Genomic DNA, 55532 nt, shown 5'->3' with positions numbered 1-55532 from the left:
CCGGCGACGGACGCGCCACCGTGCGCGTCGCGCAGGCGGGCCAGGCCGCCGGCGGCGGCATCCAGCGCCTCTTCCCAGGTCGCCTCGCGGAAATGGGTCAGCGGGTTCTCGGGATCGACGTTGAGGCCCTTTTCGGCGCCTTCGCGGCGGATCAGCGGCTTTTTCAGCCGGTGCGGGTGGTGGATGTAGTCGAAGCCGAATCGGCCCTTGACGCAGAGCCGGCCTTCGTTCGCCGGGCCGTCGATGCCGTCGACGTATTTCACGCGCCCGTCCTTGACCTTCAGGCTGACCTGGCAGCCGACGCCGCAGAAGGGGCAGATCGAGCGGGTCTCATTGTCATGGTCCGCGCTGTCGCCCTGCTGCGCGTCGTCCAGCACCGCGGCCTCCATCAGCGCGCCGGTGGGGCAGGCCTGGACGCATTCGCCGCAGGCGACGCAGGTGCTTTCGCCCATCGGGTCGGCGAAGTCGAAGACCGGCCAGGTGTCGTGGCCGCGCCCGGCCATGCCGATGACGTCGTTGACCTGCACCTCGCGGCAGGCGCGGACGCAGAGGCCGCACTGGATGCAGGCGTCGAGGTTGACGCGCATGGCGACGTGGCTGTCGTCCAGAAGCGGGACGCGCCGGGGTTCGAGCGCCGGAAAGCGGCTGGCGGTGACGCCTTCGGCCGCCGCCATGTCCCACAGATGCGCGGAGCGGTCATGCGCCTGATCGAGCGCTGGCTGGTCGGCGAGCAGCAGTTCCATCACCATCTCGCGCGCTTTCCGGGCGCGGTCGGTGGCGGTGCGCACCACCATCCCCTCGGCCGGTTCGCGGATGCAGGAGGCGGCGAGGACGCGCTCGCCCTCGATCTCGACCATGCAGGCGCGGCAGTTGCCGTCGGGGCGGTAACCGGGCGCGGGCTTGTGGCAGAGATGCGGGATGACCAGGCCGCGGCCATGGGCGACTTCCCAGATGGTCTGGCCGGGGGCGGCGGTGACTTCGCGGTCGTCGAGGGTGAAGGTGATCGGTTCAGACATCTTTCGGCTCCCGGGCCTCCAGGCTCTGATCGGTGTCGTAGCTGCCGGGGTCTGGGGCGCGAGTCGCGGCGCCGACCTCCTGTGGGAAATGCTTCATGGTCAGTCGGATCGGGTTCGGCGCGGCCTGGCCGAGGCCGCAGATCGAGGCGTCGGCCAGGGTCTGACAGAGGTCTTCCAGCAACTTGCGGTCCCAGCGGTCCGCCTGCATCAGCTTCACCGCCTTCTCGCAGCCCGACCGGCAGGGGGTACACTGGCCGCAGCTTTCATCCTCGAAGAAGCGCAGCATGTTGAGCGCGGCGTCGCGGGCGGAGTCTTTGTCGGACAGGATCACGACGGCGGCCGAGCCGATGAAGCTGCCATGCGGCTGAAGCGTGTCGAAGTCGAGCGGCACGTCGTCGAGCGCGGCGGGCAGGAGGCCCGAGGACGGCCCGCCGGGCTGGTAGGCTTTCAGCGCGTGCCCCGCGGCCATGCCGCCGGCGGCGGCGATCACGTCGCGGATGGTGGAGCCGGCGGGCAGCAGGTAGACGCCGGGCTTGGCCACCCGGCCGCTGACGGAGTAGCTGCGCAGGCCCTTGCGGCCGTTCCTTTCGGTCGCATTCAGCACCTCCGGCCCTTCGCGCACCACGCGGGCGACCCAGTGCAGGGTTTCCACGTTGTGCACCAGCGTCGGCCGACCCCAAAGGCCCACCTGCGCGACATAGGGCGGCCGGTGGCGGGGCAGGCCGCGCTTGCCCTCGATCGATTCCAGCATCGCCGATTCCTCGCCGCAGATATAGGCGCCGGCGCCGCGGCGCAGGTCGATGTAGCCGGCGTCGATCAGCCCCGCGGCTTCCAGTGCGGCGATCTCCTGGCGCAGGATTTCCAGCACGGCGGGGTATTCGTCGCGCATGTAGATGTAGCAGCGCGCGGCCTCCACCGACCAGGCGGCGATCAGCATGCCTTCGAGCATCAGGTGCGGCTCGCGCTCCAGGTACCAGCGGTCCTTGAAGGTGCCGGGTTCGCCCTCGTCACCATTGACGGCGAGGTAGCGGGGGCCGGCGCCGGCGCGGACGAAGCCCCACTTTTTCCCCGCTGGGAAACCGGCGCCGCCGAGGCCGCGCAGTCCCGACGCCAGAACCTGTTCCTGCACCGCCTCCCAGTTGCCGTTTTCGCGCAGCGCCAGCAGGTGATCATAACCGCCGCCGGCGCGGTAGGCGGCCAGCCCCTGATAGTCGGGGATCACGGGGTGGAAGTCGCCGGCGTCAATCACGCTCGCCACGGCCTCGGGCGTGGCGTGGTCGACATGGCGGTGGCCGACCTCGGCCACCGGGGCGGTGTCGCAGCGGCCCATGCAGGGCGCGCGCAGGACGCGGACGCGGGCGGGGTCGTGGCTGGCCTGAAGCGCCGCCATCAGCGCCTGCGCCCCGGCGAGTTCGCACGAGAGCGAGTCGCAGACGCGGATGGTCAGGTCGGGCGGGGGCGCGTCGTCTTCGCGGATCGGGTCGAAATGGGCGTAGAAGGTGGCGACTTCCCAGACCTCGGCCATGCTCAACTGCATGTCGTAGGCCAGAGCGCGCAGGTGCCGGGCCGAGAGGTGCCCGTGACGGTCCTGGACCAGATGCAGGTATTCGATCAGCAGGTCGCGCCGGCGCGGGGCATCGCCCAGCAGTGCCTGAACCTCGGCCAGGGCGTCATCGTCGACCTGGCGCCCCTTGGGGATCGGCCGCCCCTTGCCCCGGCCCGATTTCCAGACGCCCCCTTGTCCGCTGCGGTTGTCGAGTGCCATTCGATATCCCCTGGCTGTCGCCGTGCCTGCGGCGTTGCTGGGGCAGCCATGCGGTCGGAACTGCCGCAGGTCAATATCAATATCGCGTCGTTTGATAGGTGAAAGCTATCAAACGGCTTGTATCGCCTGCGCCACGCACCAGTCCAGAACCGCATCGCGTTCAGGCGGCAGCGCTGTGCCAAGCCCGCCGGTGAAGTCGTGGAAACCGGGCAGGTTGCCTCGGTTGACCGCGGTCAGCACCGGGACGCCCTCGGCCAGGGCGCGCCCGATCGTCGGGCGAAAGCCGCGGCCCTCCAGTTCGGCCTTGCCGAACTTGTTGATCAGCAGAAGGCGCGGCCGCGCGGACAGCGCCTGCTCGACCAGTCCGACAGCGCGTTCGAGACCCTGCGGGTCCAGCCGGCAGCCGCGGGCCAGCCGTCCCAGCCGCTGGCTGATGCGTACCGCTTCGGCGCCGGCCAGAACCTGCAGGTCCATGTCGCATTTCGTGTCGGGGCCGGTTTCGGTGTTGACCTGGACCACGCCGGCCAGCGGCCAGCCCTGCGCGCGCAGGGCGCCTGCCACCTCGGACATCAGGGGGTCGACCGTGCCGCGCCCTTCGCTTATGACATATCCGAGCATCGCCTGTTCCGACCTTGTCCACCCGAGCCGACAAGGTACATTAGATTTGAAGAAGGTCAAAGGCGCGCCGCAGTCCAGTCATGTCCGCACTCATCCCCCCCGACCTGCCGATCCTGCCCGATCCGGCGCATCCGCGCCTGACGCGGCCCGTCACCGGCCGCGACCACACCGGCACCGAGGTCGAGATCCGCGTGGTCGAGGAACGGCCGCTGACGATCTACCTGAATTCGCAGGAGATCGTCACCGCCATGACCATCGGCGATTATCCCGAATTCCTGGCGCTGGGATTTCTGCGCAATCAGGGGATGCTGCGCCCCGACGACCGGGTGACGGGCGTCGATTACGATGACGAGCTCGAGGTCGTCGTCGTGCGCACCGAGCGCGCGACGAGTTACGAGGAGAAGGTGAAGAAGAAGACCCGAACCTCGGGCTGCGCGGTGGGCACGGTCTTTGGCGACATGATGGAGGGGCTGGAGGGCGTGACCCTGCCGAAGGCAGAGGTGCGCGCGAGCTGGCTCTATGCGCTGGCCCGCCAGATCAACACGCTGCCGTCGCTTTACCTTGAGGCCGGCGCGATCCACGGCACGGTGCTGTGCCGGCGCGACGAGGTCATGGTCTACATGGAGGATGTCGGCCGCCACAATGCGGTGGACAAGATCGCCGGCTGGATGTTCCACCACGCGCAGGGCGGGGCGGACAAGATCCTCTACACGACCGGGCGGCTGACCTCGGAGATGGTGATCAAATGCGCGCTGATGGGGATCCCGGTGCTGGCGTCGCGGTCGGGCTTCACCGCCTGGGGGGTGGAGATCGCGCGGCAGGTGGGGCTGACGCTGATCGGGCGGATGCGCGGGCAGCGCTTCATCTGCCTTTCGGGCGAGGAGCGGCTGCTGCGCGATGCGGACCCATCCAGTGTCGGTGACGAGGACCGCAAGCACCGGCGCAAATCCGCCGAGGTGGACTGAGCCGATGCGGGGACCGCAGGCAGCGACGCCCGCCAGGGTCAGGGCATGACGCCGCTGGGGGTCATTCTGGCCGGCGGACGCGCGACGCGCATGGGCGGGGGTGACAAGGGGCTGCGCGTGGTCGCCGGGCAGCGGCTGATCGATCATGTCATCGCGCGGCTGAAGCCGCAGGTTGCGGGGCTTGCGATCAACGCGAACGGCGATCCGTCGCGGCTGGCCGAATTCGGCGTGCCGATCCTGCCGGACAGCGTCGAGGGCTACGCCGGGCCGCTGGCCGGGGTGCTGGCCGGGCTCGACTGGGCGGCGGGGCAGGGGGCCGAGGCGATTGTTACGGCGGCCGCCGACACGCCCTTTTTCCCGCGCGATCTGGTCACCCGCCTGCAAGCGGCGGCAGGTCCGTCGGGTCTGGCGCTGGCGGCGAGCCCGGATGGCGCGGGGCGGATCTGGCAGCACCCGACCTTTGGCCTCTGGCCCGTCGCCTTGCGCGAGGATCTGCGCACGGCGCTGCGTGGCGGCTTGCGCAAGATCGTCGTCTGGACCGACCGGCACGGCGCGGGCCGCGCCGAATTCGGAGATGCGGGGTTCGATCCCTTCTTCAATGTCAACTCGCCCGAGGATATCGCCCGCGCCGAGGAGCTGGCGGGGTTGGCATGAAGCTTTACGGCGTGACCGGATGGAAGAACTCGGGCAAGACCGGCCTGATGGAGCGTCTGGTGGCCGAGATCACCTGCCGGGGGTACACGGTCTCGACCGTGAAGCACGCGCATCATGCGACCGAGATCGACCACCCCGGGCGCGACAGCTATCGCCACCGGGAGGCGGGTGCGGCGCAGGTGATCGTCGCCTCGCCCGTCCGCTGGGCGCTGATGCAGGAGTTGCGCGGCGCGCCGGAGCCGCCGCTGGCCGACCTGATCGCCCATCTGGCGCCGGTCGACCTGGTGCTGGTGGAGGGCTACAAACGCGCCCCGCATCCCAAGATCGAGGCCCATCGCCCGGAAACCGGCCAGCCGCTTCTGGCGCCTGAGAACCCGACGATACGCGCCGTGGCCTCCAGCGTCGGGGGGGCGCATCCGACGCTGTCGGGCCTGACGGTGCAGGTGCTGCCGCTGGACGATACCGCCGCGATCGCCGATTTCCTGCTGAACGAGGTTGGACTCGTCGGGGCGCGGGCATGAGGTTCGACCGCATCGCCATCGTCGACTGGTCGGCCGCCAATCGCCCGGCGAGCGGCCGCGATTCGATCTGGATCGCCACTGCCGAGGGGGAGGTCGTTGAAAGCATGAACCCGCGCACCCGGCGGCAGGCGGAGGACAGGCTGAGGGCGCTGATCGACCGGACGCTCGCGCGCGGTGAGCGGATGCTGATCGGTGCCGATTTCGCCTTCGGCTTTCCGGCGGGGCTGGCCGCCGCGCTGACCGGGCAGGCGCAGGCGCTGGCGGTCTGGGCGTGGCTTGCGCGGCAGTTGCGAGACGACGCCGAGAACCGCTCGAACCGGTTCGAGGTCGCGGCGGCGATGAATCGGGTGTTGCCGGGGTTGGGGCCGTTCTGGTTTCGGCCCGCCGGGCTGGATTTGCCCGACCTGCCGGCGCAGGGGCGCGCGCGGGAGGGGCACGGAATGGCCGATCTGCGCCGGGTCGACCGCCGCGCGCCCGGCGCGCAATCGGTCTTCAAGCTGGGCGGCGCGGGCGCGGTGGGCAGCCAGACACTGACCGGTCTGCCGGTCCTCTGGCGGTTGCGCGCGGCCCATTCCGGGCGCGTCGCCGTCTGGCCGTTCGACGACTGCCGGGATGCCCCGGTCGTTCTGGCCGAGGTTTTCCCCTCGCTCTTGCGGACGGAAGTTGCGGCCCTGCGCGGAAGCGGCACGGAACCGATCAATGACGAGATGCAGGTGCGGTTGCTGGCGCTGGCGTTGGCGCATCTGTCCGCGCGCGACGCGCTGGCGCCGCTGTTCGAGGTGCCGCCGGAAGCCTGGAACCTGGCCGAGGAAGGCTGGATCCTGGGTGTGGGCCAAGAGGGCGCGCTGCGGCGCGCGGCGGAAGCGGTGTTGGGGCGGGTGAGGCCGCCGGAGGGGGATGCGGAGCCCGCGCCGCTGACGCCCCCACGATTGCGCAACGACTGCTTCGCCATGCCGCAGGGCGTGTCCTGGGTGCCGGTCGAGACTGCGCTGGAGAAGTTGCGCGCGGCGCTGGTGCCGGTCACGGGGACCGAGGTGTTGCCGGTCGCCAAGGCCGGAGGGCGGGTTCTGGCCGCCGATCAGGTCGCGCGCCGGTCGAACCCGCCGCGCGCCAATTCGGCGGTCGACGGCTACGGGTTTGCCCATGCGGGGCTGGCGGGCGGGGGGCCCTATACGCTGCCACTGGCAGCCGGCCGGGCGGCGGCGGGACAGCCCTTTGCCGGATCGTTGCCGGCGGGGCAGGCGGTGCGCATCCTGACCGGCGCGATCCTGCCCGAGGGCGTCGATACCGTGGTGCTGGACGAGGATTGCGCGCGCGATGGCGCGCGCGTGGCCTTCGACGGGCCGGTGATGCGCGGCGCAAATACCCGCCGCGCCGGCGAGGATGTGGGCGAAGGCGCGCCGGTCCTGCCCGCCGGGCGGCGGTTGACGCCGGCGGATCTGGCGCTGCTGTCGGCCTTGGGCATCGGCCGGGTCGCGGTGCGCCGGGCGCTGCGCGTGGCGGTCCTGTCCACGGGCGACGAGATCGTCGCGGACACGGATGCAGCCGCCGAGCCGCACCAGATCTATGACGCCAACCGCCCGATGTTACTGGACATTCTGCGGCGCTGGGGGCATCTGCCGGTGGATCTGGGCCACGCGCCGGACCGGCCGGCGCGCCTGCGCGCGGCGCTGGACCGGGGGGCGCGGCGGGCGGATGTGATCCTGACCTCGGGCGGGGCGTCGGCGGGGGACGAGGATCATGTGGCGCGCCTGCTGCGCGAGGAGGGGCAGCTGTCGAGCTGGCGCATCGCGCTGAAGCCGGGGCGGCCGCTGGCGTTGGCGCTTTGGGGAGGTGGGGTGCCGGTGATCGGGTTGCCGGGCAATCCGGTGGCGGCGCTGGTCTGTACCTTGATCTTCGCGCGCCCGGCGTTGTCGTTGATGTCCGGTGCGGGGTGGGTGGCGGCGCAGGGGTTCACGGTGCCGGCGGCATTCGCCAAGCGCAAGAAGCCGGGGCGGCGGGAATACCTGCGGGCGCGGCTGAACGCGGAGGGGGCGGCGGAGGTCTTTGCCTCGGAAGGATCGGGGCGAATCAGTGGGTTGAGCTGGGCGGAAGGGCTGGTCGAGCTGCCCGATGGCGCGGCCGAGATCGTGCCCGGCACGCCCGTGCGCTACCTGCCCTATGCGAGTTTCGGGCTGGGCTGAGCGCCGGCGGGGCGCATCTTAACCTTTCGTTCAGGAAAAGCAGGCTGCGCGGGGCGCGCGGCGGCGCGGCCTGTGCAGGCGGGGCAAGGCGCTGTTTTCACTGGGACAGAGGCTGCCGGAATCTGGCTGGCAGGCGTATGGCAAGCGTATGGCAAACGTATGGCAGTTTCGCGCGCCGCGCTTACTCCGTGGTAACGGTCTGGCCGGGTCGATGGGGTGGAAGGGGGGCTGTCTGCCCCCCGTCCCCGCTGGCGCGGGGACCCCCCCGAGGATATTTTCGGACAGAAGATGCCGGGTCGGGCGCCGGGTTCTGCTGTAACGTGTGACGCCGGTGCGCGGCGCGGCTAGCGGCGGCGGATCAGGTAGGCGGTGGCGTCCTGCGCGGGTTCGGCGCCGAGGTAGCCGTGGCCGGATTCGGCGCAGAAATGCGGCACGTCGATCGCCGCGGCCGGGTCGGTGGCCAGCATGCGCAGCACCTGGCCCGGCGCCATCGCCTGCAGGCGCTTGCGCGCCTTGAGCACCGGCAGCGGGCAGAGAAGGCCGCGCGCGTCGAGTTCGAGGTCCCAGGGGGACGGGGTGGGGCCGGTCATGGCGCCGGTCTAGCGGCAGGGGCGCGGGGCGTCCAGCGGGTCAATGCGCGCGGCGCTCCAGGAACTCGACCAGGGCGGCGCGGTCGGCGGGGTCGGGCAGGCGCTGTTCGGGCATGCGCGAGCCGGGGGTGTAGGCCTCGGGGCCGTGTTCGAAAAGCTCGGCCACGGTGCGGGGCGTCCAGGTGATATCGAGGCGGCGGAGCGCGCCGGAATAGTCGTAGCCTGGCGCGGTGCCGATGCGGCGGCCGAAGACGCCGTGCAGGGTCGGGCCGGCGCGGCCGCGGTCGTCGGGGTCGAGCGAATGGCAGACCGCGCAGGCGCGCCAGACCTGCGCGCCGCGGCTGCCGTCGTCGAAATCCTCGGCCAGCGGCGTTGCGGCGGTGCCCTGCCGCGCGCCATCGGATAGTGCGAAGCGCCGGATCGTGCCGTCGCCGCCGCCGGTGAAGAGCGCGTCAGCGCCCATCGCCAGTGCCCAGACCGGGCCCTGGCCCGAGGCGATCTCGAACCGGATGTCGAGGTCGCGGGCGGCGAGCAGCCAGACCGTGCCGTCGACCGCGGCGGCGGCGACCAGCCCGTCGGCGGCGGCGACGGCGACCAGCGGGCGGTCGGTCAGGAAGCGCTCGGGCAGAAGAGCGCCGGTATCGGAGAAGAGCCGCAGCGCACCTTCGGCGAAGGGCACGGCGATGCGGCCGCGGGTGATGGCGAGGCCGTTGGGCAGGTCGGGCAGGTCGCTGCGCGCGGCGAGCCGCCCGTCCGGCGCCCAGATCGCGAGGCGCAGGTCGGAGCCCGCGCTGGCCAGCCGCCCGTCGGGCAGATGCGCAAGGCCCATCACCCGGTCGCCATGCGCCGGCCAGCGGTCCATCGCGAAGCCGTCGAGGGCGAGCGACAGGATCGTGCCATCCCAGAAGCCCGCGGCCAGGCGGCTGCCGTCGGGCGCGACCGAGAGGGCGGCGACCTGCGCGGTGCCGCGCGGCGTGGCGAAGACGGGTTCGCGGCCGTCACGGTCCCAGACGGCGACGCGGCCGTCCTGCCCGCCGGTCGCCAGCCGGCCGTCGGGCAGATGCGCGACGGCGGTGACGTTGCCGTCGTGGAAGCGCAGCACCTGTTCGGCGCCCCCGGTGTCGGCATTCCAGAGGATCGCGCGGGTGTCGAAGGCGCCCGAGAGGACCTGCGCGCCGGACACATCCAGCGCGCCGACCGGCCCGCCGTGGCCGATCAGGTCCTGCGCCGCGGCGGGCAGGGCCAGCACGAGCGTCAGCGCGGCGAGCGCAAGGCGTCGGCAGGTCACGGCGTTCAGTTGCCGATCAGGTTCTGGCCCGGGTCGGAGACGCGCGCGCCTTCGGTCGTGAAGGCGGAATGCGAGGGCGTCTGCCAGGTGTCGTGGAGCAGCAGCGCCGCGCCATAGGCGAACACGACGGCGATGACGACGGCGGCGAGAAAGGCTTTCATGGTGTGGAACCTCCGTGGCGGGGGACAGGGGAAACAGGGGAGGGCGCCGGCTGGCGCGCGAGTTCCGCGCGCAGCGCGCGCGCGAGGTCGAGGTAGATGCGGCCGAGCGGGCCGTCGGGGTTGCGGGCGGTGACCGGCTGGCCGGCGTCCGAGGCGGCGCGCAGGTCCATCGTCAGCGGCACGGCGCCTAGGAAGGGCACGCCGAGGCGTGCGGCCTCGTCCCGTGCGCCGCCCTGGCCGAAGATGGCGTGTTCGGCGCCGCAGGTCGGGCAGAGGAAGTGCGACATGTTCTCGACCAGGCCCAGGATCGGCACGTCGACCTTGCGGAACATGGTGATGCCGCGGCGCGCGTCGATCAGCGACAGGTCCTGCGGGGTCGAGACGATGACCGCGCCGGCAAGGTCGGTGCCCTGGGCGATGGCCAGTTGCGCGTCGCCGGTGCCAGGCGGCATGTCGACGAGCAGGATGTCGAGCGTGCCCCAGTCGACCTCGGCCAGCATCTGGGTGATGGCGGACATGACCATCGGGCCGCGCCAGACCATCGCGGTTTCCTCGTCCACCAGAAGGCCCATCGACATCGCCTTGAGGCCGTAGGCGTCCATCGGCAGGAGCCGGCGGTCGGCGCCCATGCGGGGCTTTCCGCGCAGGCCCAGAAGCGTGGGCAGCGAGGGGCCGTAGATGTCGGCGTCCAGAAGGCCGACTGTCAGCCCCAGCGCGCGCAGGCCGAGGGCGAGGTTGACGGCGGTGGTGGACTTGCCGACGCCGCCCTTGCCCGAGGCGACGGCGATGACCCGGGCGACGCCGGGCAGGACCTTGGGCCGGGGGCGGGTGGCTTGCGACAGTTTCGGTGGTTGTTGCTGGGGCGCGGGGGTGTCCGCGGTCAGCACGACCATCGCCTGGGCGACGCCGGGCACGGCGCGCAGGTCGGCATCGGCGCGGTCGCGCAGCGGGGCGAAGCCCGCGGCCTCCTCGGGGCGGATGCGGATGGCGGCGCTGACGCGGCCGGCCTGGACCGAAATGCCGGAAAGCCGCCCGGAGGCGCCCAGCGTGCCGCCATCCGGCAGCGGCAGGGCGGCCAGCACCTGCCGCGCCCGTTGGGCGAGGGCGGTGTCATCGGGGCTGTTGTCTGGCGTGCTCATGGCTCGGATCAGGGCAGCGGGGCGGAAGGCCCCGGGGGTGAAGAAAGGCCGCCCGGCACCGGGGTGACGGGCGGCCTGATGCGGGGGCCGCGGCGGCGGGGAACGGCCCGAAGGGGACCGGCCGCGCGGCCCGGCCAGGCTCACTCGGCCGGGGTGGCGCGGGCGCGGGGCGGCGGGGACTTGGCGGCGTCGCGGCCCAGCTTCTCCTCGACCCAGAGGGAGTGATGCTCGCGTGCCCAGTTCTCGTCGACCTCGCCGTTGCCCATCGCGTCGAACGCCCCCTCCATGCCGAGCGAGCCGATGTAGATATGCGCGAGGATGATGGCGACCATCACTGCGGAGACGACGGCGTGGATGACCTGGTAGAACTGCCAGCCGGTGCCCGGGCCAGCCTCGCCGGGGAAGAGCAGCATGATGCCGGTCCAGGAGAGCAGCGCGCCGCCGATGATGACCGACCAGAAGATGATCTTCTGCCCGGCGTTGAACTTCCTGGCGGGCGGGTGGACGTTCTTCTGCAGCAGGCCGCCGGCCTGCTTGATCCACTCAAGGTCAAGCCGGTTGGGGATGTTGTGCGCGACCCACAGCACGAAGACCATGATCAGCGCGGCCATGAACGGCCAGGCAAGGTAGTTGTGCGCGATCTTGCCCCAGGCCGAGAGCGTGCCGAAGGCCCCCTCGCCGATCAGGGGCAAGAGGAGGGCGCGGCCGAGGATCAGGTTGAGGCCGGTCAGCGCGAGGATGATGAAGGTCGTCGCCAGAAGCCAGTGAGCGAAGCGATCGATGATGTTGAAGCGCAGGATCTTGCGGCCCGAGAAGCCGGCCTCGACCCGGACGCGGCCGCGGTAGAGGTAGAAGGCGACCAGAAGGGCCAGCATGCCGAGGACGGCAATGATGGTGATCCATTGCAGCGTCCCGGTGTGCAGCGAAGCCCATGTGCGCCCCGACGGGTCGATCAGCACCGAGGCGCCGGAATCGGGGATGCTGATCCGGCCGGTGACCGACTGGCCGGATTGCAGCGCCTCCATCAGCGCGCCCTCCTGCACCGAGTTGGCGGTGGGGTTGACTTGCGCCAGCGCCGCGAACGCCGTGGCGAAAAGGCCTGCCGCGCCGAGCGCGAGGCGGGTTATCGGTTGTCTCATCTGCCTGTCCTCCCTCTGTCGCGCTCAGACGTTGACCGTGTCGCCATAGGCCGTGCGCCAGCCCCAGGCGCCCGAGCCATAGCCACGCGTCACGACGCGCTCGCGGTAGATCTCGGCGATGATGTCGCCGTCGCCAGCGAGCAGCGCCTTGGTCGAGCACATCTCGGCGCAGAGCGGGAGTTTCCCCTCGGCCAGACGATTGGCGCCGTACTTCTGGTACTCGGCGGTGCTGAGGTCGGCTTCGGGCCCGCCCGAGCAATAGGTGCATTTGTCCATCTTGCCGCGGGTGCCGAAGTTGGCCATCTGCGGATACTGCGGCGCGCCGAAGGGGCAGGCGTAGGAGCAGTAGCCGCAGCCGATGCAGGTGTCCTTGTTGTGCAGCACCACCGCATCGTCGGTGGTGTAGAAGCACGCCACCGGGCAGACCGCCGCGCAGGGCGCGTCGGTGCAGTGCATGCAGGCCATCGAGACCGAGCGTTCGCCGGGCAGGCCGTCGTTGATGGTGACGACCCGGCGGCGGTTGATGCCCCAGGGCACCTCGTGCTCGTTCTTGCAGGCGGTGACGCAGGCGTTGCATTCGATGCAGCGGTCCGCGTCGCAGAGAAACTTCATTCGTGCCATGTCTTGCTCCTGCCCTTTACGCGGCTTCGATCTGGCAAAGGGTTGTCTTGCCTTCGTGCATGCCGGTCACCGGGTCATAGCCGTAGGTGGTGATCACATTGACGGATTCGCCCAGAACGATCGGGTCGGCGCCTTCGGGGTAGTTGCCCCGCTGATCCTCGCCCTGGAACCAGCCGGCGAAGTGGAAGGGCATGAAGGCGAGGCCCGGGCTGACGCGTTCGGTCACCAGCGCCTTGACGCGGGCGCGCGAGCCGCCTTCGGCCCCGGTCACCCAGACCCAGCCGCCATCGACGATCCCGCGGGCATCGGCGTCCCGCGTGTTGATCTCGACGAACATGTCCTGCTGCAACTCGGCCAGCCAGGGATTCGAGCGCGTTTCCTCGCCGCCGCCCTCGAACTCGACCAGGCGTCCGGATGTGAGGATGATCGGGAAGTTCTCGTGCACGCGGTTCTCGACCCCGGCCATCTGGACCGAACGGCCGATGTTCGGCATGCGCTGCTGTCGCCGATCCTCCAGCGTCGGGTAGTCGTTGACCAGATCGGGGCGCGGCGAGTAGATCGGCTCGCGGTGGACCGGGATCGGGTCGGGCAGGTTCCAGGCGACTGCCCGGGCCTTGCCGTTGCCGTAGGGCACGCAGCCGTGTTCCAGCGCGACGCGCTGGATGCCGCCCGAGAGGTCGGTCGACCAGCTGACTGCGTTGATCCGGTCCTCGTCGCCGTCGCCGATCCGCTCGATCCAGGCGAGTTCATCGGCGGTGAGATCGGCATCCCAGCCCAGTTGCCGGAGCAGCGCCATGGTGAATTCGGGATAGCCGTCCTCGATCTCGGACCCGACCGGCCAGCTGCCTTCGGCCAGCAGGGTCTGCCCGTCGCGTTCCAGCCCGAAGCGGGGGCGGAAGGCGCCGCCGCCGCGGATCGGCTCCAGCCCGGTGTTGTAGAGGATATGCGAGCCGGGGTGGCGGAACTCGGGCGTGCCCCAGCAGGGCCAGGGCAGGCCGTAATAGTCGTCGCGCACCTCCTCGGGGGCGTCGGGGCCGGCGCGCAGCGTGACCAGATCGAAGTGCTGCTGGTTGGCCATGTGGGCCTTCAGCCGCTCGGGCGACTGGCCGGTATAGCCGGTGGACCAGCCGCCGCGATTGATCTCGCGCAGGATCGACTCGGCCGAGGGATAGACGCCGAACTTGCCCTCGATCATCTCGAAGTTCTTGAACATTTCCTCGCCGAAGCCGAGCTTCACCGACAGGCGGTACATCACCGCGAAGTCGTTGTCGGATTCGAAGATCGGCTCGACGATCTTCTGGCCCCATTGCAGCGACCGGTTCGATGCGGTGCGCGAGCCGTCCACCTCGAACTGCGTGCAGATCGGTAGAAGGTAGGTGTTGTCGGTGCGCGAGTGCAGCGCGGCGAAGGTGGTCGGGTGCGGGTCGGCGACGACCAGCAGGTCCAGCGCATTCATGCCGCGCTGCGCGTCCTGCATCCGCGGCACGGTGTTGCCGCCGTGGCCCATCACGAACATCGCCTTGATGTTGTCGCGCTGGTCGACCTCCTCGGCGTCGATCATCACGGCGTCGAACCAGCGGGTCGAGGTGATGCCCGGCACTTCCATGTTCTGTTCCGCCGTGCGCGGGTCGCGGCCGCCCTTGCCCGGAACCTCGTCGAAGCGGCTGACGAAGTAGTCGTAGGGCACATCCCACACGCGGGACCAGTGGCGCCAGGCGCCTTCGCTGAGCCCGTAGTAGAGCGGCAGGTTGCCGACATCGAGGCCCAGGTCCGTCGCCCCCTGCACGTTGCAGTGGCCGCGGAAGATGTTGGCGCCGGTGCCTTCCTTGCCGACATTGCCGGTGGCCAGCAGCAGGTTGTTGTAGGCGCGCACGTTCGCGGTGCCGACGGTGTGCTGCGTGCCGCCCATGCACCAGATGAAGGTCGAGGGCTTCTGGGTGGCGAAGATCTCGGCCACGCGGCGGAGCGTGTCGCCGGGGATCCAGCTGATGTTTTCCACCACCTCGGGCGGGTAAGCCTTCACCGCCTCGCGGATCTGGTCCATGCCCCAGACGCGCTGGGACAGGTATTCGGTGTCCTCCCAGCCGTTTTCGAAGATATGCCAGAGCAAGCCGTTGATCACCGCGATATCGGTGCCGGGGCGGAAGCGGACGTATTCGGTCGCATGCGCCGCCGTACGCGTGAAGCGCGGGTCGAAGACGATGACGTTGGCGCGGTTGACCTCCTTGCCCTCGAGGATGTGCTGGAGCGAGACGGGATGCGCCTCGGCCGCGTTCGAGCCCATGAAGATCATGGTCTTGGAGTTGCGGATGTCGTTGTAGCTGTTGGTCTGCGCGCCGTAGCCCCAGGTGTTGGCCACGCCCGCGACCGTGGTCGAGTGGCAGATGCGGGCCTGGTGGTCGACGTTGTTGGTCCCCCAGAAGGCGGCCATCTTGCGCATCAGATACGCGCCCTCGTTCGAGAACTTGGCCGAGCCGAGCCAGTAGACGCTGTCGGCGCCCGAGCGCTCGCGGATCTCCAGCAGCTTGTCGCCGACCTCCTCGATCGCCTGTTCCCAGCTGATCCGCTGCCATTCCCCGCCGACCTTCTTCATCGGGTATTTCAGGCGGCGGTCGCCGTGCACGATCTCGCGCACCGAGGCGCCCTTGGCGCAATGCGTGCCGCGGTTGATCGGGCTGTACCAGCTGGGCTCCTGGCCCACCCAGACGCCGTTCTGCACCTCGGCGGTGACGGTGCAGCCGACCGAGCAGTGGGTGCAGATGTTCTTGCGGATCTCGATATCCTGGCTGTGGTCCGTCGGCCCGGCCTCGGCCCGGCGGGTCAGCCCGCCGCCGATGCTGCCGAGCGCGGCGAGGCCGCCGACGGTCAGGCCCGAGGCGCGCAGGAAGCTGCGACGGTCGAGCGGTTTCGCGGACAGTCCGGCCGCGACCTGGGCCAGGCGGCCGCCCTGTGCGGCTTCACGGGTTCTGCGCTTGACGAGCATTACTCATTCCTCCCGGCGGTAGTAGCGGTTCGTGCGGTAGAAGTTTTCGACATGTTCGGTGACCTGGTAGCGGGCGCGGGTGCGCTCGCTGCCGGTCTGCTGGGCCTCGACCGGGCGGGCGCCGCCGGCGGTCAGGGCGACGGCGCTGGCTGCACCCAGCGTCGCGCCGAAGAATGTGCGACGGTTGATCGGGTTTCCCTGATCCCTTGGTTTGCGGTCACTCGCCATGTCGATCCTCCCGTTTCGTCGGGCCGCGGCCCGAACGCGTCTTGCTCAAGTCTCAGGCGGCCAGCGCGAAGGCGCGGGCCTCGATATCCACCAGAAGCCGTCCGATTTCAGCCACCGGGCGGTAGAAGTCTGCACTGGGCGCGATGGCCAGGTCATCGAAGAACTGCGCCGCCCAGGGCGCCAGATGACGGCGGAAGAAGGCGGCTTCGTCCTCGGGCGAGATTTCGATCTCGCCCACGGCCATGCCCGCCATGACTTCGAGGATCAGCGCGATGTGATCCTCCGGCTCGTGCCGGTCCCTGGCGCGCGCGATGCCCAGGCGCAGCAGATCGCCGCGCAGGTCCGCCAGCGGACGTTCGTTCAGGAAGCCGGTCAGGTAGAAACTGGCGTAGGGCAGCAACTCGCCACGCCCGACACCGATGAAAAGCTCGAAATACTCGCGCTCGACCGCCTTGAGGTCGGCAGCGGCGGCGGTGCGGGCCAGCGCGGCATAGGCCTGGCCCAGGGGCGAGTCGTCGCCTTGCAGGCCGGCGATCCGGTCAAGCATTGCCGCCTCCGGCGGCGCCGCAAGGATGCGCGAGAGGAAGCGATACTGCTCGCCCCGCAGTTGATCCATGTGGTCGCGCGCTCGCCCGGTTCCGGGCTGGCTGGCTGACATGCTTTGGCTCCCATATCCGGATGCCCGTTTCGAGCATCTCTTATCGTTCTGATTGAAAACCTAGCGCATAACCGATGACGGCGTCAAACGCCTTTGCATACCGAGCCATACCATAGCGCTTCACGGAACCGTCAGGCCGGGCGCGCGCCGCCGTGGCGGGGCGGTGCGACCGCGTGCGGTTCTGCGCTGCCCTCGGAACGGGCGTCTGCCGCTCCCGCGGATTCGGTGCCGGTCCGGGACGAACGGGCCGTGGGGGCGGCTTCGCCGGGCAAGTCGTCCTGAAGTTGCGTCGGGGACGCGTCCTGCCCGGGGTCGCCTTGCGCTTCGGTCTCGGCGTCCTCGGCCGGGGGCGGGTCGTCGGGTTCCCTGCGGTTGACGATGTCGCGCACCCATTGCGCCACCCGCTCGGGGTCGAGCGTGCCGCCATCGCCCGGCACGCCGCCCGGCGTGTTCCAGTCCCAAGCGTAATCGACCGCGATGTCGCTGTGGTCGCGAATCGCCGGGGTCAGCATCCACATCCGGCGCAGGGCCGCGTTTTTCAGCGGTGCGGGCACGCCGGGGCGCAGGAAGGCCTTGATGTCGCTTCCGACGGTCAGCGTGTCGACAGGGGGCAGGGCGGCGAGTTCGTCCTCGCTGATCGGCTGCGCCGGTGCGGGCGCAGTCGGCGCGGCGGGGTCCTGCGCCGGTTCCCGCGACTGGGGGCCGGGCGATCCCGCGGCTTCGGCGTCGTCGGCGGCGGCTGCTGCGTCGCGCGCGTCTGACTTGCGCGCGGCCCAGCGTTCCAGAAACGGCTTCTCGCTCATGGCTTCCTCCCCGCGCCCCACTTTTCCTCGGGCGGCAGGATGCGCGGCGCGCGGGGGTCCATCGCCGCCGGGTCCGCCTTGCTGCGCTTGCGTTTCTTGAACGGTATCTCGACATGGTGCGCGGCGATGAAGGCGGCGACGGTGGCGCGCACGCCCGCCGGCATCGGCACCGCCTCGACGATCAGGTCGGGATCGCTGGCATAGCCCTCGCCCTCGTAGGGGTCGGCGGTGACGCAGACGATTTCGGCCTGCTCGGGCGTCCGGCCACGGATCGCCACCCAGATCGAGGGGTGCGCCGAGGTCAGATTGTCGTGATGATGCCCGGTGTCGCCGGACCAGAGCGTCACATCGGCCGCGCCCAGATACCAGGTCTCGCCCGCCGGTTCCCGGGCGATCAGCTTGTGCGGGGCTGTGGCGGGCTCCTGCGGCAGAACGGCCGAAGGGCGCAATTCGCCCGAACCCCAGCGCGTGACCGGGGGGCGGCGGATTGCCAGTACGCCCATGCGCATGCGTTCCTGCGGCATCGTGTCCTTCCTTAATTCACCGGCGTCAGTGCACCGGATCGCCCGTCTTCAGCGGCAGGCCGACGACCAGGTTCTGCGGCTTCATCCGCACGCCGCCGTCCGGCGCCAGACCCAGGATCAACCAGACCGGATGGCCGGCGATGTCGGCCCGCACCGGCGCGGGATCGGCGAAATCCAGCCGGTAGAGGCCGACCAGCGTATCGCGCGGCGTCTCGCCACGCCAGAGCGCGTTGCCGATCGCGGTTCCCGCCGGGTCGAGCCCGACAAACCAGTGCAGGTCGATGTCGTCAGCGCGCAACTGCGGCGTGACGGTGACCTGAAGCCCCAGCAAATGGGCCAGAAACGCCTCGATCGCGCGCGCAAGCCCGGCGCGCGCCGCCGGGTCGCCGCCGAAGTTCAGCAGGGTCGTGTGCGCATCGGACCGCGACCAGTAGGTCCATTCGTTGCCGCCGCCCAGAACGTCCAGCCCGTCGACCCCACCCGAGAACATCGCGGTCAGGGGCGAGGCGTGCATCTCGGCCTCGAAGAGCTGCACCAGTTCCTCGTCGGCCAGAAGCAGGCGGTCGTCCTTCACATGGCCGTGCTGCGGGCGGAACATCAACTCGGCGGCGCGCAGCACCTGCGCATCCTCGCACCCCTCCAGCGCGTTGCGCAGGATCAGTTGCACCAGCTGGTTGAGCAGCACCACGGGAAACCGGCGCCCCTCGCGCACGATCGAAAGATAGCCGCCCTCGATCGTGCCGGCGCGCAGCAGCCGGTCGCGCATGTCCAGAAGGAAGGTCCAGTTCTCGCGCGCATCGGGGTCGGCCAGCGCGGCGAGTTCCAAATGGCTGACCGGCGCACGCGGGGTGGCGATCAGCCGGGCATGGAGCGCGCGTTCGGCGGGGCAGGCCTCGGGCGGCGGCAGGACTTCGGGGCGGGCGAACCAGGCGAGGAGCAACGCGTCGGTGACCTGCATCCAGCCGCGCGCGTCGAGCCGGGTCAGGTGATGGCCGCTGGCGACCCAGAATTCAGGCATCGCGCCCCCCGCCGGTCCTGGCCGCGTGCAGGGCGACAAGGTCGATACCCTCGTCCTCGTCGGCTTCCTCGAAGAACTCGAACGCCCGGTCGTGGCCCTGAAGGTATCCCGCGCCGAAGGCGGTCTCGTCGCGCGGGCGCAGGGTTCGGAACTGTTCACGGATTTCGCCGCCCTCCTGACGGCGGTGCAGCGCGATCAGCGTGTTGGCGGCATGATCGCGGCAGAGGCTTTCGGCCAGCGCCACCTCCTCCTCGGCGGCCGGGGTGGCGGTGGCGATGTCGGGCGCGCCCAGATGCGCGACCAGCCCGCGGGCGAGCGTGGCGACCATCTCTGCGCGCTCGGCCAAGGTCGCCTCCTGCACCACGACCAGCGTCGAATGGCCGAAACTGCCGACCCCCAGAAAGCCCGAGCGGAAGGCGATCTGCTGCTTGCGGGTCAGGCTTTCTCGGTGCTGGCCCCAGAACAGGAACGTGCCGGGCACAGCCCATTCGCCGGGTTCCGCCGCACGGGCGAAGACCACGGCATCGGATGCGTCCAGCCGGATCGTGCGCGGCAGGCGGATCACAGCTTCGGCCCCGCCGTGTCGCGCCAGCCGGTCGCGCCAAGCGCCTCCGACAGCGGCGGGAAGCGCCGGTTGCCCGAAGGCGTGACCTCGATCATCCGATCCCCCTCGATCCGGCGGACGCCGCGCAGGAGCGGCGGGTCGACGCGCATCAGGTAGCGGTTGGTGACCGCCTCGATCCCGTCATGCTGCCAGCGGTCGAAATAGAGCATCATGTAGGACGCGAAGGCGGCAACGATTTCCTCGGGTGGGTCGAACTGTTCCTCCGCCAGCGAGGTCGAGCCGACCAGGTGGCCGGGCTCCTGCAGGTGGTTGCGGTCGGCGATCAGTTCGGCGGCGAACACCATCCAGTCCGGCACATCCTTGCTGCCGGTGCCGGGTGCGATGGCCAGGCGACCGCCCCCGAGACGTGCCTTGTCGTAGCGGATCTCGTCCGGCCAGACGATGCGGAGGGCGCGTTCGGGCGGGCAATGCGCGGCCAGCGCGTCGGTCAGCGCCGCCATGCCCAGAAGAAAGGCGAGCTGCGCGGTTTCCAGCGGCTCTTCCGGCTCCAGCACGACCGCGAAGGACAGAAGGCCAAGTCCCGCGGTGTCGGCGCGGCTCTGGTAAAGGACCAGCGTTCCGGCCCCGTCCCGGGGCGCGCGCCGGATTCCTTCGGCCAGGACATCGGCGTTCTCGGTCCGCACCAGCGTGTAGGGCGGTGGCAGCGCAATCGCCGTCTGCAACATAGCGGTTCTCTCTATCGCGGTGGCGGCATTTCGCGTCGCCGCCTACCACTCGGCGTGAAGCGGGGTTATATCGCCCAAGATAATGTTTCGATCCGGCAGGGGAAAGTCCATGCAAGAATCCGCGCGCACCATCCTGACCTGCAGTTGCGAAGGGACGATGCCGCTGGACGCCGACGCGCTCGGCCATGCGGGCGCGGCCGGCCGGCCGGCGCATCAGCTTTGCCGCGCGCAGCTTTCCAGTTTCCGCGCAGCCCTGGGCGCGTTCGATGCCGTAACCGTGACCTGCACGCAGGAAGCGCCGCTTTTCGCCGAGGTGGCCGAGGCCGAGGGGTTCGACGGCGCGCTCGATTTCGTGAACATCCGCGAGGCGGCGGGCTGGTCCGAAGCCGCCGCCAAGGCCGGGCCGAAGATGGCGGCGCTGATCGCCATGGCCGGTGTCGCGCCCGCCCCGTTCGAGACGGTGAGCCTGGAAAGCGAGGGCGTGACCCTGGTTCTGGGCCGCGACGCGGTGGCCGTGGAGGCCGCGCAATTGCTGGCCGAGGTGCTGGACCTCACGGTGCTGCTACTGCCGGGGGCCGAGGTCACGCCGCCGCGTCGGGCGATCTTTCCGGTGCTGCAGGGGCGCGTGCGCGCTGCGCAGGGCCATCTGGGCGCGTTCGAGCTGACGGTGGACGACTACGCCGCGCCGGCGCCGTCGTCGCGCAGCCGGCTGGAGTTCGAGGCGACGCGCGACGGCGCCGTGTCGCGCTGCGATCTGGTGATCGACCTGACCGGCGCGCCGCCGCTTTTCTCTGCCGATGCGTTGCGCCCGGGCTACCTGCGCGCCGATCCGCGCGACCCGGTCGCCGTGGCGCGGCTGATCGCGCGGGCGCAGGGTATGGTCGGAACCTTCGACAAGCCGAAATACATCGATTTCCGCGCCGACCTCTGCGCCCATTCGCGCAACCGGATCACCGGCTGCACGCGCTGCCTGGGCCTGTGTCCGACCGGCGCGATCGAGCCGGCGGGCGACAGCGTGGCGATCGATCCGCTGATCTGCGCGGGTTGCGGGCAATGCGCGGCGGCCTGTCCCACGGGCGCGGCCTCCTACGCGCTGCCGCGGGTCGAGGCGCTGGCGCTGAAGCTGCGCGCCGGGCTGCGGGCCTGGTACGCGGCCGGCGGGCAGGGGGCCCCCGTCTTGCTGCTGCACGATGATGACCACGGCGCGGCGCTGATCGATGCTGCGGCCCGGTTCGGGCGCGGGCTGCCGGCGCATGCGATCCCGGTGCAGATCAACGACGCGGGCCAGGTCGGCCCCGAAGTCTTCGCCGCCGCGCTGGCCTGGGGGGCGGGGGCGGTGCGGGTGCTGACGAAAGCCCGGCCCGCGCATCCGCTCGACGGGCTGGAAGAAACGCTGGCACTGATGGAGGTGATCAGCGCCGAGACCGGCTATCCGGCCGAGGTTTGCGGACTGATCCAGACCGACGATCCCGACGTGCTGGAGGCTGCGCTGTGGCGCGACCCCGTGCCGGCGCGGGTGGGCCGGTCGTCCTTCCTGCCGCCGGCGGACAAGCGCGGCCTGCTGACGCTGGCGATGGCCGAGATGAACCGCGCCGCGCCGGACCCGACCCGGCAGATCGACCTGCCCGCCGGCGCGCCCTTCGGTGCGGTGGTTCTGGACCGGGACGCCTGCACGCTGTGCCTGGCCTGCGTCGGGGTCTGCCCGACGGGCGCGCTGGGCGACAATCCCGACCGGCCGATGCTGCGCTTCACCGAGGCGGCGTGCGTGCAGTGCGGGCTGTGCGCGGCGACCTGCCCCGAGGACGCGATCACGCTGGCCCCGCAGATCGACTTTGCCGCGTGGGAGGCGCCGAAGCGGGTGCTGAAGGAGGAGGAGCCCTTTGCCTGCACCGGCTGCGGCAAGCCCTTCGGCACGCGGTCCTCGATCGAGCGGGTGATGGCCAGGCTCGACGGGCACTGGATGTATTCGGGGCTCGACGGCGAGAAGCGGCGGGAGTTGATGACACTTTGCGACGATTGCCGCACCGAGCGCGTGGTGATCGCGGGCTTCGATCCGCACGAGAAGACCCATTGAGCGTGGCGGGGTGCGCAAATTTGCGCACTCCTTCAAGGCGTTGAAATAAAGTGAAAATCCGGCGACGTTAACCGCAATGAAACTTTAGGCCGACGCCGTCAGGAGCGCAATTGGCGCGGCAGGGCGGGGCCGAGTGCTCGACCCGGCGCGCGAGACGGGGATGCCCGGTTGCGGGGGATGACGGTCCGCGCGCCGGATGGGCGGTCGCCGCCCTCGGGACCCGCAGGCGCTACCGCTTGAAATCGCCCACCGCGTAGCCCTGCAGGTAAAGAAGCGCGGTCAGGTCGCCGTGGTTGATGCGCAGATCGCAGCGTTCGGCGACGACCGGCTTGGCGTGCAGCGCCACCCCGGCACCGGCGCGCGCCAGCATGCCCAGGTCGTTCGCGCCGTCGCCCACCGCCATGACCTCGGCGGGCGTGATCCCCAGCCGCGCGGTGATCGCGTCGAGCGCGTCGATCTTGGCCTGCCGGCCGAGGATCGGTTCCACCACGGTTCCGGTCAAACGGCCGGCGTCGATTTCCAGCCGGTTGGCGCGATGCTCGTCGAAGCCCAGTTCGGCGGCGACGCGTTCGGTGAAGGCGGTGAAGCCGCCGGAGACGAGCGCGGTATGCGCGCCGTGCGCCTTCATCGTCGCTACCAGGTCCCGCCCGCCGGGGGTGAAGGTGATGCGCTCGGCCAGCACGCGGTCCACGATCGCCGCATCCGTGTCCCTGAAAAGCGCGACGCGCGCGCGCAGGGCGGGTTCGAATTCCAGTTCGCCATTCATCGCCTGCGCGGTGATCCGGGCCACCTGCGGGCCGAAACCGGCCAGGTCGGCCAGCTCGTCGATGCATTCCTGCGCGATCATCGTGCTGTCCATGTCGGCCAGCAGCATGCGCTTGCGCCGGCCTGCAGCGGGCTGCACCGCCAGATCGACGCCCTGCGCCTGCAGATCGGCCCAGACATCCCACCGGTTCGCGGGCGGCGTGGCGAGGTCGATTTCGGCCGCGATGCCGGGGTTGAGCCAGCGCGCTTCGCCCCCGCCCCAGGCGTTGCGCAAGGCCTCGACCAACGCGGCATCCAGACCGGCCCGCGCCGGATCGGTGAGCAGGGTCGCTACATGCACGGCCGATACCTCCTGAGCTGCCGCGCTTTGGCGCGGACGGCCGTGGGATTAGGGCAATTGCGTCCGAAGCGCCAGAGGCCGGCGGTCGAGGCGCGCCGTGCATGCCCTAGCCCTTCGTTGCGCGCTGGCCGGAACAGCGCCTTGTCCGATATCCGTCTTGCAATGGCACCTGTCCCGGGTCTTATCCGGCATCGCTGGCGTGCATCTGCAGCACCTCGAAGGGCACCACATCCAGCGTGCGGCGATGGGTCGCGCGCATCCGGACCCGGGGTGCAGCGCCTTCCTCGTGCGCCTGCAGGAAGCGCGCGGCGCACAGGCACCAGTGATCGCCGGGCTTGAGCCCGGCAAAGCCCCATTCCGGGCGCGGCGTCGAGAGGTCGTTGCCGAGGTATTTCGAGAGTGCCAGAAATTCCGCGGTCATCTGCGCGCAGACGGTGTGCAGGCCGCGATCCTCGGGCCCGGTGTCGCAGCAGCCGTTGCGGAAGAAGCCGGTGACCGGGTCGGTCGAGCAGTCCTCGAGCTCGCTGCCCAGCACGTTGATCGAGGGTTCCTTCATCGGCGGTTCCTTCCGGTATCAGAGGTTGGCCCACGCCAGAGACTGGCGGCGCCGCCCCCGAGTGTGGCAGGGTGCGGCAGGCGATGACAAGGGGAGGATTGGCGTGACGCAGATGATCGAGGTCGAGGTCAACTGCCCGGATGTCGAAACCGCGCGGGTGATCGCGCGGGCCACGGTGGAGGCCGGACTGGCGGCCTGCGCCAATGTCGTCGCCGGGGTGGAAAGCGTCTACCTGTGGCAGGGGCGGGTCGAAAGCGACCCCGAGGTGACGCTGCGCATGAAAAGCCGGATGGCGGTGTTCGACCGGCTGTGCGCGCTGATCGCCCGGCACCATCCCTACGATCTGCCGGCGATCGTGGCGCTGCCGGTGCTGGCAGCCAACCCCGGCTACGCCGACTGGTTGGACGAGGGCACGCGCGGCTGAAAAAAACCGCGCCCGCGGGCGCGGAAACCGGATCTTCGCGGCGCTGACGAGGGAGGCAGCGCCGCGATTGCCGTCAGCTGCTGACGGGTGCGATGCAGGTTCCGGTCTGGCTGTCCCAGACGGTGCCGTCGGCGCAGGTCGTCGCGGTCTGCGCCGGTTTCATGTCGCTGCACATCGCCAGGGCGATGCCCGGGCTTGCGATCAGGACCAGAGCGGCAAGAGTGAGTTTGGTTTTCATGGGCTTTCCTCCATTGCTCGTGCGGTGGAAGATAACACGGAAATGCAGGTTTCCAGTCATTTTCGGCAGTTTTCCCGGCCCGTCGGCGAAATTTTGTGTCGCGCGCCCGTTATTCGGGCAGCGATGGCAGCGACCGCGTTGACCTTGGGCGCGGCTTGGCGACAATCGCGCGATGACCGGATTTGCCGCGCGACTCAGCCGTGTACCCCTTCCCTTCGACCGCGAGGCCGGCGCCGAGGTCGCAGCGCAGTTCGACGACCTTGCGCCCGAGCTGCGCGAGCTGCTGGTCGGCACGGCCGGGTGCAGCCCCTTCCTGAAGGCCCTGATCGAGGGCGAGGCCGACTGGCTGCGCGCCGCCCTGCACGATGGACCCGAAGCCGCGCTCGATGGCCTGCTGGCCGGTTTGCAGCCCGACACCCCGAAGGCCACCGACAGCGCGCTGCGCCAGGCCAAGGGGCGGGTGGCGTTGCTGGTCGCGCTGGCCGATCTGGCCGGCGTCTGGCCGCTGGAGGAGGTGACCGGCGCGCTGACCCGCTTTGCCGATGCCGCCGTCCAGCGCGCGCTGGCCACCCATCTGGGCGAGGAGATCCGGCGCGGCAAGCTGCCCGGCGCGCAAGCCGACGACGCCGAATCCGGCGCCGGGATGGTGGCGCTGGCGATGGGCAAGATGGGCGCGTTCGAGCTGAACTATTCCTCGGACATCGACCTGATCTGCCTCTTCGACGAGTCGCGCTTCGACGCCGACGACTATCACGACGCGCGCGCCGCCTTCATCCGGGCGACGCGCAAGGCGGCGGCGACGCTGTCGGACCACACCGGCGAGGGCTATGTCTTTCGCACCGACCTGCGCCTGCGCCCCGACGCCAGCGTCACCCCGGTCTGCATCTCGATGGACGCGGCGGAGCGGTATTACGAAAGCCTGGGCCGGACCTGGGAACGCGCCGCCTATATCAAGGCGCGGCCCTGCGCCGGCGACATCGCGGCGGGGTGGCGCTTCCTGGAAACCCTGCGCCCCTTCGTCTGGCGCCGGCATCTGGATTTCGCCGCGATCCAGGACGCGCACGACATGCGCCTGCGTATCCGCACCCACAAGGGACTGGGCGGGGCGCTGTCGCTGGACGGGCACGACCTGAAGCTGGGGCGCGGCGGCATCCGCGAGATCGAGTTCTTCACCCAGACCCGGCAGTTGATCGCCGGCGGCCGCGATCCCGACCTGCGCCAGCGCGACACGCTGGGCGGGTTGTCGGCGCTGGCGTCCAAGGGCTGGGTGCCCGGCGAGGTCTCGGAAAAGCTGCAGGCGCATTACCGCGCGCACCGTGAGCTGGAACACCGGCTGCAGATGGTGGGCGACGCGCAGACCCAGCTTCTGCCCGGCAACCCGCAGGGGTTCGACCGGATCGCGCGCTTTCTGGGCGAGGCGGACACCGAGGCGTTTCGCGCGCATCTGAAGGAGCGTCTGGAAGAAGTCGCAGTGCTGACCGAGGATTTCTTCGCCCCCGCCGAGGCCGCACCGATGCCCGAGATCAGCGACACGCAGCGCGAGATCGTCGAGGGCTGGCGCGCCTATCCCGCCCTGCGCTCGGCCCGCGCGCGCGAGATCTTCAAGCGGCTGCGGCCGGAGATCCTTGAACGCCTGCAGCGCGCCGCACATCCCGAGGAGGCGCTGGTCAGCTTCGATCGGTTCCTCGGCGGGCTGCCGGCCGGCGTGCAACTATTTTCGCTCTTCGACGCCAATCCCAGCCTGATCGATCTTCTGATCGACGTCTGCGCCACCGCGCCGCAACTGGGGCAGTACCTGGCGCGGAACTCGGGCGTCTTCGACGCGGTGATTGGTGGCGACTTCTTTGCCGACTGGCCGGGCGCGGTGGCGCTGCAGGCCGATCTGGCGGCGCAGTTGCGCGCCGCGGGCGACTACGAGCGCAAACTCGACCGCTCCCGCGCCTGGGCCAAGGAATGGCATTTCCGGGTGGGGGTCCATCATCTGCGCGGGGTGATCGACGCGTTCGAGGCCGCGACGCAATACGCGCAACTGGCCGATGCGGTGATTGCCGCGCTCTGGCCGGTGGTTCTGGCCGAGTTCGCGCGCAAGCACGGCGATCCGCCGGGGCGGGGGGCGGTGGTCCTGGGCATGGGGTCGCTGGGCGCGCAGCGGTTGAACGCGGAGTCCGACCTGGACCTGATCGTGATCTACGATGCCGACAGTGGCGACGCGTCCGAGGGATCGCGCCCGCTGACCTCGCGCCCCTACTATGCGCGGCTGACGCAGGCGCTGGTCACCGCGCTCTCGGCCCCGATGGCCGAAGGGCGGCTTTACGAGGTCGACATGCGCCTGCGTCCGTCGGGCCGGCAGGGGCCGGTGGCGACCGCGCTGCAATCCTTCCGCAACTACCAGCGTGACGAGGCCTGGACCTGGGAACATCTGGCGCTGACCCGTGCCCGCCCGGTCGCCGGCGCCGTCAACCTTTTCGAGGAGATCGAGGACTTCCGCCGCACGCTTCTGGCCGAGAAGGCGCAGGGCGACGGCATCGCGGCGGATGTCGCGGCGATGCGCGCGCGCCTGCGCGCGGCCAAGCCGGGGCAGGGCGGGCTGAATGTCAAGGACGGTCCGGGCCGACTGCAGGAGATCGAGTTGTTCGCGCAGATGGGTGCCTTGCGCGCCGCCTCGCCGGCGCGGCGGACCGAACAGCAGCTGCTGGCCGCCCGCCGCGCCGGGGTGATCGATACAGACGACGAGGCGGAGTTGGGCGCGGCGTACCGGCTGCTGTGGCGTGTCCATTGCACGTTGCGGCTGCTGGGCGGCGGTCCGGTCAATCCCGCCACGCTCGGCAAGGGGGGCCTCGCGCTGCTGCTGCGCGAAACCGGCGCGGACGATCTGGCCGCCCTGAGCGCCGAGATCGAGGCCCGCACGAGCGCCGCCGCGCGGATCGTCAGCGCGGCCCTGCCGGACGCGACCGACGCGTGATCCTTGCAAAGCCCGTGCGATGCAGGCGCGGCGATGGTATCCTTGCAGGCCGGGGCGCCTGACGGGCAGGCCGCCCCGTCAGGGATCACCGCGATGAAGATATTCCACTGCCCGGACTGCCGCGCGAACCTGTTCTTCGGGAACCTGGTCTGCAGCTGCGGTCTGGCCGTCGGGCACGATCCGGTGGCGCAGCGTTTCGTGACCGACCAGCCGTTCTGCGCCAACCGCGACCGACTCGGCTGCAACTGGATCTGCGCGCCGGGCCGGCATTTCTGCGAAAGCTGTCGCCTGACCAGTGTGCACCCCGACCTGTCTGTGCCGGGCAACGGCCTTCTGTGGGCCCGGGCCGAGGCGGCGAAGCGGCATGTGCTGGCCGGGCTGATGCGGTGGGGCTGGTTCGACCCGCGCGACAACGGCCCGCGCCCCGAGTTCCACATGCTGGCCGAGGCCACCGCCGGCGGCCCGGTCAGCGTCATGATGGGGCACGCGTCGGGCCTGGTGACGATCAACCTCGCCGAGGCCGATGCGTCTGAACGCGTGCGCCGGCGCGAGATGCTGGGCGAGCCCTATCGCACCCTGATCGGCCATTTCCGCCACGAGATCGCGCATTTCCTTTTCGAACGGTTGTCGGACTCGGACGTCTTCGTCACCGATTTTCGCGCCCTCATGGGGGACGAGACGCAGGACTACGCGGCCGCGTTGGCGCGCCATTACGATCAGGGACCGCCGGCGGAGTGGCAGGCGGCGCATGTCACGCCCTATGCCGCCGCGCATCCTCACGAAGACTGGGCCGAGAGCGCCGCGCACGCCATGCACCTGACCGACATCGTCGACAGCTTCCTCGCCGCCGGGCTCAGCGCCGCCGCCGCGCCCGCCGAAGGATACGACGCCTTTGCCGAAACCGACCCCGCGCACCTGCTGGACGCCGCGATCGCCATCGGCGTGGCGATGAACCACGTCAATCGCGCCGTCGGGCAGCCGGACCTCTATCCCTTCGTCAACTCTGCGGGCGCGCGAAAGAAGCTGGCCTTCGCCCTCTACTGGCTGGCGCTGCCGACCGCGCGTTAGGCGCCGTCCAGGCTCGGGACAGCCGCCGGGCCCTGGCGGGACGGCGAGCCCGCGCCCGCGCCGCCCCGGCCCCTTGCGACCCCCCGGCGGAACGATTATCCGCGAACGCGATCCGCCCTGCAGACGCGTTGGAGCCTCGATGCCATCCCCTCCACCCCTACCGGCACGGTCCGAGCCGCTGTTCATCCTGGGTTGCGTGCGCTCGGGCACCACGCTGGTTAGGGACCTTCTGCGCCGCCAGCCGAACGTGATCTGCCCCGAGGAGACGCACTATTTCCGCTATGGCGAGCCGTTCCGCACCGGCGGGCACAGCCATCCGCTGCTCAATTCCCCAACGCTGCTGAAACACCGCGAGATCGACGGCATCCCGCCCGAGGCGTTCCGGAAGATGCTGATGCAGTCGCGCACGCGGGGCGAGTTGCTGTGCCGGCATGTCCACCACATGGCCGGGGCGCGCGGGCTGGACGACTACCGCTGGTTCGACAAGACCCCGCAGAACGTCTACGGCCTGCCCCTGATCCTGGCCGAGTTTCCGAAGGCGCGCATCCTGCACCTGGTCCGCAACCCGCTCAATGTCGTCGCCAGTCTGAAACTGGGCAAGGTGATGAAGGTGACCGACATCCACGGCGCCTGCAATTACTGGATCGAGGCGGTGACGATCATCCGGCAGATGCGGGCCCGCCTGAACGACCGCCTGCTGGAACTGCGCTACGAGGACGTGACCGCCGACCCGGTGGCCTCGATGCGGACGCTGCTGGCCTTCTCGGGCCTCGGCACGCAGGAGGGGGTCTATTCCGCCCGGGACGCGCACGAGGAGCGCAACCAGTACCTGGACATCCTTTCGCAGGAGGAGCGCGCCAAGGTGGCGCAACGCTGCGCCGCGCTGGCGGCGGACTATGGCTACGATCTGCGGTGAACGGGCGCATCCCAGACGGGCGCGGGTTGGTATCGGGGTTGCGCCGGCGCGCGGTTGCGGGAAAGCTGCGCCAGATGCGTGCCGGCGATAACCGGCGCGGGCGACAGCGGGTCGCGGAAGGCGTGAAGGGGCAGGACGGATGATGAGGGCGGCGATCGTCGGGTTGGGGCGCTGGGGACAGGTCCTAGTGAATTCGGTGCAGGGACGGTCCGAGCGGATCCGCTTTGTCGCCGCGGCCACGGGCCGGCCGGAACGGGCGGCGGATTTCGCCGAACGCCAGCGGATCGAGGTTCTGCCGGATCTGGACGCGATCCTGACGCGCGACGATATCGATGCCGTGGTGCTGGCCACCCCGCACAGCCAGCATGGCGCGCAGATCGTCGCGGCATCCGCGCAGGGACGGCCGGTCCTGTGCGAAAAGCCGCTGACCCTGACGCTGGCAGAGGCGCGCACGGCCTGGGACGCCGCCGACGCTGCCGGGGTCTTGCTGGCGGCGGCGCATAACCGGCGCTTTCTGCCCGCCTATCGCCGGCTGCTGGAGCTGGTGCAGTCGAACCACCTGGGCGAGATCTTGCAGGTTTTCGGCAACCATTCCTGGGCGCAGGCGGGCTACACGCCGGACCACTGGCGCAGCCGGGTCGAGGAAAGCCCGGCGGGCGGCATGGCAGGCTTGGGCATCCATGTCGTCGACGCGATGATGGGGCTGGGGCTGCGCGCGGAGGCCGTGCGCGTGATGACGCGGGGCGAGGATCTGGCGCGCCCGCGCACGCTGACCGCCGCCATCGATTTCGACAGCGGCGCGATCGGCCTGCTGACCACGATCAACGGCCCCGGCCGCACCTGGCGGATCGAGGTGTTGGGCTCCGAGGGGCGCGCGGCGATGGATGGCGAGGGACGGCTGATTTATGCCCGGGCGGGCGCGCCCGAGACGCGCATCGATTTCGGCGGCTTCGACAAGGAGGCCGCCGAATTGGAGGCCTTTGCCGAAGCGGTCGGCGGCGGCGCGCCCTGGCCGGTGACGCGAGACGAGGGGCTGGCCGGGATCGCGCTCTTCGAGGCGATCTGCACCGGCGCCACGACACCGGACGAGCGCCAACCGGTCGCGCGCACGGAGGGCGCGCCCACGGGCTGATCCGTTTCGCGGGCGCCGGACGGCGGGGTGCTCAAATTTGAGCACTTCGCCAAGCCCATGTTATCAAAGCAGAGTTCCGCGCCGTTAACCGCAATGAAACTTTTGGCGCGGGCGCCGGAAGGCGGGCGATCGGGTCTCGCCCTGCGCTCAGGCGTCGTGAATGCGGGTCATGGCCGGGCCTTCGTGTTCGATTGCGGCGCGGTACATGCCTTCGCAGTTGAAGGGCAGGGCGACGCGACCCTGCGCGTCGACAGCGACGAGGCCGCCGCTGCCGTCGTTCTTTGCCAGGTCCTGCATCACCACCCAATCCGCCGCATCCGCCAGCGACTGGCCGGCGTGGCGGATCCGGGCGGCGATCTCGTGCGCCGCGGCGAAGCGGATGAAGACCTCGCCATGGCCGGTGCCGGAGACGGCGCAGGTGGCGTTGTCGGCGAAGGTGCCGGAACCGATGATCGGCGTGTCGCCGACGCGGCCCGGCGTCTTGGCGGTCATGCCGCCGGTCGAGGTGGCGGCGGCGAGGTTGCCGGCCCGATCGCGGGCGACGGCGCCGACGGTGCCGTGGCGGCGCGCGGGGTCGTCGTCCTCGGCCCCGGTGGCGCGCATGCGCAGCGTGTCCTGCAGCGCCTTCCAGCGGGCCTCGGTGAAGAAGTGGTCGGGGTCTGCAAAGGTCAGCCCCGCCTCGCGCGCGAGCTTCAGGGCACCCTCGCCGATCATCATCACATGCGCGCTGCGCTCCATCACCGCGCGGGCGGCGAGGATCGGGTTGCGCGGCCCGAAGATACCGGCCACCGCGCCGGCGCGGCGGTCCCGGCCGTCCATGATCGCGGCGTCCATTTCCTGCACGCCGTCGCTGTTGAAGACCGCACCGCGCCCGGCATTGAAAAGCGGCGCATCCTCCAGCGCCATGACCGCGGCGGTCACCGCATCCAGTGCCGTGCCATCGGCGCGCAGCACCGCCGCGCCCGCCTCCAGCGCGTCGCGCAGCGCCGCGTGGTAGCCCGCCGCCGCGTCTTCGGTCAGAGAGGCCTTGCGTATGGTGCCGGCCCCGCCGTGGAGTGCGATCGAGAATTTCGTCATCTGGTCTTCCGTCCTGTTGCCGCGCGACCCCGCGCGATTTTCCGGGTCCATCCGCTCAGGCATGGCCCCCGTCCACCGACAGCACCTGGCCGGAGATCCACCCCGCCTGATCCGAGGCGAGGAAAACCACGGCGGGCGCGATATCCTCGGGCCGGCCCAGCCGGCGCATGTGGATGTTGCCGACCACCGCCGCCTGACGCTCGGCCCCGAAGGCGTCCCATTGCTTCTCGGTCGAGGGGTTGGACAGCACGAAGCCCGGCGCGATGGAATTGACCGTGATCCCCTGCGGCCCCAGGTCCAGCGCCAGTTGCCGGGTCAGCCCGACCAGCGCGTGCTTGGCGGCGCAATAGGCGTGCAGCCCGGTCAGGCTGGGCCGCAGCCCCGCGCCCGAGGAGATGGTGACGACCCGCCCCCAGCCCGCCGTGCGCATCGTGGGCGCCAGCGCCTGCACGCACCAGAGCGTGCCTTCGACATTGGCCTCGAAGATCGTGCGCCAGCGCTCCGGCGTCACCTCCTCGACCGGGCCGCCGACCTGGCCGCGCACGCCGCCGGCGCTGCCGACATAGCCGAGGACCGGGCCATCGGCGCTGACCGTCTCGATCATGGCGCGCACCGCGTCGCGGTCGCCCAGATCGCAGACCTGGCGCGTAAGGCCGGGCAGGTCGCCCAGCCGGTCCATCCCGGCCGCGTCCATGTCCACCGCGATCACCTCGGCGCCGGCGGCCAGCAACTGCCGCGCAATCTCGGCGCCGATGCCCTGCGCGGCGCCGGTGACCAGGAACCGCTTTCCGCCCAGATCTACGCGCATGCCGGCACCAGCGCGTCGAGCGCCCCCACCGATTGTTCGCGCCGGCCATCCTCGATCTCGTGGATCAGGTCCACCAGCCGCGACAGAACCGGCACCGGCACGCCCAGGTCGCGCCCGATCGTCACCATCGGCGCGATCTGCGCGTCGACCTCGGTCTTGCGCTTGCGCACGGCCAGGTCGCGCCAGATGCCGGAATGGGTCTTGGCGGTCTTGCGGTTGTGCGCGACCATCGCCGCGACCGAGGCCTGCATCGCCGCCTCGGGCGCGCCGGGGGCAAAGGCCGCGGGGTCGAAACCGTTGAAGCCCACGGGCGTGATCCCTTGCGCCGCGGCCAGCGCCATCACCTCCTGCCCTAGGGCGCGGAAGACCGGGTAATGCGCCGTGCGGGCCAGCGAATCGGACATGGAATCGTGCGTCAGCGCCGTGGCGAAGAGAAGCGCGCCATAGCCCATCTTGCCCCAGAGATAGCCCCAGATGTTGTCGGTCATCACCGCCTCGGGCTCGACGATGCGTAGAAGCGCGTGCATTTCCTGCAGGCGCGGGGTGGTGCTGCCGTCCAGTTCGCCCACGGCGACGGCGGCGCGGTTGCCGTAGAGGACGCGCCCCGGCTCCAGCCAGTCGGCGCCGAAGTTGACGAAGCAGCCCATGGTCCGCTCCGCCCCGGCGCGCGCGGCGATCACCCGCTCGTTCAGCCCGTTCTGCGCCGACAGGATGAAGCCGCCGGGCGCCAGATGCGGCAGCAACTGCTCCAGCGCGGCCTCGGTGTGGTGCGCCTTCACCGCCAGCACGATGCGGTCGTAGGTGCCGGTTACCTCGTCCGGCGTCACGGCATCGAGGCGCTGGGTGAATTCCTCCACCGGCCCCTCGATATGCAAGCCCCCCTCGCGCATCGCCGCGACATGCTCGGCCACGATGTCGACGGCGCGCACGGGCTGGCCGGCGCGCGCCCAATAGGCCGCCAGCACCCCGCCGATGGCGCCGGTGCCCCAGATCAGGATCGGTTGGTTCATGCCCAGTCCCCTTCCAGCAGCGCGCGCGTCTCGGCGACGCCAGTTTCCCACAGCGCATGGCTGTCGGCATCGGGGCGCTGATAATAGCCGCCGTAGTTTCCGTCGCCGATCAGCTCGCGCACGGCGCGGGCGTCGCGGTCGCGCAGGCGGTCGAAATCGACCATCGGCTTGCGCTGGTCGGGCAAGGTGCGGCCGGGCAGGCGGGTCCAGGGAAAGTTCTCCATCCAGGATGCGTGGCTCGCCTGCGGGTCGATTTCCTGCACCTTGGCCCAGGTCGCCGGCGCGTTCCACCAGTTGTGAAACCGCGCCCGCGCGCCCGACTTGTCGGCCATCCACTCCATCGTCACCGGCTGCACCGGGCTGTTGCCGCCATGGCCATTGACGATCAGCACGCGGCGGAAGCCGGTCGCGTAGAGGCTGTCGAGGATGTCGCGCACCAGCGCCGCATAGGTCGAGAGCCGCAGCGAGACCGAGCCGGGAAAGCCCATGAAATAGGGCGTCAGGCCGTAGGCGACGGCGGGAAAGACCGGCACGCCCAGGGGCTCGGCGGCGTCACTCGCCATCTTCTCGGCCAGGATCGAATCGACCGACAGGCTCAGGTAGGCGTGCTGCTCGGTGCTGCCCAGCGGCAGCACGCAGCGGTCGTCATGCTTGAGGTAGTCTTCGACCTCAAACCAGTTGCAGTCGCTGATGCGCATCACTCTCCCCTCGTTGGGTGATCAGTTCGGCCCGCCGCGCGTCCAGCGCCGGCAGCAGATCGTCGCGGATCGACCGGGGATCGGGCGTGTGCAGGTACTCGATGGCGGTCTGCGCGCCGCTGATCCGCTCGGCCAGGTAGTCGGCGCCGGAGGCGTAGATCAGCACCCCGGCTTCGGCGGCGGCGGCGTCGAGGCCGGGGTCGTCGCGGGCCATGGTCTGCATGTCCAGCACATGCGGCGCGAACCGCTGCAGGCCGGTTTTCATCAGCGGCAGGAAATGCGGGAAATAGGACACCGCCAGCACCCGTGTTTCGGGCTGCAGCGACGCCAGGCTGACGCGCGTCGCCTCGTCGGGGATGAAGGTCAGCCCGACCACCGGCAGGTGCCGGCAGAGCTGCGCGGCGTCCGTGACCAGGTTGCGCGGCGTGACGATCAGGTCGGCATTCGGCGGCCCGCCGGCCTTGAGGTCGTCGAAGGTCATCGCAAAAACCGTGTCGCCGCTGCCGACATGGGCCGAAAGCGTGCGCGCGTAGATTTCGGTGGTGGCGGGGAAGTGGCTGAGCACGGCGATGCGCAGCCCGTGGCAGCCGGCCAGGCCGGGGCTGCTGGACAGGCGCGCGGCCAGTTCCGCCGGCGACAGGCCCAGTTCCGCGCCCAGCCGCACCAGTTCGGCGATACGCCGGCGCAGTTCGCGGTGTTTCTCGAACTCCGGCGCCATGTCGGTCCGGTTGCGGGCGACGAAGCTGCCGGCGCCGACCCGGCTTTCGATCAGCCCGGCGTCGCGCAGCCCGGCATAGACCCCGGCCACGGTGACCGGCGACAGGCCGAACATCCGCGCCAGCGACCGGACCGAGGGCAGGCGCATGGCTTCGGGCAACTCGCCGGTGGCGATGCCGAACTCCAGCGCGCCGCGCAGCTGGACCGACACCGGGATCGGCGACGAGCGGTCGATCGCCGTCACGATCGGGCGCAGAGCGGCGGCAATGGGGGTCCTGTTCTTGGCCATGCCGTATCAATGCATGAATACACTTTGTGCGGCAAGTCCATTTATTACGCGCTTTCCGTCCTATACGTACGGAAGTTGCGCGAAACGGCTTGACCGCCGTCGGAAACCACGCATAGTGTGCCAGTCAATGATAACACTTGGCGACAATGCGGAGGAAGCCATGACTCTCAATACCCTTCGCGCCGGAGTAGCGGCGCTGGCCATCATGGCGGGGGCGACCCTGCCCGTCATGGCACAGGATCTGACCATCGGCTTGCGGGCCGGGCCGGATTCGATCGACCCCCACTGGTCCACGCTCGGCAGCCAGGCCGAAGCGCTGCGCCACATCTTCGACACGCTCGTCGGCGTGGACGAGAACCTGCAGCTGGAACCCGCGCTGGCCACCAGCTGGGAGCCGATCAGCCCCACGACCTGGGAATTCAAGATCCGCGAAGGCGTCAAGTTCCACGACGGCTCGGACCTGACCGCCGAGGACGTCAAGTTCTCGATCGAGCGTATCCCCGAAGTCACCGGCCCGATGTCGATGACGATCTACACCAAGTCCGTGGAATCGGTCGAGGTGATCGACGACTACACGCTGCACGTCCACACTGCCGGTACCGCGCCGTCGCTGCCCAACGACTTCATCCGCCTCTTCGTCGTGCCCGCCTCGATCGGCATGGAGGTCGGCAACGAGGAGTTCAACTCGGGCGAATCCGCCATCGGCACCGGCCCCTATCGCTTCGTCAGCTGGGAGCCGAAGGGCGATCTGGTGATGGAACGCTTCGACGACTACTGGGGCGAGGCGCCGCATTGGGAGCGCGTCGTGCGCAAGGAAATCCCCGATGACGCCGCGCGCGTTGCCGCGCTGCGCTCGGGCCAGGTCGACCTGATCAACTACGTCCCGGCGTCGGACTACCTGACGATGCAGAACGACTCAAGCCTCGACACCTTCGTGTCGGATTCGGTCTACATCCTGAACGTGCAGCCGGTGGTGCGGGACGAACTGCCGCAGAAGGTCCGCGTCAACGGTCAGGAGATCGACGAGAACCCGCTGCAGGACCTGCGCGTGCGCACCGCGCTCGATCTGGCCATCGACCGTGACACGCTGGTCCGCGTCGTGCTCGAAGGGCTGGGCACGCCCGCCAACCAGCTGATGCCCGAGGGCTTCTTCGGCTACTCGACCGAACTCGGCCCGCGCGAATACAACCTCGACGAGGCCCGCCGCCTGCTCGAGGAAGCCGGCTACGCCGACGGGTTCGAGATCGATTTCACCTGCACCAACAACCGCGTCCCCGGCGACTCGGTCGTGTGCGAGGCGCTGGCGCAGATGTGGTCGCGCCTGGGCCTGACGGTGAACGCGCAGGCGCTCAACGGCACGGTCTTCTTCCCGGCCGCCGCGCGCGAGGAATACTCGCTCGCCATGTCCGCCTGGGGCACCCTGACCGGCGAGGCGTCCTATACCTACGGCTCGCTTCTGCACACCAAGGACCCCGAACTGGGCCTCGGCGCCTTCAACCGCACGGGCTATTCGAACGCCGAGTTCGACGACCTCTTCCAGCAGGCGCGCGAGAACCTCGATGACGATGCGCGGCGCGAACTTTACGAGGAAGCCTCGCGGATCGTCATGGAAGACCGCGCGCTGATCCCGACGGTGATCCTGCAGACGGTCTGGGCCGCGCCGACGGGCACCCTGACCTTCACCCCGCGGGTCGATCAGGAAACGCTGGCCTACCGCATCACGCCGGTATCCGACTGATCCCGGTCCGGGGCTTGTCGGTCAGGGCGAACCTGACCGATCCCCGCCTTGCACATTGACCCCGGCCGGCCCGCCGGCCGGGGTTTTCCCATCCGCAGGTCCCCATGATCGCCTTCATCCTCCAGCGCCTGATGCAATCGGTCCTCGTGGTCTTTGCCATGTCGGTGATCGTCTTCGTCGGCGTCTACGCCATCGGCAACCCCATCGACGTGCTGATCGATCCGGGCGCCACCCAATCGATCCGCGACGCGCTCATCGAACGCTACGGCCTCGACCAACCGCTCTGGCGCCAGTATTTCACCTTCGTGACCAATGTCGCGCAGGGCGATCTGGGCCGCTCGATGGTCTACAACGTGCCGGTCACCTCGCTGATCTTCTCGCGCCTTCCGGCGACGCTGGAACTCGTGTTCGTCGCCATGTTCCTGGCCACCGCGCTCGGCGTGCCGCTGGGCATCTGGGCGGGCTACAAGCCCGACAGCTTCTCGTCCAAGGCGATCATGGCGCTGTCGATCCTCGGCTTTTCGGTCCCGACCTTCTGGATCGGGATGCTGCTGATCATGGGTTTCGCGGTGAACCTCGGCTGGCTGCCCTCGGGCGGGCGCGGCCTGGTGGCCGAGTTCCTGGGCTTTCGCACCTCACTGACCTCGGCCGAGGGCTGGTCGCATGTGCTGCTGCCGGCGATCAACCTGTCGCTGTTCAAGATGGGCCTGATGATCCGCCTGACTCGCGCCGGCATGGTCGAGGCGATGCGCGCCGACTACGTCAAGTTCGCCCGCGCCCAGGGCCTCAGCGAACGCGAGGTCGTCTTCGGCCATGTCCTGCGCAACATCTCCATCCCCATCGTCACCGTCTTCGGGCTTGAACTCGGCTCGACGCTGGCCTTCGCGGTGGTCACCGAAAGCGTCTTCAACTGGCCCGGCGTCGGCAAGCTGATCATCGATTCGATCCTGCAACTCGACCGGCCGGTGATGGTGTCCTACCTCGTCATGGTCGTCATCCTCTTCGTGCTGATCAACCTCGTCGTGGACATCGTCTACGCCCGGCTCGACCCGCGCGTCCGCCTGAAGGGAGAGGAGTGATGGCCGTCGCCGAGACCACCCGCCGCCAGCGCCTGTCCGAGTTCTGGTCGGATTTCGCCCAATCGCGGGTGGCGGTCGTGGCGCTGGCCGTGATCCTGGTGCTGCTCTTCCTGGCCTTCGCCTGCGAATGGGTCGCACCGCAGGACCCCTACGATCTGCGCAACCTCGACTGGCTGGACGCCTTCCTGCCCCCCGGCACGGTCGGATCGGGCGGTTATGTTCACGTCCTGGGCACCGACAACGTCGGGCGCGACATGCTTTCGGCGGTGCTTTACGGGCTGCGTACCAGCTTCATCATCGGCCTCTCGGCGGGCGCGCTGGCGCTGACCGCCGGCATCGCCGTCGGCCTGACCGCCGCCTATTTCGGCGGCCGGCTGGAGGCCGTGCTGATGCGCGTCGTCGACCTGCAGCTGTCGATGCCGGCGATCCTGATGGCGCTGGTGCTGGTCGCGCTCCTTGGCTCGGGCGTCGGGCAGATCGTGCTGGCGCTGGTCGTTGCGCAATACGCCTATTTCGCCCGCACCACCCACGGCGCCGCCACGGTCGAACGCCGCAAGGACTATATCGAGGCCGCGCGCTCCACCCCGCTGCCGACCTACCGCGTCCTCTTCCGCCACCTCTTGCCCAACGTCATGCCGCCCCTGATCGTCGTCGCCACCGTGCAGGTCGCCGCCGCCATCGCGCTCGAGGCGACGCTGTCGTTCCTCGGCGTCGGCCTGCCGCTGACCGAACCCTCCCTCGGCTCGCTCATCTCGAACGGCTTTCGCTACATTCACACGGACCGCACATGGCTTTCGCTCTATCCCGGCTTCGCCCTGATGATCACCGTGGTGGCGATCAACCTCGTGGGCGATCAGGTGCGCACCGTGCTGGACCCGAGGCAGGGGCTATGAGCGCGGCAATCGAAGTCGCGGGCCTGACCACCCAGTTCGAGACCCGCGCCGGGATCGTGACGGCGGTCAACGATGTCTCGTTCTCGGTGGGGCGGGGCAGGATCCTGGGCCTCGTCGGCGAAAGCGGCTCGGGCAAGTCGGTCACCGGCTTTTCCATCCTCGGCCTCGTCGACCCGCCGGGCCGCGTCTCGGGCGGTCAGGTCCTGGTCGCCGGCACCGACCTGCGCGGCCTTACGCCCGAGGCGATGCGCAAGATGCGCGGCAAGGCCGTGTCGATGGTCTTCCAGGACCCGATGATGACGCTCAACCCGGTGCTGCGCGTCGGCGACCAGATGGCCCGCGCCGTGCGCGCCCATGACCGCGTCTCGACCCGCGCCGCCTGGGACCGGGCGCGCGCCGCGCTCGAGGTGGTGGGCATCCCGGCCGCCGCCGAACGCCTGCACGCCTATCCGCACCAGCTCTCGGGCGGGATGCGCCAGCGCGTCGCCATCGCCATCGCCATCCTGCACCAGCCCGCGGTGCTGATCGCGGACGAACCCACCACCGCGCTCGACGTCTCCATCCAGGGCCAGATCCTGGCCGAGGTGCGCAGGCTCGCCGACGATACCGGCACCGCCATCGTCTGGATCACGCACGACCTCGCCGTCGTCTCGTCGCTGGCCGACGACATCTGCGTGATGTACGCCGGCCGCATCGTCGAACGCGGCCCGGCCGAGGCGGTGATCGCCCGCCCGCTGCATCCCTATACCCGCGGCCTGATGGACAGCGTGCCGGCGCGCCACGAACCCGGCAAGCCGCTTCCGCAGATCCCGGGTTCCACGCCGTCGCTTCTGAACCTGCCCTCGGGCTGCCCGTTCCGCAACCGCTGCCCGCGGGCGAGCGACCTCTGCACCACCGACCCGCCCGAGGTCGGCACCGCCACCCATTCCGCCCGCTGCCATCACCCGCTGGGGGACGCATGAGCGCGCTTCTGCAGATCACCGGCGTTTCCAAGCGCTTCACCCGCCACCCCAATCTGGCCGAGCGGATGCTGCACGCCGTCGGCGGCCCCGACGCCACGCAGACCGTCCACGCCCTGACCGATGTCACGCTCGAGGTCGCGCGGGGCGAGGTGCTGGGCATTGTCGGCGAATCCGGCTGCGGCAAGTCCACGCTGGGCCGCATCGTTTCGGGCATCTACATGCCCTCGGCGGGCAGCATCACGCTGGACGGCAAGCCCGTGGCCCGCGACCGCGGGGGTGCGGCCGAAAAGCTGACGACGCAGGTCCAGATGATCCACCAGGACCCCTTCGCCAGCCTCAACCCCCGCATCAAGGTCGGCCAGACCATCAGCGAGGGGCCGCATCACCACCGCGTCGTGCCGCGCGCGCAGGTCGACACGATGGTGCGCGACCTTCTTGGCCGGGTCGGGCTGGAGCCGTCCTATGCCGGGCGCCTGCCGCACCAGTTTTCGGGCGGCCAGCGCCAGCGCATCGCCATCGCCCGCGCGCTCGCCATGAACCCCGACCTCTTGGTCCTGGACGAGGCCGTGGCCTCGCTCGACGTCTCAATCCAGGCGCAGGTGCTGAACCTCTTTCTGGAACTGCGCCGCGAACTGGGGCTGACCGCGCTCTTCATCTCGCACGACCTCGGCGTGGTGCGGCATGTGTCCGACCGCGTCGCGATCATGTATCTGGGCCGCGTTGTCGAACTCGCCCCGGCCGAGCGCATCTACAACGACCCGCAGCATCCCTACACGCGCGCTCTCTTCGAATCGATCCCGGTCCTCGGCACCGGAAGGCGGGAGTTCCACCCGATCAAGGGCGAGATCCCCTCGCCACTGAACCCGCCCCCCGGCTGCGCCTTTCATCCCCGCTGCCCCCATGCCGGCCCCCGCTGCCGGGTCGAGGTGCCGGCCCTCTCGCCCGCCGCGCCCGGCCACGGCGTCGCCTGCCATCTCAACACCGGCGGGGTGGAACTCGCAGCATGACCCAGACCCTCACCGAACTCACCGCCCGGGTGAACGACTTTCTCTGCGCCGCGAACCTGCTGACCTGGGACGCGCGCACGCAGATGCCGCCAGCAGGCGCGGCGACCCGCGGCCAGCAGATCGCCACGCTCAAGGGCCAGGCGCGCGAATTGATCCTGTCGCCCGACATGCGCCGCGTCTGCGACGCGGCACTGGCCCGCACCGACGGCCAGCCCGCCGAAAACCCCGACCGGGCCGAGGCTTTGGCCGTCGCCGCCGCCATCGAGCATCACACGCGCCTGCCCGCGCGCCTTCTGCAGGCGCAGGCCGAAACCGCCCCTGTTTCGCAGGCCGCCTGGGCCGAGGCGCGCGCGCGCTCGGATTTCTCGATCTTCCTGCCCTGGCTGGAACGCACCGTGGCGCTGGCCCGCGAACAGGCCGACTGCCTCGGCTTCACAGGCCACCCCTACGACCCGATGCTGGCGGGGTTCGAGCCCGGCGAAACCGCCGCCTCCCTCCAGTCGCTCTTCGGCCGACTCCGCGCCGGGCTGCGCCCGATCCTCGAGGCCGCGCGCGCCCGCCCGCAGCCCCGCCACGATTTCCTCTTCCGCACCTACCCCGAGGCCGGCCAGCGCGCCTTCGCCCACGAACTCGCCACGCATCTGGGCTATGACTTCGCCCGCGGCCGGCTCGATACCGCCGTGCACCCGTTCGAGGTCAGCTTCACCCGGCAGGACGTGCGGATCACCACGCGCTTCACCCCCGATTACATCGCCGCCTCGATCTTCGGCACCGCGCACGAGGTCGGCCACGCGCTCTACGAGCAGAACGTCGCGCCCGACTTCACCCGCACCGCGCATGCCACCGACCTGATCTCGCTCTATGCCGTCGGCGGCACCAGCTTTGGCGCGCACGAAAGCCAGTCGCGCCTGATCGAGATGCATGTGGCGCGCGACCCGGCCTTCTGGGCGCTGCATTTCGACCGTCTGGCCGCGCATTTCCCCGACCAGCTGTCCGACGTCACCGCGGGCGAATTCGCCGCCGCCGTCAACCGCACCACGCCCGGCCTGATCCGGGTCGAGGCGGACGAGGTCTCCTACGATCTGCACATCATGCTGCGGGTCGAGATCGAGATGGCGCTGATGGACGGCAGCCTGAAACCCGCCGACGTGCCGCAGGCCTGGGCCGCCGCGATGGCGCGCGACCTTGGCGTCACCGTGCCCGACGACGCGCGCGGCTGCCTGCAGGACGTGCACTGGTCCTCGGGCTATATCGGATCCTTCGCCACCTACACGATCGGCAATGTCATGGCTGCGCAGATTATGGCGCATCTGCGGGAAAGCATCCCGACGTTGTCGGAAGACCTCGCCGCCGGCCGGCTGGAGGGACTGCGCAGCGCGCTCGCGGACGGGATCTGGCGGCACGGCCGGTCGCTCTCGCGCGACGCACTCCTGCAGCGCCTGACCGGCCGCCCCCTCGACCCCATGCCCTATCTGGCACACCTGACCCGCCGCCACGCGCCGGAACTGGGCACGGCCTGACGGGGCCGGGGCCGAAAGTTTCATTGCGGTTAACGGCGGCGAGACCCGCAAGGATTCCAGTAGCTTGCTTGGACGTGCACGCGTGCACACCCTCGCCGGCAAGCGGTGGAACTCAAACCAGCCGAAAGGTCGCCAGATCGTCCAGATAGCTGCTCTCGGCGCGCTCGGCGGCCAGCATCGCGGGGTCCAGTTGCGCGCTGACCATTGCCGACCCGGTGCCGGTCTCGGCCAGAACCTGCCCGCGCGGCCCGCAGATGCACGACAGCCCGACGAAGTCCAGCCCCGGCTCCTGCCCGCAGCGGTTGGCGTAGCCGAGGAAGATCTGGTTCTCCAGCGCCCGCACCGGCACCACCAGCCGCGCCACCCGGTCGTGCGGGGCCATCAGCGCGGTCGGCACGACGACCAGTTGCACGCCTTCGCGCGCATAGGCGCGGATCAGTTCGGGGAACTCCACATCGTAGCAGATCGCCACGCCCACACGCAGCCCGCCGGCGGTGAAGGTCAGGGGCTGGTCGCCGGGCACGAAGGTCGCCTGCTCCCACCCGCCGAAAAGCGTGCGCTTGTGATAGCGCCCCAGTTCCGCCCCCGTCCCATCGAAGACGACCGCCGAGTTGTGCAGCGCCCCGCCGGTATCGGTATGCGTGCCCATGACCAGCGTCAGGCCCGATTGCGCCGCAATCGCACCGACCTCGGCCAGCGCATCCTCGACCCCCGGCAACCCGCCCGGGGCAAGGCCCGGGATGTGGTAGCCGGTCAGAAACCCCTCGGGGAAGACCAGCAGGTCGGCCCCCGCTGCCAGCCCCGCCACCCGCGCCACCTCGGCGACAGTTGCCGGCAGATCGCCCGGCACGCCCGCCCCCTGCCACAGCGCCAGCTTGCACCCGCTCATTCCCGCACCCTTTCCGCACCCAGCAGCCTTGGCAGGTTGCCGTACCGCCCGATCAGCCCGAAGACCGCGACCGCGATGGCGACGAACAGCACCGACACCACCCCCATGATCGGCGTGTAGCCGTAGCGCAGGCTGTTGAAGATCTTGATCGGCAACGTCTCCACCGTGAAGCCCGCGACCATGTAGGCGATGATGTATTCGTTCAGGCTGAGGACGAAGGCAAACGCATAGCCCGAGATCATGTAGGGCACGATAAGCGGCAGCACGACCGTGCGCAGCACTTTTGCGCGCGGCGCCCCCATCACCCGCGCGGCCTCGATCAGCGCAGGATCGATGGCCTGCAGACCCAGCGAGATCGTGACCACCGGCAGCGTCACCAGAAAGACCGCGTGCGACACCACCGTCGCGCTGAACTGCCCGTACATGCCCAGCGAGATCCAGAAGACCAGAAACCCCAGCGCCGTGATCACCGGCGGCAGCATGAAGGGCGCCACCCCCAGCGTATAGAGCGCGCGCCCCAGCCAGCCGCCGCGCGCCCAGACATGCAGCGCCAGCGGCAGCGCCACCGCGACCGCCAGCAGGCTCGCCAGCGCCGCGATCAGCACCGAATTGCGCAGGGGTCCCAGCCAGTCGGGCTGCTGGAAAAGCGCCCCGTACCAGCGCAGCGACATGTCCTGCGGCGGAAAGTTCAGGCTCTGCCCGCCGTTCAGCGACACGCCGGTGACCACGACCAGCGGTGCGGCCAGCAAGAGCAGGATCGCGATCACGTAAAGCGCGCCCAGCGACCTCATGCGCCCGCCTCCCGCTGCCGGCCCAGCAGCAGCGCCAGCCCGACCATCGCCAGCGCGACCAGCAGCAGCACCACCGCCATCGCCGCCGCCAGCGGCAGGTTGGACTGAAAGATCGCCTGGTCGGTGATATGCACCGACAGCGTCCAGTGCCGCGGCCGGCCCAGCAGTTGCGGCAGCAGATAAGCGCCCAAAGTGAAGACGAAGACCAGGATCAGCGCCCCCAGGATCGGCGCGCGCAAGACCGGCACGGTCACCGTCAGGAACCCGCGCAAGGGCGAGGCGCCCATCGAACGCGCCGCCTCGCCCAGTTCGGGATCCAAGCGCGACACCGGCGGGTAAAGCACCAGCACCGCATAGGGAAAGCCCAGATAGCACAGCCCCGCCATCAGCGCGAACAGCCCCGGCGTATAGGCCTGCGAGGTCTCGGTCAGCCCCAGCGCGGCAAAGAGGTTGCCGACCCCCGCCGTCCGCGACAGCAGCGTCGAAAGCGAAAACCCGATGATCACCTCGGACAGCGACAGCACCGCCAGCAGCATGACCAGCACCAGCGTCTGCGCGCGCCGCCGCATCCCCGCCAGGATCACCGTGAACGGAAACGCCAGCGCCACGCAGATCAGCGCCGCGCCCCCGGCGATCAGCACCGAGGTCAGCAGGATGCGCCCGAAGAACGCGGTGAAAAGCCGCGCATAGCTTGCCAGTTCGAACCCCGGCTCGAAAAACCCGCCGGGCACGCGCTGCGCCACGCTGACCGACAGCATGATCGCGAAGGGGATCAGGAACAGCACCGCCAGCCACACCGCCGGGATCGCCCCCAGCCAGCCCGGCGTCGTCCGGCCCACACCCGCGCTCATGGCGCCAGCACCACCCGCTGACCGGGCTCGAAGGCCAGATGCACGCTGTCGCCCAGACCCACCCCCGGGCGCTCGCGTGGCGCAAACAACGCGCTCACCTCGCGCCCGTCCAGATCCAGCGTGAATTGCACGCTTTCGCCCAGATCGCGGATGAAGGTCACGCGCGCGAGCAGGCCCGCCTCGGCAAAGCGCACGTCCTCGGGGCGCACCGACAGCACCGCGTCGCCGTCCGCGCATTTCACCCGGTCGCCCTCGGCCAACTCGATCCGCGTGCCGGCCAGTTCGACCGCGCGCCCCGCCAGCCGGCAGGGGATCAGGTTGGTCGACCCGATGAAGCCCGCGACAAAGGCGTTGGCCGGGTCGCGGTAAAGGTCCATCGGCGCGCCCATCTGCTGCACCCGGCCCTTGTCCATGACGATCAGCACGTCGGCCATGGTCAGCGCCTCCTTCTGGTCGTGGGTGACGACCACGGTGGTCACGCCCAGCCGCTCCTGCAACTGGCGCAACTCGACCTGCATGTGCTCGCGCAGGTTGGCGTCCAGCGCCGACAAGGGCTCGTCGAGCAGAAACACCTTCGGATCGATCGCCAGCCCGCGGGCGATGGCGACACGCTGTCGCTGCCCGCCCGAGAGCTGGTGGATGCGCCGGTCGCCGACATCGGGCAGCCGCACCAGATCCAGCAATTCGGTCGCGCGCTTGCGCCGGCTCGCGCGGTCCACCCCGCGGATCGCCAGCGGATAGGCGACATTCTCGGCCACCGTCAGATGCGGAAACAGCGCCAGCGACTGGAACACCATGCCGAAGTCGCGCTTGTGCGTGGGCACCCGCGTCTGGTCCTGCCCGCCGACCAGCACCTGCCCGGCGCTGGGTTCCTCCAGCCCCGCGATCAGGCGCAGAAGCGTGGTCTTGCCGCAACCCGACGGGCCCAGCAGGCAGACGAACCGGCCGTTGGGTATCTCCAGCGTCACGTCCTCGACCGCGGTCAGCGACCCGAAGCGCTTGGTCAGCCCGCGCAGCGTCAGCTCGGTCATGCGTGCATCCCGAAAGGGCCGGCCCCGGGGGCACATCCGGGCCGGCCGCGCGATCAGCCGGTGATCATCTCGGCCCAACGCTGGTTCACCCAGTCCGACCGATCCACATAGAGGTCGTAATAGGGCAGGATCGGCGGCAGGTCCGACGCCACCGCGCCGAATTCCTCGTCCGAAAGATCGGTCAACTCCCGGTTCACCGTCGGCGCCGTGCCGACGAAGCGCGCGAGCTTTGCCTGCACGTCCGGCCGCGCCATGTAGTCGATGAACTCCTGCGCGCGGTCGATGGCGGATGACGCCGATGACACCACCCAGGACCCGGAATCGAGCACCGCGCCCTCCTCGGGGAAGGTCGAGCGCACGGGCTGCCCGTCCGCCGCGGCCAGTCCCGTCACGTCGTGGTAATACTGCCCCATCGGGATCTCGCCCGATTGCAGCGCCTGCTGGAACTGCCCCTCGTCGCGATACCAGAGCCGGACGTTGGGCCGCACCTCGGCCAGCTTGTCCAGCACCTCCATCACGCCCTCTTCGGTCGCCAGGATGTCGGTGCCGCCGAAATGCGTGGCCGCGGTGATCTCCAGCAGGAACGAATTCGACGCCAGCGCCAGCAGCCCCAGCCGGTCGCGGTTCTCCTCGTCCCAGAGCGCGGTCCAGCTTGTCGGCGCCTCGGGGTAGACCTCGGTATTGGTGACCAGGGTGATGTACCAGCTGACCGCCCCGGTGCCGTAGAACCGCCCGTCCTCATATTCGTGGACGAAATGCCCGGGCAGGTTCTCGCGGTTGGGCACCGCCGCGGGGTCCAACTCCGCCCACAATCCCGCGCGCTCGCCCCGGATGCGCGCGACCTGCGCCATCATCGACACATCCGCCGGCGCCTGACCGGCGCGCGCCGCCTGCTGCAACTGTACCAGCCAGGCCTCGCCCGTGGGCGTGCCGATCGATTCGACCTCGATCCCGGTCTCGGCGGTGAAATCGGGAAAGATGTGCTCGTTGAAGCTGTCCTCGAAATAGCCGCCATAGGTGCCGACCCGCAGCGGCGCCGACTGCGCGCGCAGGATCGCGGGCGCGGCCATCAGGCCCAGCCCGGTCGCCGCCCCGGTTGCGATGAAGCTACGTCTTTTCATTACCAGTCTCCCTGTTCGACTACGGTTTTCTGTTCCACCCCGGGCAGCACGCACAGCATCTCGTATAGCAGGTTGGCGCCGATCAACGCCGTGTTGCCCGACGGGTCGTAGGGCGGCGACACCTCGACCAGGTCGCCCCCCACAAGGTTCAGCCCGGTACAGCCTCGCACGATCTCCAGCCCTTGCCAAATGTTCAGGCCCCCGGGCTCGACCGTGCCGGTGCCGGGGGCAAAGGCCGGGTCCAGGCTGTCGATGTCGAAGCTCAGATAGACCGGCGCGTCACCGATCCGGTCGCGGATCCTTTCCATCAGCGGGATCATCGATCGATACCAGCAGGCCTCGGCCTGGATGACCGTCCAGCCCTGCTGCCGGCCCCAGTCGAAATCCTCGGGCGAATAGCCGGTGCCGCGCAGGCCGATCTGGAACACCTTCTCGTTGATCAGGCAGCCATCCTCCCAGGCGCGGCGGAAGGGGGTGCCGTGGGCGACCGTCTCGCCGAACATCGCCTCGTTGATGTCGGCATGGGCATCGACATGGATCAGCGCCACGGGCCCGTGCTTTTTCCGCATCGCGCGCAGGATCGGCCAGGTCAGCGTGTGATCGCCGCCCAGCGTCAGCGGGATCGCGCCGTGGCCCAGCACGTCGTCGTAGAAGGCGGTGATGATGTCGACCGATTTCTTCAGATCGAAGGTGTTGATCGGCACGTCGCCGATATCGGCCACCTGCAACTGCTCGAAGGGCGCGGCGCCGGTGGCCATGTTGTAGGGCCGCAGCATCCGGCTTTCGTCGCGGATCTGGCGCGGACCGTGGCGCGTGCCCGACCGGTTCGACGTGCCGATGTCCATCGGGATGCCGACAAAGGCCGCGTCCAACCCCTCGGCCGTCGTCCGCGCGGGCAGGCGCATCATCGTCGCCGGTCCGCCGAAGCGCGGCATCTCGTTGCCGCCCAGCGGCTGGTTCAGGCGTCTTTCGCTCATCGCACCCCCCGTGGCCTTCGCGCTTCCCTTGTCTGCCCGGCGCGCGGGGCGGCTTCAAGCCCCGCCGTAACCTCGGCCTCGGCGCGGGGGCGGTGCGGGGCACCAAACGCCGCCTTTTTCGGCGCTGCGACCGGCCGAAAGGACGCCGTTGATCTTGTCGACGAATTGTGTACAGTAACCCCCGGCAGGCGCCGCCATACCGGAGCGAGGGGAATCAGCATGGTTATCGGAACCGACCTTCGACGCGCGCCCGCACCCCTGCGCCACGGCCCCCCGGCGCGGCACCCCGGGCACCCGCCCGCAGCCCGCCGCATCCCGACCCCGGATTTCCGTTTCGCGCCAATAAACCATCAACTCTGACAGGAGGGACTTTGACATGAGCACCATCACCACCGCAGGAAAAACCCTGCTTCTGGCCTCGACGATTCTCGTCGGCGGCGCCGTCACCGGCACCGTCGCCGCGCAGGATGTCAGCTGGCGCGCCGTCACCCACCAGCTGCCCGGCACGTCGCGATTCGACGGCACCGTGACCCCCTTCGCCGAATGCGTGGGCGAGGCTTCGGGCGGCCGCATGGAAATCCAGGCCTTCGGCGGCGGCGTCCTGCTGCCGGTGACCGACACGCTGGACGCCGTGCGCGACGGCATCATCGAGATGGGCCTGATCTGGCCGGGCTACTGGGCCGGCAAGAACCCGGTCTTCGCGCTGGCCGGCAGCCGCCCGGGCGACCCGATCACCACCTTCTCCGAAAGCTTCTACCGGGCCGAGCGTCTGCACGACGTCGTCGCCGAAGCCTACGAGGGCGAGGGCGTGACCAGCCTCGGCGCCTTCGACTTCGGCCCCGCCGAGATCCTGAACTCCAACGTCGAGGTCCGCAGCCTTGCCGATTTCGAGGGCAAGCGCATCCGCGCCGCCGGGATCGGCGCGACCTTCTACAACGAACTCGGCGCCTCGGCGGTCACCCTGACCGGGACCGAGATCTACCAGGCGCTGCAACTCGGCACCGTCGACATGGCCGAATTCAACGACTGGCTGGTGAACAAGGAAATGGGTTTCCACGAGGTGACCCGCTACGTCATCGAACCCGCCATGCACACCGGCGCGGTCGACGACAAGGACATGATCGTCAACCCCGCCGCCTGGGACGGGCTGGACGATGACCTGAAAGCCATCGTGCTGACCTGCCGCGACCGCGCCCGGTACCTTTCGTCCATCGCCTACGGCATCGGCACCGACCGCGCCCGCCAGGAATGGCTCGACAGCGGGGTCGAGATCATCGACCTGCCCGAGGAAGAGATCGCCGAGGCCCGCCTGATCGGCGCCCGCGTGATCCGCGAATTCGCCGAGCGCAACCCGCAGACCGCCGAATTCGTGCGCATCTACGCCGAGGTTCTGGACGAGCTGGGCCATGACGAGATGGCCGACCTGCTGACCCAGGGCGACTGATCCGAAGCGGGTGCGGGGTCAAGCCCCGCACCCACCGGACAGGGCAGGGGCGGCGATGCCCCACCCGCCGGGGCCTTCCGGGCCGGCGACCCGCCGCAGGGTCGCCGGCACCCCGCCCCACCGCCCACGCACCGCGACCTGCGGCAAGCCACCCGGGACGACAGATGAACACCACGACAATCGGCATCCTCGGCATCGGCCGCCTGGGCGAGGCGGTCGCCACCGCCGCCCTCGCGCTGCCCGACCTGCGCGCGCTGCACGTCACCCGGCGCAGCGCCGACCGCGTCGCCCGCCTGCAGTCCGCCGACACCCGCGTGCACCCCGCTGACCCCGCCGACATCGCCCGCGACTGCGACATCCTGATCGTGGCGCTGCGCCCCATTGATGCCCGCGCCGTCCTCTCCGCGCTGCGCCTCGAGCCCCGCCACCACGTGATCAGCCTGATGGCCGAGATCGGCTTGGACGAACTCCGCGCCCTCACCGCCGGCGCCGCCTCCGCCTGCCGCCTTCTCGCCATGCCCTCGGTCGCCGCCGGCGGGCAGATCCTGCCGCTCTACCCGCAGACCGAAGCCGCCGACCATGTCTTCGGCGCGCGCAACGACCTGCTGGCGCTGGAAAGCGAAGCCGAACTGATGACCCTCTGGTCGATCACCGGCCTTCTGTCGGCGGTCCTCACTGTCGGCCATGTCGCCGAAGGCTGGCTGCGCGACCACGGCGTCGCGCCCGACCGCGCCACCGCCTATACCCGCACGCTCTATACCGACATCCACGCCGCCACCGCGCCCGGTTTCGACGCCGGCCTCGACCATGTCTCGACGCCGGGCGGGCTGAACCTCATGGTGCGCGAACGCCTGCTGCAAACCGGGATCGAACCCGCGCTCGAAGCCGGGCTCGACGACGTCCACCGGCGGCTGCTGGCGGGCATGGCCCGCCCCGGCACGCCCCCGGCCGATACCTGACCCGGACGCCGATCTTTCAGAAGGGACCCTTCATGAATGGATATATCCGCCTCATTGACTGGATCTCGGAATGGTCGGGGCGCCTCGTGTCGTTCCTCGTGCTGCCGCTGATCGCGACCATCGTCTACTCGGTCATCATCCGCTACTATTTCGGCGGCGCCGTGCACTGGGCGTTCGAGATGTCGCTCTTCTTCTACGGCGTGCTGATCATGCTCGGCGGTGCCTACACGCTCAAGCATCAGGCGCATGTGCGGGTCGATGTCCTGTCGCACTACCTCGGCCCGCGCGGGCGCTGCGCGCTCGATATCCTCAGCTTCCTGATCATCGTCGCCGTCTGCTGCGTCATCGTCTGGCTCAGCGCCCGCTCGGCCTGGGTGTCGACCCTGCGGCTTGAACGCTCGGCGCTGCAGACGCCGTTCAACCCGCAGATCTGGTGGTACAAGTGGATGATCCCGCTCTCGGCCACGCTGATCGGCCTTCAGGCCCTGGCCGAGATCGCGAAGGTCCTGCGCCTCTTCCGGTCCGAGGCACAGGAGTAAGCCGCCCATGGATGCCAGCCTTCTCTCGCTTCTGATGTTCGTGATGCTGTTCCTGGCGCTGGGGCTGGGTCTGCACATTTCCTTCGGCCTCTACGCCATCGCGCTCGGCTTCGCCTATTTCCTCTGGGGTGCGGCCGGCATGAACACGGTGGTCATGGCGATCTGGGGGATGATGAACAACTTCCCGCTGATCGCGATACCTCTCTTCATCTTCATGGCGATGGTGCTGGAGAAATCCGATCTGGTCGGCGACATCTACGACTGCTTCTACAAGTGGTCGGGCGCCCTGCGCGGCGGGCTCGCGATCGCCACGGTGCTGGTCGGCGCGATGATCGGCGCGGTCTCGGGCGTGGTCGCGGCGGGGGTCATCGGACTGGGCATCATCGCGCTGCCGCAGATGGCCAAGTTCAAGTACAATCAGGGCGTCAATCTCGGCTCGATCCTCTCGGGCGGCACGCTGGGCCAGATCATCCCGCCCAGCCTGGTGATGATCGTCTACAGCGCGGTGACCGGCCAGTCGGTCGGCAAACTGTTCGCGGCGGGGGTCAGCGTCGGGCTGCTGCTGGTTGTCCTGTTCAGCCTCTACATCCTGATAAGATCCTATATCCAGAAGGATTTCTGCCCGCCCCTGCCGCTCGAGGAACGCGTCGGCTGGTACGAGAAGATCGTGTCGCTGCGCGTCCTGATCCTGCCCGGCATCCTGATCGTCGCCACCGTCGGCTCGATCCTGACGGGCCTCGCCACCCCGACCGAAGGGGCCGGCGTCGGGGCCTTCGGCGCGCTCCTCTTCAGCATCGTCACCGGCCGCTTCCGCCTGTCGATCCTGACCGAGAGCCTCTTTCAGACGCTCAAGGTCTCCAGCATGATCGGCTGGATGATCGGCGGTGCGGCGGCCTTCAGCGCGGTCTTCGCCGCCATCGGCGGCAACCGGGTGATCGTCAACATCGCCATGAACATGCCCGGCGGCGAATGGGGCGTTCTGCTCTTGGCCATCGCCTTCATCTTCTTCCTCGGCATGTTCCTGGAAACCATGGCGATCATCATGCTGGCCGCCCCCATCCTGTCGCCGATCATCGTCACCATGGGGTTCGACCCGCTGTGGTGGGCGATCGTCTTCATGACGCTCCTGCAGTCGGCCTATATCACGCCGCCCTTCGGCGTCGCGCTTTTCTACCTCAAGGGGGTGACGCCCCCGCACATAAAGCTGACCGACATCTACCGCGCCAGCGTGCCGTTCATCTGCCTGCAACTGCTGGCGGTGGCACTCCTGATCTTCTTCCCGCCGCTGGGCCTCTGGCTGCCGAGCATGCTCTGACTTCCGCCCGTCCCTCGACCCGCTTGCAAAGGACCGACCCATGAACGCCCCCCTGAATTCCAGCATCTTCACCGGCATGATGCCCGCCCTGATGACCCCCTGCACCGCCGACCGCGCCCCCGATTTCGACGCGCTGGTCCGCAAGGGGCAGGAGCTGGTCGCGCTGGGGATGAGCGCGGTGGTCTACTGCGGCTCGATGGGCGACTGGCCGCTTCTGACCGACGCCCAGCGGATGGAGGGGGTCGCGCGGCTGGTCGCCGCCGGCGTGCCCGTGGTGGTCGGCACCGGCGCGATCAACTCGGCCTCGGCGGTGGCACTGGCCGAACACGCGGCCAAGGTCGGCGCGGCGGGCCTCATGCTGATCCCGCGGGTGCTCTCGCGCGGCTCCTCCGTCGCGGCGCAGCGGGAACATTTCAAGGCGATCCTCGCCGCCGCGCCCGACCTGCCGGCGGTGATCTACAACAGCCCGCATTACGGGTTCGAGACCCGCGCCGATTTGTTCTTCGACCTGCGCGCCGCGCATCCCAACCTCGTCGGCTTCAAGGAATTCGGCGGCGCCCAGGCGATGAGCTACGCCGCCGAGCACATCACCAGCCACGACCCCGACGTGGTGCTGATGGCCGGCGTCGACACCTGCGTATTTCATGGTTTCGTGAAATGCGGCGCGGTCGGCGCGATCACCGGCATCGGCAACGTCCTGCCGCGCGAGACGCTGCATTTCATGGACCTGTGCCAGGCCGCCGCCGCCGGCGACCCCAGCGCCCGCCGCCACGCGCAGGAACTGAGCGAGGCGATCGAGGTGCTGTCGATCTTCGACGAGGGCGCGGACCTGGTCCTCTACTACAAGCACCTGATGGTGGTCGAAGGAAACCCCGAATACACCCACCACTTCAACCCGACCGACGCCCTGTCGCCCAGCCAGCAAGCCTTTGCCGAGGCGCAACTGAAGCAGTTCAAGACCTGGTACGCCGCCTGGTCCCAGGCCCCCGACGCCGCCTGACCCGCCCCCCGATTTCCCCGCGGGGAAATCCAACGGCCCCGCCCCCCGGGATGTGCGCGAGTCGCGCGCCGGGGATCGGTTGTGCGGTCGAAGTCGACATTCAGTCTGGTGCCAAGAGAGCACGTGCGCAAAAGCGGCCGATTACGGTTACCGGCCTTCACTAGTAGCGGAAAAATCCGCCAATTCTTGATCTAGGAGTTCGACCGCCGAAATGGCTACGGCCTCGAGCGTTCTGACGTTGCCATCCGAGAGTTCGACGACCACCTGCGAGAGTTCCTCGGGTCCATCATTCCAACGCGCCTCGTCGTTCCAAACTGCTTCGTCATCCCAGTAACCTGATCCGACAAGGCCGATTCCCCTCGAATCCATGGAGGCAGAGCCAGTGATTAAAGGTTGCCCTCGCTCTAACTTGCAGTGCTTTATGCCCTTTGCAACATCACGTAGAATGCGGAAATCGTTGTTCTTCTTAGCCAGACGTTCTCTATAACCAGTATCGTCACGGTCCTGAAAACGATCCGGGAAATTGGCTCGTCCATGATAAAATATATGTGCCGCGAGTGCGTCAATTGAGAGGATGCAGTTCGTGGCACGCCGGACGTCTCCAAAGTCCGCGATCATCTCCTCAAAATTCGGAGTTACAACTTGCCTGCGAAATGTCCACGGATCCATTATTGGTCCATCCAAGTCTGGTTGACGCACCCGCGTCCGAGCCGGAGACCCGCATAGCATTAAATAAATGTAGCAGCCAGCAACCGCCAGTCGATGAGCCGGCGACCCAGCGGGGCATCGTATGACCGCTCAGAGCTCGAACCTGCCCATGCAAGGCCACGACTCGCGGGGCAGGGGCGGATTTCCCTGCGGGGAAATGGTTACCAGTCTCTTAATTCCCTGCGGGGAAAGGCGGCGCGCGGAAGGGGCGTTTGCTAGAGTTGCGACAACCAGTCCACGGCCCGCTCGAAGGCCTCGGCGCCGGCCTCGGTGGTCAGGTCGAACTGGTATTCGTGCCCCAGCGGCGGCTGGTGATCGGGCGGGAAGAACAGCCGTTCGACCGCGACGCCCTGCGCGTCCAGCGCGTCTGCCAGGGCGCGCGATTGCCCCTCCAACGGGTCGGCGTTGCCGGCGCTGATGAAGGCGGGCGGGAAGGCGGGGGGCAGGTGGGGCAGGAAGTTGATCGAGGCGAAACCCGGATCCTCGCGCCAGTTGCGCGTGCCGCTATAGGCCCAGCCGGCCGTGTGCACGAACCAGCCCAGAAAGCCCCCGTCGCGCCCCATCTCGCGCATGTCGTAGACCCCGCAGAAGAGGAGCGCGCCGGCGATCCGGATCGGCGATCCGTCGCGCGGAACGCCCACGAGGTCGGCGTAATCGGGGTTGGAGAGCACCGCCGCCGTCTGCGCCGCGATCTGCGCCCCGGCGCTGTCGCCGGCCAGCACGATGCGCGACGCATCCAGCCCCAGCCGGTCCTGCGCTTCGACCAGATGGGCAAGGGCCTGCGTGACCTGCCGCACGGGCGCGGGATAGGTCGCGTTTGGGGCGATGGTGTAGTCGACATTGACGACCGTGATGCCCCGCCCGGCGAGGATCTTGAGGTAGTTCGCGACATCGCCCCGCCGGCCCGAGACGAAGCCCCCGCCGTGGACCCAGACGACCACCGGCAGGTCCGGTGCCGCGCCCGGCAGGCGGTAGATATCGAGAACCGCGCTGTCATCGCCGGGGTCGTAGGGGATGGTCGTCGTCGTGACCTCGGGCGGGACTATGTCCTGCAGCCGGTCGGAAGCGGTGGCGGCGCCCCGGTCGAAGATCGCGCGGATGATCAGGACACCGGGCCAGGGCGAGGCGAAGAAGGCAGCGGCGACAAGGCCCAGCAGGGCGACAAGCCCGAGAAGCCATTTGACCATGATCCGTCCCGCCGCCAGCACCGCCCAGGTGCAGGATAGCCGAGTCACCGCCCTTTCGGAACGGACGACTTGTCGCGCGCCAGAAGGTCCGGTGGCAGGGGCGATTTCCCCGCGGGGAAATAACGTTTCGTACACCATCCACCGCGGGCGGGGCATCGCGGAAGGTGGAAGCGCGGGGTGACAGGGGGGCGACCATTTCCCCGCGGGGAAATAAGGATCTGTAAACCTTTGCCTCGCCCCCCCCGGATTTCCCCGCGGGGAAATCCGGGGTCAGTCGAGGGCG

55 protein-coding genes (2 of these 55 cut by a window edge) are annotated in these 55532 nt (G+C 69.6%); 21 read left to right on the top strand and 34 right to left on the bottom strand.

Annotation, left to right across the window (positions count from 1 at the left end):
• The 3 genes from fdhF to IM708_RS02600 all read right to left on the bottom strand — a co-directional run.
• Positions 1–1016: the 5' end (the start) of a formate dehydrogenase subunit alpha gene (fdhF, locus tag IM708_RS02610; RefSeq protein ID WP_209424755.1), read on the bottom strand. It extends 1759 nt beyond the left edge of the window; 1016 of the gene's 2775 nt are visible here — the first part of the coding sequence; the start codon lies at positions 1014–1016; its stop codon lies off the left edge, out of view.
• Positions 1009–2781 carry an NAD(P)H-dependent oxidoreductase subunit E gene (locus IM708_RS02605; protein WP_209424754.1) on the bottom strand — a complete coding sequence of 591 codons (1773 nt, stop codon included), beginning with the start codon at positions 2779–2781 and terminating at the stop codon, positions 1009–1011. The genes fdhF and IM708_RS02605 overlap by 8 nt, the downstream gene beginning before the upstream one ends.
• A 108-nt stretch (positions 2782–2889) precedes the next feature.
• The gene (locus IM708_RS02600; protein WP_209424753.1) at positions 2890–3399 is read right to left on the bottom strand and encodes a DUF2478 domain-containing protein; all 510 of its coding nucleotides are present in this window, start codon (positions 3397–3399) and stop codon (positions 2890–2892) included.
• 80 nt (positions 3400–3479) lie between these two features.
• Between IM708_RS02600 and IM708_RS02595 the strand changes: the two genes are divergently transcribed.
• The 4 genes from IM708_RS02595 to glp are packed head-to-tail and all read left to right on the top strand — an operon-like array spanning position 3480 to position 7722.
• Positions 3480–4364, top strand: coding sequence for a formate dehydrogenase accessory sulfurtransferase FdhD (locus IM708_RS02595; RefSeq protein WP_209424752.1), 885 nt, complete (start codon positions 3480–3482; stop codon positions 4362–4364).
• Between the two features lie 45 nt (positions 4365–4409).
• Complete coding sequence (gene mobA / locus IM708_RS02590; protein ID WP_209424751.1) at positions 4410–5018, top strand: molybdenum cofactor guanylyltransferase MobA; 609 nt, start codon at positions 4410–4412, stop codon at positions 5016–5018.
• Positions 5015–5539 (top strand): molybdopterin-guanine dinucleotide biosynthesis protein B, encoded by a 525-nt coding sequence (gene mobB / locus IM708_RS02585; RefSeq protein ID WP_209424750.1) that lies wholly within the window; start codon positions 5015–5017, stop codon positions 5537–5539. Before mobA ends, mobB begins: the two co-directional genes overlap by 4 nt.
• Complete coding sequence (glp, locus tag IM708_RS02580) at positions 5536–7722, top strand: gephyrin-like molybdotransferase Glp (RefSeq protein WP_209424749.1); 2187 nt, start codon at positions 5536–5538, stop codon at positions 7720–7722. Before mobB ends, glp begins: the two co-directional genes overlap by 4 nt.
• Positions 7723–8066: 344 nt before the next feature.
• On the opposite strand, the gene IM708_RS02575 is transcribed toward glp, so the two are convergent.
• From IM708_RS02575 to IM708_RS02510, 14 genes are all read right to left on the bottom strand, one after another.
• On the bottom strand, positions 8067–8312 hold the full coding sequence (locus tag IM708_RS02575; RefSeq protein ID WP_209424748.1) for a sulfurtransferase TusA family protein: 246 nt from the start codon (positions 8310–8312) through the stop codon (positions 8067–8069).
• 40 nt (positions 8313–8352) lie between these two features.
• Positions 8353–9600: a c-type cytochrome gene (locus IM708_RS02570; protein ID WP_209424747.1), complete on the bottom strand. Its 1248-nt coding sequence runs from the start codon at positions 9598–9600 to the stop codon at positions 8353–8355.
• A gap of 5 nt (positions 9601–9605) precedes the next feature.
• Positions 9606–9761 carry a hypothetical protein gene (locus tag IM708_RS02565; protein WP_209424746.1) on the bottom strand — a complete coding sequence of 52 codons (156 nt, stop codon included), beginning with the start codon at positions 9759–9761 and terminating at the stop codon, positions 9606–9608.
• Positions 9758–10900, bottom strand: coding sequence for an Mrp/NBP35 family ATP-binding protein (locus tag IM708_RS02560; RefSeq protein WP_209424745.1), 1143 nt, complete (start codon positions 10898–10900; stop codon positions 9758–9760). Before IM708_RS02560 ends, IM708_RS02565 begins: the two co-directional genes overlap by 4 nt.
• Before the next feature lie 140 nt (positions 10901–11040).
• Positions 11041–12039, bottom strand: a complete 999-nt coding sequence (locus IM708_RS02555) for a formate dehydrogenase subunit gamma (RefSeq protein ID WP_209424744.1) — start codon at positions 12037–12039, stop codon at positions 11041–11043.
• A 24-nt stretch (positions 12040–12063) separates the two neighbouring features.
• Positions 12064–12660 carry a formate dehydrogenase FDH3 subunit beta gene (gene fdh3B / locus IM708_RS02550; protein ID WP_209424743.1) on the bottom strand — a complete coding sequence of 199 codons (597 nt, stop codon included), beginning with the start codon at positions 12658–12660 and terminating at the stop codon, positions 12064–12066.
• A 16-nt stretch (positions 12661–12676) separates the two neighbouring features.
• Positions 12677–15643: a formate dehydrogenase subunit alpha gene (locus IM708_RS02545; RefSeq protein WP_209424742.1), complete on the bottom strand. Its 2967-nt coding sequence runs from the start codon at positions 15641–15643 to the stop codon at positions 12677–12679.
• Positions 15644–15646: 3 nt separating this feature from the next.
• Entirely contained in the window at positions 15647–15871 is a 225-nt protein-coding gene (locus tag IM708_RS02540; RefSeq protein ID WP_209424741.1) for a hypothetical protein, read from the bottom strand.
• Between the two features lie 52 nt (positions 15872–15923).
• Positions 15924–16529, bottom strand: a complete 606-nt coding sequence (locus tag IM708_RS02535; RefSeq protein WP_209424740.1) for a molecular chaperone TorD family protein — start codon at positions 16527–16529, stop codon at positions 15924–15926.
• A gap of 131 nt (positions 16530–16660) precedes the next feature.
• Entirely contained in the window at positions 16661–17332 is a 672-nt protein-coding gene (locus IM708_RS02530; RefSeq protein WP_209424739.1) for a DUF3306 domain-containing protein, read from the bottom strand.
• Entirely contained in the window at positions 17329–17856 is a 528-nt protein-coding gene (locus IM708_RS02525; protein ID WP_209424738.1) for a DUF3305 domain-containing protein, read from the bottom strand. The genes IM708_RS02530 and IM708_RS02525 overlap by 4 nt, the downstream gene beginning before the upstream one ends.
• A gap of 25 nt (positions 17857–17881) precedes the next feature.
• Entirely contained in the window at positions 17882–18874 is a 993-nt protein-coding gene (locus tag IM708_RS02520) for a DUF6352 family protein (protein ID WP_209424737.1), read from the bottom strand.
• Complete coding sequence (locus tag IM708_RS02515) at positions 18867–19439, bottom strand: DUF6505 family protein (RefSeq protein WP_209424736.1); 573 nt, start codon at positions 19437–19439, stop codon at positions 18867–18869. Before IM708_RS02515 ends, IM708_RS02520 begins: the two co-directional genes overlap by 8 nt.
• Positions 19436–20164: a biotin/lipoate--protein ligase family protein gene (locus IM708_RS02510; RefSeq protein WP_209424735.1), complete on the bottom strand. Its 729-nt coding sequence runs from the start codon at positions 20162–20164 to the stop codon at positions 19436–19438. Before IM708_RS02510 ends, IM708_RS02515 begins: the two co-directional genes overlap by 4 nt.
• 109 nt (positions 20165–20273) lie before the next feature.
• On the opposite strand from IM708_RS02510, the gene IM708_RS02505 reads away from it, so the two are divergent.
• Positions 20274–22238, top strand: coding sequence for a 4Fe-4S dicluster domain-containing protein (locus IM708_RS02505; protein WP_245242952.1), 1965 nt, complete (start codon positions 20274–20276; stop codon positions 22236–22238).
• A gap of 229 nt (positions 22239–22467) precedes the next feature.
• Here IM708_RS02505 and serB read toward each other — a convergent pair whose 3' ends face one another.
• Both serB and IM708_RS02495 read right to left on the bottom strand, forming a co-directional pair.
• Positions 22468–23343 (bottom strand): phosphoserine phosphatase SerB, encoded by an 876-nt coding sequence (serB, locus tag IM708_RS02500; RefSeq protein ID WP_209424734.1) that lies wholly within the window; start codon positions 23341–23343, stop codon positions 22468–22470.
• A gap of 181 nt (positions 23344–23524) precedes the next feature.
• Positions 23525–23899, bottom strand: coding sequence for a DUF2237 domain-containing protein (locus IM708_RS02495; RefSeq protein ID WP_209424733.1), 375 nt, complete (start codon positions 23897–23899; stop codon positions 23525–23527).
• A 112-nt stretch (positions 23900–24011) separates the two neighbouring features.
• Here IM708_RS02495 and cutA point away from each other — a divergent pair, with 112 nt between their 5' ends.
• Positions 24012–24323, top strand: coding sequence for a divalent-cation tolerance protein CutA (gene cutA, locus IM708_RS02490; RefSeq protein ID WP_209424825.1), 312 nt, complete (start codon positions 24012–24014; stop codon positions 24321–24323).
• A 73-nt stretch (positions 24324–24396) separates the two neighbouring features.
• Here the strand turns inward: cutA and IM708_RS02485 are convergent, their stop codons facing one another.
• Complete coding sequence (locus tag IM708_RS02485; protein WP_209424732.1) at positions 24397–24561, bottom strand: hypothetical protein; 165 nt, start codon at positions 24559–24561, stop codon at positions 24397–24399.
• 172 nt (positions 24562–24733) lie between these two features.
• Between IM708_RS02485 and IM708_RS02480 the strand changes: the two genes are divergently transcribed.
• From IM708_RS02480 to IM708_RS02465, 4 genes are all read left to right on the top strand, one after another.
• Positions 24734–27523, top strand: a complete 2790-nt coding sequence (locus IM708_RS02480) for a glutamine-synthetase adenylyltransferase (protein ID WP_209424731.1) — start codon at positions 24734–24736, stop codon at positions 27521–27523.
• A 93-nt stretch (positions 27524–27616) separates the two neighbouring features.
• A complete protein-coding gene (locus tag IM708_RS02475) occupies positions 27617–28591 on the top strand; it encodes a putative zinc-binding metallopeptidase (protein ID WP_209424730.1) in 975 nt (324 codons plus the stop codon).
• Between the two features lie 139 nt (positions 28592–28730).
• A complete protein-coding gene (locus tag IM708_RS02470; protein WP_209424729.1) occupies positions 28731–29507 on the top strand; it encodes a sulfotransferase in 777 nt (258 codons plus the stop codon).
• Between the two features lie 142 nt (positions 29508–29649).
• Positions 29650–30639 carry a Gfo/Idh/MocA family oxidoreductase gene (locus IM708_RS02465; protein WP_209424728.1) on the top strand — a complete coding sequence of 330 codons (990 nt, stop codon included), beginning with the start codon at positions 29650–29652 and terminating at the stop codon, positions 30637–30639.
• Positions 30640–30786: 147 nt separating this feature from the next.
• Here IM708_RS02465 and IM708_RS02460 read toward each other — a convergent pair whose 3' ends face one another.
• Genes IM708_RS02460 through IM708_RS02440 form a run of 5 tightly spaced genes read right to left on the bottom strand, consistent with a single transcriptional unit; the run spans position 30787 to position 35238 of the window.
• The gene (locus IM708_RS02460; protein WP_209424727.1) at positions 30787–31716 is read right to left on the bottom strand and encodes an isoaspartyl peptidase/L-asparaginase; all 930 of its coding nucleotides are present in this window, start codon (positions 31714–31716) and stop codon (positions 30787–30789) included.
• A 55-nt stretch (positions 31717–31771) separates the two neighbouring features.
• Positions 31772–32524: an SDR family NAD(P)-dependent oxidoreductase gene (locus IM708_RS02455; RefSeq protein ID WP_209424726.1), complete on the bottom strand. Its 753-nt coding sequence runs from the start codon at positions 32522–32524 to the stop codon at positions 31772–31774.
• Positions 32515–33534 carry a 2-dehydropantoate 2-reductase N-terminal domain-containing protein gene (locus tag IM708_RS02450; protein ID WP_209424725.1) on the bottom strand — a complete coding sequence of 340 codons (1020 nt, stop codon included), beginning with the start codon at positions 33532–33534 and terminating at the stop codon, positions 32515–32517. Before IM708_RS02450 ends, IM708_RS02455 begins: the two co-directional genes overlap by 10 nt.
• Positions 33531–34232 (bottom strand): creatininase family protein, encoded by a 702-nt coding sequence (locus IM708_RS02445; protein ID WP_209424724.1) that lies wholly within the window; start codon positions 34230–34232, stop codon positions 33531–33533. Before IM708_RS02445 ends, IM708_RS02450 begins: the two co-directional genes overlap by 4 nt.
• Complete coding sequence (locus IM708_RS02440; RefSeq protein WP_209424723.1) at positions 34204–35238, bottom strand: GntR family transcriptional regulator; 1035 nt, start codon at positions 35236–35238, stop codon at positions 34204–34206. The genes IM708_RS02445 and IM708_RS02440 overlap by 29 nt, the downstream gene beginning before the upstream one ends.
• A gap of 160 nt (positions 35239–35398) precedes the next feature.
• On the opposite strand from IM708_RS02440, the gene IM708_RS02435 reads away from it, so the two are divergent.
• From IM708_RS02435 to IM708_RS02410, 6 genes are all read left to right on the top strand, one after another.
• Positions 35399–36976 carry an ABC transporter substrate-binding protein gene (locus tag IM708_RS02435; RefSeq protein ID WP_209424722.1) on the top strand — a complete coding sequence of 526 codons (1578 nt, stop codon included), beginning with the start codon at positions 35399–35401 and terminating at the stop codon, positions 36974–36976.
• Between the two features lie 104 nt (positions 36977–37080).
• Positions 37081–38055 (top strand): ABC transporter permease, encoded by a 975-nt coding sequence (locus IM708_RS02430; RefSeq protein ID WP_209424721.1) that lies wholly within the window; start codon positions 37081–37083, stop codon positions 38053–38055.
• Complete coding sequence (locus IM708_RS02425; RefSeq protein ID WP_209424720.1) at positions 38055–38948, top strand: ABC transporter permease; 894 nt, start codon at positions 38055–38057, stop codon at positions 38946–38948. The genes IM708_RS02430 and IM708_RS02425 overlap by 1 nt, the downstream gene beginning before the upstream one ends.
• Positions 38945–39910 carry an ABC transporter ATP-binding protein gene (locus tag IM708_RS02420; protein ID WP_209424719.1) on the top strand — a complete coding sequence of 322 codons (966 nt, stop codon included), beginning with the start codon at positions 38945–38947 and terminating at the stop codon, positions 39908–39910. Before IM708_RS02425 ends, IM708_RS02420 begins: the two co-directional genes overlap by 4 nt.
• Entirely contained in the window at positions 39907–40917 is a 1011-nt protein-coding gene (locus IM708_RS02415) for an oligopeptide/dipeptide ABC transporter ATP-binding protein (RefSeq protein ID WP_209424718.1), read from the top strand. The genes IM708_RS02420 and IM708_RS02415 overlap by 4 nt, the downstream gene beginning before the upstream one ends.
• Positions 40914–42437, top strand: coding sequence for a carboxypeptidase M32 (locus IM708_RS02410; protein ID WP_209424717.1), 1524 nt, complete (start codon positions 40914–40916; stop codon positions 42435–42437). Before IM708_RS02415 ends, IM708_RS02410 begins: the two co-directional genes overlap by 4 nt.
• A 112-nt stretch (positions 42438–42549) precedes the next feature.
• On the opposite strand, the gene IM708_RS02405 is transcribed toward IM708_RS02410, so the two are convergent.
• The 6 genes from IM708_RS02405 to speB are packed head-to-tail and all read right to left on the bottom strand — an operon-like array spanning position 42550 to position 48097.
• Positions 42550–43326, bottom strand: coding sequence for a carbon-nitrogen hydrolase family protein (locus tag IM708_RS02405; RefSeq protein ID WP_209424716.1), 777 nt, complete (start codon positions 43324–43326; stop codon positions 42550–42552).
• Positions 43323–44117 carry an ABC transporter permease gene (locus IM708_RS02400; RefSeq protein WP_209424715.1) on the bottom strand — a complete coding sequence of 265 codons (795 nt, stop codon included), beginning with the start codon at positions 44115–44117 and terminating at the stop codon, positions 43323–43325. Before IM708_RS02400 ends, IM708_RS02405 begins: the two co-directional genes overlap by 4 nt.
• Positions 44114–44968 carry an ABC transporter permease gene (locus tag IM708_RS02395; protein ID WP_209424714.1) on the bottom strand — a complete coding sequence of 285 codons (855 nt, stop codon included), beginning with the start codon at positions 44966–44968 and terminating at the stop codon, positions 44114–44116. The genes IM708_RS02400 and IM708_RS02395 overlap by 4 nt, the downstream gene beginning before the upstream one ends.
• A complete protein-coding gene (locus tag IM708_RS02390; RefSeq protein WP_209424713.1) occupies positions 44965–45999 on the bottom strand; it encodes an ABC transporter ATP-binding protein in 1035 nt (344 codons plus the stop codon). Before IM708_RS02390 ends, IM708_RS02395 begins: the two co-directional genes overlap by 4 nt.
• Positions 46000–46052: 53 nt before the next feature.
• Positions 46053–47120: an extracellular solute-binding protein gene (locus IM708_RS02385; protein WP_209424712.1), complete on the bottom strand. Its 1068-nt coding sequence runs from the start codon at positions 47118–47120 to the stop codon at positions 46053–46055.
• Complete coding sequence (speB, locus tag IM708_RS02380; protein ID WP_209424711.1) at positions 47120–48097, bottom strand: agmatinase; 978 nt, start codon at positions 48095–48097, stop codon at positions 47120–47122. Before speB ends, IM708_RS02385 begins: the two co-directional genes overlap by 1 nt.
• 376 nt (positions 48098–48473) lie before the next feature.
• On the opposite strand from speB, the gene dctP reads away from it, so the two are divergent.
• The 5 genes from dctP to IM708_RS02355 all read left to right on the top strand — a co-directional run bounded on the left by dctP (position 48474) and on the right by IM708_RS02355 (position 53354).
• Positions 48474–49541 carry a TRAP transporter substrate-binding protein DctP gene (gene dctP / locus IM708_RS02375; protein ID WP_209424710.1) on the top strand — a complete coding sequence of 356 codons (1068 nt, stop codon included), beginning with the start codon at positions 48474–48476 and terminating at the stop codon, positions 49539–49541.
• Between the two features lie 164 nt (positions 49542–49705).
• On the top strand, positions 49706–50500 hold the full coding sequence (locus IM708_RS02370) for an NAD(P)-binding domain-containing protein (protein ID WP_209424709.1): 795 nt from the start codon (positions 49706–49708) through the stop codon (positions 50498–50500).
• 32 nt (positions 50501–50532) lie between these two features.
• A complete protein-coding gene (locus IM708_RS02365; protein ID WP_209424708.1) occupies positions 50533–51039 on the top strand; it encodes a TRAP transporter small permease subunit in 507 nt (168 codons plus the stop codon).
• A 7-nt stretch (positions 51040–51046) separates the two neighbouring features.
• On the top strand, positions 51047–52354 hold the full coding sequence (locus tag IM708_RS02360; RefSeq protein ID WP_209424707.1) for a TRAP transporter large permease subunit: 1308 nt from the start codon (positions 51047–51049) through the stop codon (positions 52352–52354).
• Positions 52355–52406: 52 nt separating this feature from the next.
• Positions 52407–53354 (top strand): dihydrodipicolinate synthase family protein, encoded by a 948-nt coding sequence (locus IM708_RS02355; RefSeq protein ID WP_209424824.1) that lies wholly within the window; start codon positions 52407–52409, stop codon positions 53352–53354.
• Between the two features lie 147 nt (positions 53355–53501).
• Here IM708_RS02355 and IM708_RS02350 read toward each other — a convergent pair whose 3' ends face one another.
• The 3 genes from IM708_RS02350 to IM708_RS02340 form a co-directional block, all read right to left on the bottom strand.
• Positions 53502–54023, bottom strand: coding sequence for a hypothetical protein (locus IM708_RS02350; protein ID WP_209424706.1), 522 nt, complete (start codon positions 54021–54023; stop codon positions 53502–53504).
• Between the two features lie 254 nt (positions 54024–54277).
• A complete protein-coding gene (locus tag IM708_RS02345) occupies positions 54278–55297 on the bottom strand; it encodes an alpha/beta hydrolase (protein ID WP_209424705.1) in 1020 nt (339 codons plus the stop codon).
• 222 nt (positions 55298–55519) lie between these two features.
• Positions 55520–55532: the 3' end of an Ldh family oxidoreductase gene (locus IM708_RS02340; RefSeq protein ID WP_209424704.1), read on the bottom strand. Its footprint extends 1025 nt past the window's final position; the window shows 13 of its 1038 coding nt (coding positions 1026–1038); the start codon falls outside the window, past its right edge — the gene reads right to left on this strand; the stop codon is at positions 55520–55522.

This window comes from Pararhodobacter sp. SW119 (genome assembly GCF_017811755.1).
GTDB lineage: Bacteria > Pseudomonadota > Alphaproteobacteria > Rhodobacterales > Rhodobacteraceae > Pararhodobacter.
This window is presented reverse-complemented; position numbering and strand designations above follow the sequence as displayed.

Coding starts and splice junctions, on each gene's coding strand:
- IM708_RS02605 (WP_209424754.1), bottom strand. CDS start 2,781: ATGGCACTCGACAACCGCAGCGGACAAGGGGGCGTCTGGAAATCGGGC.
- IM708_RS02600 (WP_209424753.1), bottom strand. CDS start 3,399: ATGCTCGGATATGTCATAAGCGAAGGGCGCGGCACGGTCGACCCCCTG.
- IM708_RS02595 (WP_209424752.1), top strand. CDS start 3,480: ATGTCCGCACTCATCCCCCCCGACCTGCCGATCCTGCCCGATCCGGCG.
- mobA (WP_209424751.1), top strand. CDS start 4,410: ATGACGCCGCTGGGGGTCATTCTGGCCGGCGGACGCGCGACGCGCATG.
- mobB (WP_209424750.1), top strand. CDS start 5,015: ATGAAGCTTTACGGCGTGACCGGATGGAAGAACTCGGGCAAGACCGGC.
- glp (WP_209424749.1), top strand. CDS start 5,536: ATGAGGTTCGACCGCATCGCCATCGTCGACTGGTCGGCCGCCAATCGC.
- IM708_RS02575 (WP_209424748.1), bottom strand. CDS start 8,312: ATGACCGGCCCCACCCCGTCCCCCTGGGACCTCGAACTCGACGCGCGC.
- IM708_RS02565 (WP_209424746.1), bottom strand. CDS start 9,761: ATGAAAGCCTTTCTCGCCGCCGTCGTCATCGCCGTCGTGTTCGCCTAT.
- IM708_RS02560 (WP_209424745.1), bottom strand. CDS start 10,900: ATGAGCACGCCAGACAACAGCCCCGATGACACCGCCCTCGCCCAACGG.
- IM708_RS02555 (WP_209424744.1), bottom strand. CDS start 12,039: ATGAGACAACCGATAACCCGCCTCGCGCTCGGCGCGGCAGGCCTTTTC.
- fdh3B (WP_209424743.1), bottom strand. CDS start 12,660: ATGGCACGAATGAAGTTTCTCTGCGACGCGGACCGCTGCATCGAATGC.
- IM708_RS02545 (WP_209424742.1), bottom strand. CDS start 15,643: ATGCTCGTCAAGCGCAGAACCCGTGAAGCCGCACAGGGCGGCCGCCTG.
- IM708_RS02540 (WP_209424741.1), bottom strand. CDS start 15,871: ATGGCGAGTGACCGCAAACCAAGGGATCAGGGAAACCCGATCAACCGT.
- IM708_RS02535 (WP_209424740.1), bottom strand. CDS start 16,529: ATGTCAGCCAGCCAGCCCGGAACCGGGCGAGCGCGCGACCACATGGAT.
- IM708_RS02530 (WP_209424739.1), bottom strand. CDS start 17,332: ATGAGCGAGAAGCCGTTTCTGGAACGCTGGGCCGCGCGCAAGTCAGAC.
- IM708_RS02525 (WP_209424738.1), bottom strand. CDS start 17,856: ATGCCGCAGGAACGCATGCGCATGGGCGTACTGGCAATCCGCCGCCCC.
- IM708_RS02520 (WP_209424737.1), bottom strand. CDS start 18,874: ATGCCTGAATTCTGGGTCGCCAGCGGCCATCACCTGACCCGGCTCGAC.
- IM708_RS02510 (WP_209424735.1), bottom strand. CDS start 20,164: ATGTTGCAGACGGCGATTGCGCTGCCACCGCCCTACACGCTGGTGCGG.
- IM708_RS02505 (WP_245242952.1), top strand. CDS start 20,274: ATGCAAGAATCCGCGCGCACCATCCTGACCTGCAGTTGCGAAGGGACG.
- IM708_RS02495 (WP_209424733.1), bottom strand. CDS start 23,899: ATGAAGGAACCCTCGATCAACGTGCTGGGCAGCGAGCTCGAGGACTGC.
- cutA (WP_209424825.1), top strand. CDS start 24,012: ATGATCGAGGTCGAGGTCAACTGCCCGGATGTCGAAACCGCGCGGGTG.
- IM708_RS02485 (WP_209424732.1), bottom strand. CDS start 24,561: ATGAAAACCAAACTCACTCTTGCCGCTCTGGTCCTGATCGCAAGCCCG.
- IM708_RS02480 (WP_209424731.1), top strand. CDS start 24,734: ATGACCGGATTTGCCGCGCGACTCAGCCGTGTACCCCTTCCCTTCGAC.
- IM708_RS02475 (WP_209424730.1), top strand. CDS start 27,617: ATGAAGATATTCCACTGCCCGGACTGCCGCGCGAACCTGTTCTTCGGG.
- IM708_RS02470 (WP_209424729.1), top strand. CDS start 28,731: ATGCCATCCCCTCCACCCCTACCGGCACGGTCCGAGCCGCTGTTCATC.
- IM708_RS02465 (WP_209424728.1), top strand. CDS start 29,650: ATGAGGGCGGCGATCGTCGGGTTGGGGCGCTGGGGACAGGTCCTAGTG.
- IM708_RS02460 (WP_209424727.1), bottom strand. CDS start 31,716: ATGACGAAATTCTCGATCGCACTCCACGGCGGGGCCGGCACCATACGC.
- IM708_RS02455 (WP_209424726.1), bottom strand. CDS start 32,524: ATGCGCGTAGATCTGGGCGGAAAGCGGTTCCTGGTCACCGGCGCCGCG.
- IM708_RS02450 (WP_209424725.1), bottom strand. CDS start 33,534: ATGAACCAACCGATCCTGATCTGGGGCACCGGCGCCATCGGCGGGGTG.
- IM708_RS02445 (WP_209424724.1), bottom strand. CDS start 34,232: ATGCGCATCAGCGACTGCAACTGGTTTGAGGTCGAAGACTACCTCAAG.
- IM708_RS02440 (WP_209424723.1), bottom strand. CDS start 35,238: ATGGCCAAGAACAGGACCCCCATTGCCGCCGCTCTGCGCCCGATCGTG.
- IM708_RS02435 (WP_209424722.1), top strand. CDS start 35,399: ATGACTCTCAATACCCTTCGCGCCGGAGTAGCGGCGCTGGCCATCATG.
- IM708_RS02430 (WP_209424721.1), top strand. CDS start 37,081: ATGATCGCCTTCATCCTCCAGCGCCTGATGCAATCGGTCCTCGTGGTC.
- IM708_RS02425 (WP_209424720.1), top strand. CDS start 38,055: ATGGCCGTCGCCGAGACCACCCGCCGCCAGCGCCTGTCCGAGTTCTGG.
- IM708_RS02420 (WP_209424719.1), top strand. CDS start 38,945: ATGAGCGCGGCAATCGAAGTCGCGGGCCTGACCACCCAGTTCGAGACC.
- IM708_RS02415 (WP_209424718.1), top strand. CDS start 39,907: ATGAGCGCGCTTCTGCAGATCACCGGCGTTTCCAAGCGCTTCACCCGC.
- IM708_RS02410 (WP_209424717.1), top strand. CDS start 40,914: ATGACCCAGACCCTCACCGAACTCACCGCCCGGGTGAACGACTTTCTC.
- IM708_RS02405 (WP_209424716.1), bottom strand. CDS start 43,326: ATGAGCGGGTGCAAGCTGGCGCTGTGGCAGGGGGCGGGCGTGCCGGGC.
- IM708_RS02400 (WP_209424715.1), bottom strand. CDS start 44,117: ATGAGGTCGCTGGGCGCGCTTTACGTGATCGCGATCCTGCTCTTGCTG.
- IM708_RS02395 (WP_209424714.1), bottom strand. CDS start 44,968: ATGAGCGCGGGTGTGGGCCGGACGACGCCGGGCTGGCTGGGGGCGATC.
- IM708_RS02390 (WP_209424713.1), bottom strand. CDS start 45,999: ATGACCGAGCTGACGCTGCGCGGGCTGACCAAGCGCTTCGGGTCGCTG.
- IM708_RS02385 (WP_209424712.1), bottom strand. CDS start 47,120: ATGAAAAGACGTAGCTTCATCGCAACCGGGGCGGCGACCGGGCTGGGC.
- speB (WP_209424711.1), bottom strand. CDS start 48,097: ATGAGCGAAAGACGCCTGAACCAGCCGCTGGGCGGCAACGAGATGCCG.
- dctP (WP_209424710.1), top strand. CDS start 48,474: ATGAGCACCATCACCACCGCAGGAAAAACCCTGCTTCTGGCCTCGACG.
- IM708_RS02370 (WP_209424709.1), top strand. CDS start 49,706: ATGAACACCACGACAATCGGCATCCTCGGCATCGGCCGCCTGGGCGAG.
- IM708_RS02365 (WP_209424708.1), top strand. CDS start 50,533: ATGAATGGATATATCCGCCTCATTGACTGGATCTCGGAATGGTCGGGG.
- IM708_RS02360 (WP_209424707.1), top strand. CDS start 51,047: ATGGATGCCAGCCTTCTCTCGCTTCTGATGTTCGTGATGCTGTTCCTG.
- IM708_RS02350 (WP_209424706.1), bottom strand. CDS start 54,023: ATGGATCCGTGGACATTTCGCAGGCAAGTTGTAACTCCGAATTTTGAG.